Annotated in this window: 44 protein-coding genes and 2 pseudogenes (2 of these 46 cut by a window edge); 19 read left to right on the top strand and 27 right to left on the bottom strand. The window is 69.2% G+C overall.

Annotation, left to right across the window (positions count from 1 at the left end):
• Nucleotides 1-1,108 carry the 5' portion of a DUF7402 domain-containing protein gene (locus tag KFLA_RS20820; protein WP_012921789.1) on the bottom strand. It extends 3,206 nt beyond the left edge of the window, so only the first 1,108 of its 4,314 coding nucleotides appear in the window; it begins with the start codon at nucleotides 1,106-1,108; its stop codon lies off the left edge, out of view.
• Nucleotides 1,109-1,472: 364 nt separating this feature from the next.
• A complete protein-coding gene (locus KFLA_RS20815; protein ID WP_012921788.1) occupies nucleotides 1,473-1,952 on the bottom strand; it encodes an Lrp/AsnC family transcriptional regulator in 480 nt (159 codons plus the stop codon).
• Nucleotides 1,953-2,326: 374 nt separating this feature from the next.
• Here KFLA_RS20815 and KFLA_RS20810 point away from each other — a divergent pair, with 374 nt between their 5' ends.
• Entirely contained in the window at nucleotides 2,327-2,935 is a 609-nt protein-coding gene (locus tag KFLA_RS20810) for an RNA polymerase sigma factor (protein WP_012921787.1), read from the top strand.
• The gene (locus KFLA_RS20805; protein ID WP_012921786.1) at nucleotides 2,919-3,362 is read left to right on the top strand and encodes a hypothetical protein; all 444 of its coding nucleotides are present in this window, start codon (nucleotides 2,919-2,921) and stop codon (nucleotides 3,360-3,362) included. The genes KFLA_RS20810 and KFLA_RS20805 overlap by 17 nt, the downstream gene beginning before the upstream one ends.
• A gap of 12 nt (nucleotides 3,363-3,374) precedes the next feature.
• Here the strand turns inward: KFLA_RS20805 and KFLA_RS20800 are convergent, their stop codons facing one another.
• Nucleotides 3,375-4,640 carry a S8 family peptidase gene (locus tag KFLA_RS20800; RefSeq protein ID WP_012921785.1) on the bottom strand — a complete coding sequence of 422 codons (1,266 nt, stop codon included), beginning with the start codon at nucleotides 4,638-4,640 and terminating at the stop codon, nucleotides 3,375-3,377.
• 82 nt (nucleotides 4,641-4,722) lie between these two features.
• Here KFLA_RS20800 and KFLA_RS20795 point away from each other — a divergent pair, with 82 nt between their 5' ends.
• Nucleotides 4,723-7,299 (top strand): CHAT domain-containing protein, encoded by a 2,577-nt coding sequence (locus tag KFLA_RS20795; protein WP_012921784.1) that lies wholly within the window; start codon nucleotides 4,723-4,725, stop codon nucleotides 7,297-7,299.
• Nucleotides 7,300-7,350: 51 nt separating this feature from the next.
• Here KFLA_RS20795 and KFLA_RS35780 read toward each other — a convergent pair whose 3' ends face one another.
• Nucleotides 7,351-8,496, bottom strand: a complete 1,146-nt coding sequence (locus tag KFLA_RS35780; RefSeq protein ID WP_012921783.1) for an LGFP repeat-containing protein — start codon at nucleotides 8,494-8,496, stop codon at nucleotides 7,351-7,353.
• A 241-nt stretch (nucleotides 8,497-8,737) separates the two neighbouring features.
• Between KFLA_RS35780 and KFLA_RS37510 the strand changes: the two genes are divergently transcribed.
• The 3 genes and pseudogenes from KFLA_RS37510 to KFLA_RS38960 all read left to right on the top strand — a co-directional run.
• A complete protein-coding gene (locus KFLA_RS37510; RefSeq protein WP_148256681.1) occupies nucleotides 8,738-8,923 on the top strand; it encodes a hypothetical protein in 186 nt (61 codons plus the stop codon).
• Between the two features lie 208 nt (nucleotides 8,924-9,131).
• Nucleotides 9,132-9,392: a hypothetical protein gene (locus tag KFLA_RS20785; protein ID WP_041289414.1), complete on the top strand. Its 261-nt coding sequence runs from the start codon at nucleotides 9,132-9,134 to the stop codon at nucleotides 9,390-9,392.
• Between the two features lie 264 nt (nucleotides 9,393-9,656).
• A pseudogene (locus KFLA_RS38960) lies at nucleotides 9,657-9,818 on the top strand (substrate-binding domain-containing protein); the annotation flags it as partial.
• A 51-nt stretch (nucleotides 9,819-9,869) separates the two neighbouring features.
• Here the strand turns inward: KFLA_RS38960 and KFLA_RS39785 are convergent.
• Both KFLA_RS39785 and KFLA_RS20780 read right to left on the bottom strand, forming a co-directional pair.
• Nucleotides 9,870-9,935 (bottom strand): annotated as a pseudogene (locus KFLA_RS39785) (hypothetical protein); the annotation flags it as partial.
• Nucleotides 9,932-10,723, bottom strand: a complete 792-nt coding sequence (locus tag KFLA_RS20780; RefSeq protein WP_012921782.1) for an IclR family transcriptional regulator — start codon at nucleotides 10,721-10,723, stop codon at nucleotides 9,932-9,934. The pseudogene KFLA_RS39785 and the gene KFLA_RS20780, both read right to left, overlap by 4 nt.
• 167 nt (nucleotides 10,724-10,890) lie before the next feature.
• Between KFLA_RS20780 and kduI the strand changes: the two genes are divergently transcribed.
• The 8 genes from kduI (at nucleotide 10,891) to KFLA_RS20740 (ending at nucleotide 24,779) form a co-directional block, all read left to right on the top strand.
• Nucleotides 10,891-11,706 carry a 5-dehydro-4-deoxy-D-glucuronate isomerase gene (kduI, locus tag KFLA_RS20775; protein WP_012921781.1) on the top strand — a complete coding sequence of 272 codons (816 nt, stop codon included), beginning with the start codon at nucleotides 10,891-10,893 and terminating at the stop codon, nucleotides 11,704-11,706.
• Nucleotides 11,703-12,482: a 2-dehydro-3-deoxy-D-gluconate 5-dehydrogenase KduD gene (kduD, locus tag KFLA_RS20770; RefSeq protein ID WP_012921780.1), complete on the top strand. Its 780-nt coding sequence runs from the start codon at nucleotides 11,703-11,705 to the stop codon at nucleotides 12,480-12,482. The genes kduI and kduD overlap by 4 nt, the downstream gene beginning before the upstream one ends.
• A 110-nt stretch (nucleotides 12,483-12,592) precedes the next feature.
• Nucleotides 12,593-13,678, top strand: coding sequence for a sugar ABC transporter substrate-binding protein (locus KFLA_RS20765; RefSeq protein ID WP_012921779.1), 1,086 nt, complete (start codon nucleotides 12,593-12,595; stop codon nucleotides 13,676-13,678).
• The gene (locus KFLA_RS20760) at nucleotides 13,675-14,676 is read left to right on the top strand and encodes an ABC transporter permease (protein ID WP_237706549.1); all 1,002 of its coding nucleotides are present in this window, start codon (nucleotides 13,675-13,677) and stop codon (nucleotides 14,674-14,676) included. The genes KFLA_RS20765 and KFLA_RS20760 overlap by 4 nt, the downstream gene beginning before the upstream one ends.
• Nucleotides 14,673-16,232: a sugar ABC transporter ATP-binding protein gene (locus tag KFLA_RS20755; RefSeq protein WP_012921777.1), complete on the top strand. Its 1,560-nt coding sequence runs from the start codon at nucleotides 14,673-14,675 to the stop codon at nucleotides 16,230-16,232. Before KFLA_RS20760 ends, KFLA_RS20755 begins: the two co-directional genes overlap by 4 nt.
• Nucleotides 16,229-17,224, top strand: coding sequence for an ABC transporter permease (locus KFLA_RS20750; protein ID WP_012921776.1), 996 nt, complete (start codon nucleotides 16,229-16,231; stop codon nucleotides 17,222-17,224). The genes KFLA_RS20755 and KFLA_RS20750 overlap by 4 nt, the downstream gene beginning before the upstream one ends.
• 54 nt (nucleotides 17,225-17,278) lie before the next feature.
• Nucleotides 17,279-18,775 (top strand): aldehyde dehydrogenase family protein, encoded by a 1,497-nt coding sequence (locus KFLA_RS20745; protein WP_012921775.1) that lies wholly within the window; start codon nucleotides 17,279-17,281, stop codon nucleotides 18,773-18,775.
• A gap of 238 nt (nucleotides 18,776-19,013) precedes the next feature.
• On the top strand, nucleotides 19,014-24,779 hold the full coding sequence (locus tag KFLA_RS20740; protein WP_148256680.1) for a LamG-like jellyroll fold domain-containing protein: 5,766 nt from the start codon (nucleotides 19,014-19,016) through the stop codon (nucleotides 24,777-24,779).
• A gap of 65 nt (nucleotides 24,780-24,844) precedes the next feature.
• Here KFLA_RS20740 and KFLA_RS20735 read toward each other — a convergent pair whose 3' ends face one another.
• Complete coding sequence (locus KFLA_RS20735; protein WP_012921773.1) at nucleotides 24,845-25,069, bottom strand: tautomerase family protein; 225 nt, start codon at nucleotides 25,067-25,069, stop codon at nucleotides 24,845-24,847.
• 202 nt (nucleotides 25,070-25,271) lie between these two features.
• Between KFLA_RS20735 and KFLA_RS20730 the strand changes: the two genes are divergently transcribed.
• Complete coding sequence (locus KFLA_RS20730; protein WP_012921772.1) at nucleotides 25,272-26,051, top strand: YcnI family protein; 780 nt, start codon at nucleotides 25,272-25,274, stop codon at nucleotides 26,049-26,051.
• On the top strand, nucleotides 26,048-27,712 hold the full coding sequence (locus KFLA_RS20725; protein WP_012921771.1) for a copper resistance CopC/CopD family protein: 1,665 nt from the start codon (nucleotides 26,048-26,050) through the stop codon (nucleotides 27,710-27,712). Before KFLA_RS20730 ends, KFLA_RS20725 begins: the two co-directional genes overlap by 4 nt.
• Nucleotides 27,713-27,846: 134 nt before the next feature.
• On the opposite strand, the gene KFLA_RS20720 is transcribed toward KFLA_RS20725, so the two are convergent.
• From KFLA_RS20720 to KFLA_RS20695, 6 genes are all read right to left on the bottom strand, one after another.
• Nucleotides 27,847-29,772 (bottom strand): GH39 family glycosyl hydrolase, encoded by a 1,926-nt coding sequence (locus KFLA_RS20720; protein ID WP_012921770.1) that lies wholly within the window; start codon nucleotides 29,770-29,772, stop codon nucleotides 27,847-27,849.
• A gap of 89 nt (nucleotides 29,773-29,861) precedes the next feature.
• Nucleotides 29,862-31,637: a glycoside hydrolase family 2 protein gene (locus KFLA_RS20715; RefSeq protein ID WP_012921769.1), complete on the bottom strand. Its 1,776-nt coding sequence runs from the start codon at nucleotides 31,635-31,637 to the stop codon at nucleotides 29,862-29,864.
• Nucleotides 31,638-31,664: 27 nt separating this feature from the next.
• Nucleotides 31,665-33,359 (bottom strand): GH39 family glycosyl hydrolase, encoded by a 1,695-nt coding sequence (locus KFLA_RS20710; protein WP_012921768.1) that lies wholly within the window; start codon nucleotides 33,357-33,359, stop codon nucleotides 31,665-31,667.
• A gap of 16 nt (nucleotides 33,360-33,375) precedes the next feature.
• Entirely contained in the window at nucleotides 33,376-34,275 is a 900-nt protein-coding gene (locus KFLA_RS20705) for a carbohydrate ABC transporter permease (RefSeq protein ID WP_012921767.1), read from the bottom strand.
• Nucleotides 34,272-35,246: a carbohydrate ABC transporter permease gene (locus tag KFLA_RS20700; RefSeq protein WP_012921766.1), complete on the bottom strand. Its 975-nt coding sequence runs from the start codon at nucleotides 35,244-35,246 to the stop codon at nucleotides 34,272-34,274. The genes KFLA_RS20705 and KFLA_RS20700 overlap by 4 nt, the downstream gene beginning before the upstream one ends.
• 20 nt (nucleotides 35,247-35,266) lie before the next feature.
• Entirely contained in the window at nucleotides 35,267-36,613 is a 1,347-nt protein-coding gene (locus tag KFLA_RS20695) for an ABC transporter substrate-binding protein (RefSeq protein WP_012921765.1), read from the bottom strand.
• A 132-nt stretch (nucleotides 36,614-36,745) separates the two neighbouring features.
• Between KFLA_RS20695 and KFLA_RS20690 the strand changes: the two genes are divergently transcribed.
• Entirely contained in the window at nucleotides 36,746-37,771 is a 1,026-nt protein-coding gene (locus KFLA_RS20690) for a LacI family DNA-binding transcriptional regulator (protein WP_012921764.1), read from the top strand.
• A gap of 10 nt (nucleotides 37,772-37,781) precedes the next feature.
• Here the strand turns inward: KFLA_RS20690 and KFLA_RS39780 are convergent, their stop codons facing one another.
• From KFLA_RS39780 to KFLA_RS20680, 3 genes are all read right to left on the bottom strand, one after another.
• Nucleotides 37,782-38,129, bottom strand: a complete 348-nt coding sequence (locus tag KFLA_RS39780) for a hypothetical protein (protein WP_474537647.1) — start codon at nucleotides 38,127-38,129, stop codon at nucleotides 37,782-37,784.
• Nucleotides 38,130-38,492: 363 nt separating this feature from the next.
• Entirely contained in the window at nucleotides 38,493-39,095 is a 603-nt protein-coding gene (locus tag KFLA_RS20685) for a TetR/AcrR family transcriptional regulator (protein ID WP_012921763.1), read from the bottom strand.
• Entirely contained in the window at nucleotides 39,096-39,566 is a 471-nt protein-coding gene (locus KFLA_RS20680) for a nuclear transport factor 2 family protein (protein ID WP_012921762.1), read from the bottom strand.
• A 204-nt stretch (nucleotides 39,567-39,770) separates the two neighbouring features.
• Between KFLA_RS20680 and KFLA_RS20675 the strand changes: the two genes are divergently transcribed.
• Nucleotides 39,771-40,670, top strand: a complete 900-nt coding sequence (locus KFLA_RS20675) for an alpha/beta fold hydrolase (RefSeq protein ID WP_012921761.1) — start codon at nucleotides 39,771-39,773, stop codon at nucleotides 40,668-40,670.
• A 293-nt stretch (nucleotides 40,671-40,963) separates the two neighbouring features.
• Here the strand turns inward: KFLA_RS20675 and KFLA_RS20665 are convergent, their stop codons facing one another.
• The 10 genes from KFLA_RS20665 to KFLA_RS20620 form a co-directional block, all read right to left on the bottom strand.
• A complete protein-coding gene (locus tag KFLA_RS20665; RefSeq protein WP_012921760.1) occupies nucleotides 40,964-41,998 on the bottom strand; it encodes a hypothetical protein in 1,035 nt (344 codons plus the stop codon).
• Nucleotides 41,995-42,594 carry an RNA polymerase sigma factor gene (locus tag KFLA_RS20660; protein WP_012921759.1) on the bottom strand — a complete coding sequence of 200 codons (600 nt, stop codon included), beginning with the start codon at nucleotides 42,592-42,594 and terminating at the stop codon, nucleotides 41,995-41,997. Before KFLA_RS20660 ends, KFLA_RS20665 begins: the two co-directional genes overlap by 4 nt.
• A 158-nt stretch (nucleotides 42,595-42,752) precedes the next feature.
• Nucleotides 42,753-43,979 (bottom strand): JmjC domain-containing protein, encoded by a 1,227-nt coding sequence (locus KFLA_RS20655; protein ID WP_012921758.1) that lies wholly within the window; start codon nucleotides 43,977-43,979, stop codon nucleotides 42,753-42,755.
• Nucleotides 43,976-45,061: a hypothetical protein gene (locus tag KFLA_RS37980; protein ID WP_012921757.1), complete on the bottom strand. Its 1,086-nt coding sequence runs from the start codon at nucleotides 45,059-45,061 to the stop codon at nucleotides 43,976-43,978. The genes KFLA_RS20655 and KFLA_RS37980 overlap by 4 nt, the downstream gene beginning before the upstream one ends.
• A complete protein-coding gene (locus KFLA_RS20645; RefSeq protein WP_012921756.1) occupies nucleotides 45,058-47,370 on the bottom strand; it encodes a DUF4135 domain-containing protein in 2,313 nt (770 codons plus the stop codon). Before KFLA_RS20645 ends, KFLA_RS37980 begins: the two co-directional genes overlap by 4 nt.
• A 461-nt stretch (nucleotides 47,371-47,831) precedes the next feature.
• Nucleotides 47,832-48,545 carry a respiratory nitrate reductase subunit gamma gene (gene narI / locus KFLA_RS20640; protein ID WP_012921754.1) on the bottom strand — a complete coding sequence of 238 codons (714 nt, stop codon included), beginning with the start codon at nucleotides 48,543-48,545 and terminating at the stop codon, nucleotides 47,832-47,834.
• A complete protein-coding gene (gene narJ, locus KFLA_RS20635; protein WP_012921753.1) occupies nucleotides 48,542-49,246 on the bottom strand; it encodes a nitrate reductase molybdenum cofactor assembly chaperone in 705 nt (234 codons plus the stop codon). The genes narI and narJ overlap by 4 nt, the downstream gene beginning before the upstream one ends.
• Nucleotides 49,243-50,997, bottom strand: a complete 1,755-nt coding sequence (gene narH / locus KFLA_RS20630) for a nitrate reductase subunit beta (RefSeq protein WP_012921752.1) — start codon at nucleotides 50,995-50,997, stop codon at nucleotides 49,243-49,245. Before narH ends, narJ begins: the two co-directional genes overlap by 4 nt.
• Nucleotides 50,997-54,719, bottom strand: a complete 3,723-nt coding sequence (locus KFLA_RS20625; protein WP_012921751.1) for a nitrate reductase subunit alpha — start codon at nucleotides 54,717-54,719, stop codon at nucleotides 50,997-50,999. Before KFLA_RS20625 ends, narH begins: the two co-directional genes overlap by 1 nt.
• 27 nt (nucleotides 54,720-54,746) lie before the next feature.
• Nucleotides 54,747-55,994 carry an MFS transporter gene (locus tag KFLA_RS20620; RefSeq protein ID WP_012921750.1) on the bottom strand — a complete coding sequence of 416 codons (1,248 nt, stop codon included), beginning with the start codon at nucleotides 55,992-55,994 and terminating at the stop codon, nucleotides 54,747-54,749.
• 284 nt (nucleotides 55,995-56,278) lie between these two features.
• On the opposite strand from KFLA_RS20620, the gene KFLA_RS20615 reads away from it, so the two are divergent.
• Nucleotides 56,279-57,415, top strand: a complete 1,137-nt coding sequence (locus KFLA_RS20615; RefSeq protein WP_012921749.1) for a phosphotransferase enzyme family protein — start codon at nucleotides 56,279-56,281, stop codon at nucleotides 57,413-57,415.
• Between the two features lie 224 nt (nucleotides 57,416-57,639).
• On the opposite strand, the gene KFLA_RS20610 is transcribed toward KFLA_RS20615, so the two are convergent.
• Nucleotides 57,640-57,671, bottom strand: partial view of a sulfate adenylyltransferase subunit 1 gene (locus KFLA_RS20610; RefSeq protein WP_012921748.1) — the 3' portion only. 1,393 nt of this gene lie beyond the right edge of the window; the window shows 32 of its 1,425 coding nt (coding positions 1,394-1,425); its start codon lies beyond the right edge, outside the window; the stop codon is at nucleotides 57,640-57,642.

Below are 57,671 nucleotides of genomic sequence, written 5' to 3'. Positions count from 1 at the left end.
ACTTGTAGCGCAGGTTCTCGGGGCCGATCTTGTTCACCCCGCTGGTCAGCTCCGGCAGACTCACCCCGGTGATGTCGAACGCCCCGGTCGACCGGAGTACGACCTGGCCGAACTCGTACTCGTTGCGAGCGGCGACAAGACGTACCTCGGTCCCGGAGGTGTCGGTGCGCTGGCTGTCCTTGAACACACTGGTCAGCGAGTTCTCGGTCCACAACTGCGGGGTTCCCGCCGGGGTCGGCACCAGGCTGAAGTCGTCACCGTACGCGGTGTTGCCGCTGGTCGGCTTGAACAGGTACACCACCGCCGAGGTGGCCGTCGGACCGGTGGTGAAGGTCACCGTGCCCTGGCTGTAGGTCGTGGTCCGCACCGGGACGTTGGTCTCGGCCCCGCCGTATCCCTTGACGCCGATCCGCACCTCCTGGCCGTCGACCTTCGCGAAACCCGAGAAGGTGTAGGAGGTGTTCGCGGACACCGGGACGGTCTGCTCGAATCCTCCGGCGCTACCGGTCAGCTTGGCGGCGCCGACACCCGTCCGGACGTTGTCGGCGACCACCGAGCCGTTCACCACGGCCCACTGCTGGGCTCCCCACTCGAAGCCGCCGTTGATCAGTACGTCACCCGGCAACGCGGCGGTGGGGAACACCTGCACGTCGTCGGCGTGGACGGTGTTCGCGGTGGCCGGCTTCCAGATGTAGATGGTGGCCGATCGACTGTCCGGTCCGGTGGTGAACGCCAGCGTCTCGCGGGTGTACCGGGTGGCAGTGACCTTCTTGTTCGCCTCCGCCGCGCCGTGGTGTTTCACCCCGAGATACCACTCGTGTGTGTCGGTCTTGGCGACACCACTGACCGTGTACCGGGTGTTCGGCGACAATCCGTCGATGCGCTGCTCGAACGCGCCCTCCGCGCCGGGCAGCAGCTTGCCCGTCTTCGTGCCGGAGTAGACGTCGTCGCTGACGACGGCGGCGTTGCGGGCTGCCCAGAACTGGGTGTCGAGCTCGAACCCGGCGTTGCGCACCAGGTTGGTGGCCGCTTGGGCCTGGACGGCACACAGGCCGACGCCGGTGACGAGAAGAACGAGGGCGAGAAGGACGCGGACGGCTCGCTTCACGGAGCGACTCCCTTGGCGGACGGAATGGCGGATGTCCCCGAAGATGAGCCGCACCCTAGCCCCGGGCCGGTCCCGGCGATAGAGCCTTTCCACCCAGATCTAAGCGCATAGCGAACTGCGGGGACGGTGATGCGGCTACCGCTGTGGTCGCCGCCGCCACCGCCTCCGTAGCTTGTCGGTCCCGGAGGTGTCTGCACCCGCCTGGACAGTCGGGGTTGATCGTTCGACGTGTCTCTGCCGATCGCTGCCGTGAGGAAATGACCGAGTGCGCGAGCAACGCACCGCCGACCGAGCCTGCGGACGCCAGCGGCACGAGTCCCAGCGCCTCATGTTGCTCTAGGCGAGCTTCTCGACCTTCGCACTGTCACAGCGGCAGGGGGCGGTTCTCGACCACGCTCTTCATGACGAGGGTGGAGCTGAGGCGCTGGACTCCGGGGAGGGTGGCGAGGCGTTCGTCGTACAGCTTTTGGAAGTCGGGCAGGTCGCGGGTGATCACGCGCAACAGGTAGTCGGGGTCGCCGAAGAGGCGTTGAGCCTCCAGCACGTTGGGAACGGTGGCGACCGTTTGCCCGAATGCCTCGATCGTGTCGCGGTCGGCAGCGCGCATCGTGACGAAGACGAGGGCCTCGAAGGTCAGGCCGAGGGCGTGGGCGTCGAGGTGGGCACGGTAGACGCCGATCACGCCCGAACGTTCCAGCGCGCGGACGCGGCGATGACCGAGGGAGAAACCACCGGCGGCGGTGCCGGCGTACACTCCCAGCGCCTTGTTCCGTTGTGGGCCCTCTGGGAAGCTGCTGGTGATCAAAGCCAGCCCGGCGGGGGCCATGAACGCCGCGGCGACCACCAGTGGTTCGGGCGATCTCTCCGGGCTGAGTTCGAGGGCGCGGGTGGCGAGGGACGATCAGCGGCCTGATGCCGGCTTCGGCGTACACGCTCTCTACCCGGGCCTGATCGCACCTCGGCGGATGCGCCACCATTGCGGCTTCATGCAAGGCCCCCGAGCGGTGAAGGGCCGTCCGGGAACATGCCGCGGCGGGCCACCGCCACAGACGGATCGTCCAGCACCCGCTTGCAGCGCGCAACAGTCCGGAACCCCTTGTGGTGGGTCCGGCCGTGGTGTCGACTGAGGGTGCGTTGTATCTGAGGCGTGGTTTCGGGCTCCGCTCTGACGAGGTGGCTGTCCTGGAGGGGGCCCCTCTGGGGCGTCGAGGAGGTGCGATGGGATCGTCTGTACCGGTTGACGAGCTCGTGGCGGGGGCGCGGGGCGGGGACCAGAGCTGCTGGAACGCCCTGGTCGAGCTCTACCTTCCGCTGGTTCGCCGGGTGATCGGCAGGTTTCGCCTGTCGGCGGCCGACGCCGACGACGTCAACCAGACCGTTTGGCTGCAACTCGTCGAGCACCTGAACGAACTGCGGGAGCCTCGCGCGCTGCCCGGCTGGCTCGCGACCACCGCGAGACACGAGGCGTTGCGGGTGATCCGGCTGCGCGGCCGGGCCCTCCCGACCGATCCGCTGGGTCCTGGTCTGGAGACGGCCGACGATCCCGAGCTCGACGCGGCGCTGGTCGAGGAGGAACGGCGAGCCGCGCTGCGGGCTGGGCTGCGCGAGCTGTCCGAGAGCCGGCGCGGGCTGCTGATGCTGCTGCTGGCCGATCCGCCGATCCCGTACGAGGAGATCAGCCGTCGGCTCGACATGCCGGTCGGAAGTATCGGGCCGACCAGGGCTCGGGCCCTGGCGCAGCTCCGCGAGACCACTTGGGTGCGCAACCACGCCGCCGAGCCGGCCGGGACCAGGACAGGAGGCGGTCGCGATGTCGCGCTCGGATGACGACGACACGCTGATGGAAGAGCTGGGCGACAGCCTGCGCGGCGCCGGCGACGTACCGCAGCGCTGGCGGGACGCCGCGCAGGCGGCGTTCGCCTGGCGCAGCGTCGACCGGGACCTGCTGATGCTGGTGCAGGAGGGCGAGCTCGCCGGTGCGGCTGTCCGCGGCGAGGGGGATCGGCGGGTGCTGTCGTTCAGCGGCGGCGGGGTGTCGCTGGAGCTGGAGGCCGACGACCGGCGGATCGTGGGGCAGGTGCTGCCACCGCGGGAGTGCCGGGTCACGATTGAGGGGCCGGGGGAGCAGCAGCCGGTGGCCGCGGTCGCCGACACCTCCGGCCTGTTCACGATCGACTGGCGTGGACGTGGTCCGGTGCGGTTCGTGGTCGAGTTGGACGGCGCGAACCGGCGTACCGAGTGGGTGGTGCTCTGAGTTGAGCGAAGGTCAGGGGTTGGGCAGCACCTGGACCGGCCCGAGCCGCGGGTCCTGGTAGGTCTTCGCGGACTGCAGTACGGCGTCGCGGGCGGCCCGGGTGTCGGGGGCGTCGGCGTACATCCGGGCGGCGATCAGGCCGGTGACCAACGGCGCCGCGAACGACGTGCCGCTCCATCTGGCCAGCCCGGTACCGAACACCCGGGGGTCGCCGGTGTCGGGGGCTTCCCGGCAGGTGTACGACCCGTCGGGGAACGCGTTGACGTGGTTGCGGCCGAGCGCGAAGACGTCGGCGGACACGCCGTGGTTGGAGAAGCTCGAGACGTCGCCGTTGCGGTCGAGCGAGCCGACGCCGACCGCCCAGCCGAAGGCGGCGGGCCAGAACGGGATCGAGGAACCGTCGTTGCCGGCGGCGGCGACCAGCACGGTGTTCGGCAACTGCCCGAGCAGCGAGTCCCACAGCACCTCGAACGACAACAGCGGCAGATTGTTGCGCGACCGGCAGCCGGCCGACAGGTTGATCAGGTGTGGCGGCTCCGCCAGCGTCTGGGCGAGCTGGACGATCAGGTCGGACTCCCGGATCGCGCCCCCGGCCATCACGCTGAAACGCTCGACGTGAACCGCGGCAGCCGGCGCCCGGCACCGGACGACGCCGGCGACGAAGGTGCCGTGCCCTTCGTACTCGAGCAGTTCCGGACGTGCCTGCCCGGTTTCTTCCGCCTCGCCGCTCACCTGGGCCAGCCAGGGCGTCGCGGGTTTCGTGGTCGCGGGATGATGCAGGCCGGTGTCGACCACGGTGACCCGGATGCCGGACCCGGCGGTGGCGTCGGTACTGCGCGGTGGCCACGGCTCGGTGAGGCCGGTCTCGGCCGGCTCGGTGGCCGGACAGCAGGTGCCGGCCACAGTGACGTGGAGGAAGTGGTCGGGGGTGACCCGTCCCTCCCCGAGTTCCTCGTCCAGCACGGCCAGCGCGTCGACGACACTGCGGCCCTGGGCGTCGCGCCGGTTCGGCAGCAGATAGCGGCTCAGCCCGGCGATCGGGGAGCCGACGGTGTCACCCTCTCCGTCGAAGACGTCCTGCCTGCGTTGCAGTGCAGCCCGCAGCTCGGGCAGCAGGTCCTCCCGGACCAGCAGGTGGTCGGGGTCGTGGAGATAGTTGAAGTCGGCATCGTCCTCGGTGTCCGCCGCGACCTCGGTTCCTGCCCGGATCAGCGCGACCTGATCTCGTACCCGTTGCCGGGCATCGGCACTGGCAGAATCGTCGGGTGTCGCTGTCATCGCACCACCTCATTCGCCAGAATGCGATATCCCCTGTGTAGCAAGGTAGCGGTGTGGCTTCGTCCAGGGAAGGAGCGTGCGGATGGCCGAGCACCGCGTCGACGACGTCACCTCGCTGCTCGGCCTCGCGGTCTCCAGCCCGGACCGCGCGCTGGCCGAGGCCGGCCGGGTGATGGCCGGCTGCACCGACCCCTGGGCCCTGTCGGTCGCCCGTCAGGCGCGCGGCCTCGTACTGCGCGATCGCGGCCGCACCGATCTCGCGGTACCGGAGCTCCGAAGGGCACTGCGGTACGCGGCGCGGGCAACTGATCCCGACCGGGAGGCGGATGTCCGCGCGACCCTGGGCGCGGCGCTGACGATGGCCGGGCGGACCACGGACGGTCTCGACCAGCTCGGCCGGGCGATCGCCGGCGCCCGCGACCCGGCGATCCGGGCGAAGGTGCTGATGCGGCGCGGATACGTGCTGACGGTGATCTTGGCCCGGCACCGCGAGGCCGCCCGCGACCTGAACCGCGCCCTGACCGGAGTACGCCGGGCCGGCGATCCGGTCTGGGAAGCGCGCACCCTCAACCTGCTCGGTATCGCCGAGCTCGCCCGCGGCCGACTCGCGACCGCGGAAGACCTGGTGACGCGGGCCGAAGCGATCTTCGTCCGCGAGCACCAGCGGCTGGAGTCGGTGCAGACGCTGCACAATCGCGGCGTCATCGCCTACTGCCGTGGCGACCTGCCGACGGCCCTCGCGCTCTACGACCAGGCAGCGCAGCGGTACGCCGAGTGTGGCGTCTCCCCGGCCGAACTGGCCGATGACCGGTGCGCGGCGTTGCTGACCGCTGGACTGGTGTCGGACGCGATCGAGCTGGCCGACATCACGCTCGACCAGGCACCGCTGCAGCAGACCAGCCGGGCGGAACTGCTGCTCACGCTGGCAACGGTCGAGCTGGCCGGTGGGCACGCGGACACTGCGCTCGTACGGGCGCGCGAAGCCCGCGGACTGTTCCGGCGGCAGCGGCGCGACGCCTGGGCACTGCGGGCCGAACTGGTGGAGCTGCGGGCCCAGCAGCAGACCGGACGGATCACCCGCGGACTGGTTGCCGCCGCCACCGAAGTCGCCCGCCGGCTGGAGGCCGAGCACGCCCGGGAGGCGTCACTGGCTTGGTTGCTGGCCGGTCGGGTCGCGACCGAGCTCGGACTGGGAAACGCCTCCGCCCTGCTCGGCGCAGCCGCGTCGTACCGGCATCACCCAGCGGGACTGGTCAGCACCTCGGGCTGGCTCGCCCGGGCGATCGACCGGGACGCTCGGGGCGAGTCGCGGGGCGTGCTCGCCGCCTGCCGGCGCGGGCTCGACGCCCTTGACGAGTACCGCACCACGCTGGGCAGTTCCGAACTGCGCGCGCTGGCAACGATCCACGGCGAAGAGCTGGCGGCGCTCGGACTGCGGCACGCCGTCCACTCCAGCCCACGGACGCTGTTGCGGTGGGCCGAGCGATGGCGCGCCAACACCCAACCACAGCCGACCGTCGCGCCGGCTCGGGAGCGGGAGACTGCCGATGTACTGGCCGCGTTGCGCGCCAGCGATCGTCGGCTCTCCGCGGCACACGCTGCGGGGGAGCCCACCCGCGACCTCGAGCGGGCCCGCCTCGAGCTCGAGCAGCAGGTGCGGCGTACCGGTCACCGGCTGGCGGGCAGCCGGGTCGCGCCGGACCGCTTCGCCGTGGATCGGCTGGTGGCCGCGGTCGGCGACGGTTCGTTCATCGAGCTGGTCGAGGCCGGCGGCCGGCTGCAGGCCCTGGTAATTGCCGCCGGCATCGTACGCCGCTTCGAGCTCGGCACCGTGGACGATGCCGAGCGGGCCGTGGACCTGGCCCGCTTCGCGCTCCGCCAGGCCGCGCGCGGTCGGCCGGTGGCGCTGGAACCGGTCGGCGATCAGCTCGGTACGGCGGTGCTCGGCGAGGCGCTGCGTGCCTGCCCTGACGGGCCGCTCGTGATCTCGCCGACCAGCCGGCTGCACGCCGCGCCCTGGGGGCTGGTCCCGGCCCTTGCCGACGTGCCGTTGACCGTCACTCCGTCCGCGGCCGCGTGGCTGCGGAGCAGGTCGGCGCCTCGCGGAGCCGGTCGGCGGGTGCTGATTCTGGGCCCCGACCTGAAGTCCGGGGCCGCTGAGGTCGAAGTACTGGCAGCGCGGGATCCTGACGCCGTCGTACTGCGGGACGGCGCCGCTGTGGTGGACGCCTGCCTCGCGGCGCTGGACGGCGCGGGCATCGCGCATGTCGCCGCCCACGGCCGGTTCCGCCAGGACAGCCCGATGTTCTCCGCGCTGGAGGTCGACGACGGGCCGCTCACCGTGCACGATCTCCAGCGGCTGCACCGGGCACCGCGCCGGCTGGTGCTGTCGGCGTGCGAGTCCGGTGTGATGTCACCGGTCGGAACCAGTGAGCTGCTCGGCTTCGCGGCCGCCATGTTGTCACTGGGCAGCGTCGGCATCGTGTGCAGCGTCGTACCGGTCAACGATCAGGCGACGGTTCCGCTGATGGTCGAGATGCATGCCGGCCTGGAGGAAGCCGACGAACTCGGGGTGGCGATGTTGCGAGCCCGGCGGGCCGGCCGGGGTGACCCCGCGCTGACGGCCGCCGCGGCGGCGTTCCTGGCGATCGGTGCATGAACCGGGCCGCGCCGGCGGGAGGTGGCCGGCGCGGCCCGGGATCGGTACTGCTCAGGTGGAGCTGTTCGAGATCACCAGTGAGATCTCGGCGTGGTCCCCACCCTCGTCGTCGTTGCGGATGTTGATCGGGATCTGGACGACCTGGTCGCGCGGCACGACCTGGCTGGTCGACCGGACCCCGTCGAGGTCGTCGGTGGTTTCGCTGGTGCCTTCGAACAGCTTGACGTTGACGCCGACCCGGACACTGCCGTCCGGCCGGACAGCGGCGTCGGCGACCACCTCGACGCGCACCTCGCCACCGGCCACCCCGACCAGCGTCATCACGCCCTGCGGGTCCCAGCTGTCGATCCAGCGCTCGTCGCGCCGGTCGGCGCGGCCGTGCTCGTTGCTGCCGAACGTCTCGTGGTCGGTGATGGCGATGTGAGCGGTGGCGATGATGTGGCGCTGTACCTGCGGCGCCGGCGCCGGGTTGCCGCCACTGCCCACGGTCTGGATGGTCAGCCCGCCGGGCGGCGCCTCGGCCGGCACGTTGAGCGAGGTGACCCGCGCGCCGGACCAGGGCGTCCAGGTGATCACGCCGCCCTCGAAGTGGTTGCGCCGGGCGCCGGCCACGCCGGGCACGTCCTCCTCGTCGGTGGTCGGCAGACCGAGCGGGCCCTGCTCCCAGGCCATGGCGGCCCACAGGTCCCGGATCGCGCCGTAGATCAGCCGGGCGCCGGTGTTCGGGCTCCAGTAGATCGAGCCGCCTTCGAAGTGGTTGTAGCGACCGGGTCCGCGCGGGGTGGCCAGTTCGTCGGTGACTGGCCAGCCGTAGCCGCTCGTCGTACCGCCGATCTCGTTCCAGCGGGCGCCGATCGCGCCGTACACGGCGAGCGCGCCGAGGTCGTGGCGCCACATCACCCAGCCGTGCTGGTAGGTCTTGAACACGCCTCGGCCGTCGGCACTGTTCTCCAGTCCGGCGCCGACCAGTCCACCGAGCCGCGGTGCCACGTCGGGCGAGGCGGCCTTGGCGTCGATGGCGTCGCTCGCGGACTGCTGCCAGGACAGCTCGAACGCCAGCGGGAGCAGCTTGTTCAGCGCCACCCGGACAGCGGCCGGCGCCGCCGCCCGCCGGAACGCGGTCAGCCCGCCCGTACTACGCGAGCCGGTGTTCAGCGTCCCGTTGGTGGTTGCCTTCTCCAGATTCGTCGTCGACATGTTGTCCTCCGCTATGACTTGGCCGGCCCAGTGCCGACTCTCCTGAGAGCAGTCACCCGGCCACGGTGATACCTGCCGATCCAGGAATTCTGCCGGTGCGTTCGAAGTGTCGACGGTCTGCCGGCGGCTGAGGACGGTGACTCTCGGCGCCTTTCGCCTCACCCGTCCATGATCAGCCGGAGGTGATCGAAGCTCACGGCACGCCGTCCGAACGTCTCTGCAACGTCAGTAGAGTTGCCGAATGAAAGCTGAAGAACCACGTGGTCGCTGGTGGTTGGTCATCAGCGTCATCTTTTTTGTCTTGGCTCTTGTCTCGCTTGTGCTGGCGATCACGGACCCTGGTTGGCGCGGCTGGCTGCGCGTCGTGGTTGCGCTCTGCGTCTCTGGCAGCTTCTTCTCGGCGTATCGCGAAAGGCGGACCTCCTAGCCTGAGCACCCCTGCCACCTCCGAATGACACCGCGACTATCCAGCGTCACCAGCAAGCGCCGGTGTCAGTTGTCAGTCTGGTCTGAGCTCCGGCGGCCGCGCGCTCCGGCCGTCAACGTGGCCGTGAAGAGGCCATACAGGACAGCGGCGATCCCGCCCTCGACGCTACCGCGCCGCTCCGAACCTGTCCGACGTACCGCGCCGCGTCATGATCGTCATCTACGTCGATGCCGACATGGAGATCACTGAGCCGGTGACCCCAACCAGAAGCACGACCTGGCCAACTGGATGCCTGACGACCGCCGGTTCCGGGAGGAGTACGACGAGCCTGTCAGTTCAACCCTCCTCGGTGCCCGGATGGGGCAGTCGTTTGATTTTTCAGGTCGACCTTCTGAGCCGGCAGGAGCGGTGGACCGAGAGTTCGAGGACCTTGCGGCGCGAGGTGGTCTCTTTCATCGTTGTGCTGTGAGTCACATTCGCGACTGTCACGTCCGGGGTGGCCGATCTGTCCCATGGGCGTCACCGGCATCACGGAGCGGCCCGGTGACCCGACCCTGGGAGTGTCGAATGACCCACCACGAGCATCGCGTCGTCGTCCTCGGCGGCGCCGCGTACGCGATCGGCCCGTGGGCCTTGTGGTCCCTGATCGCCGCTGCCGGGGTACTCTCCGCCTACCTCGCCCTCCCGCGCGTCACAGGGAAGGGATCTTCGGTTCGCGCAGGTTCGCCTTGAGGTGCGGGTCGATGCGTTGTTCTGCTTCAACGACCTGCTCGCCCTCGGCGCGCTGAAAGCGCTACTGGACCACGGGGTCCGGGTGCCGGACGACATCGCCATCGTCGGGTGGGACGACATCGAGGACTGCTCCTACTCCACCCGCACCGTCAGCAGCGTCGCTCCCGACAAGCGGCTGGACGACCTCGAAGTTCGCCATCATCGCCCTGTCCTCGTGCTCCGCGTTGTGGCAGTGGAGGACGTAACGGTCGGCAGCCGTCGAGCGGCGGTACTTCGTCAGCGCACCATGCTGTTGTCGTGCAGGACCGACAAGCGGGCCTTGACGCTCAGCAGGGACTCGATGATGAAGTCCTCCCGGGCTTTGTCGAGGCGGCTGATCGGGACCGCGACGCTGAGCGCGTCGACCGACGTCCGCGAGAACGGCAGCGCGACACCGAAGCAGCGCACGCCCAGGCAGGACTCCTCGCTCTCCTCGGCGTAGCCGACCTGCTGGGCCTTCTCGATGATCGCGAGCAGGGTGCCCCGGTCGGTGGTCGAGTGCGGGGTGAGCGGCTCGATGTGCTGCGGAACGAGCGCGTCACGGACGGCTTCGGTCTGCTCCGCGAGCATCGCGCGGCCCAGCGATGTCGCGTAGGCGGGCAGCCGCCGGCCGACGGCCGAGTGCATGCGCAGGGGGTGCTTGGACTCCCGCTTGGCGGTGTAGATGACGTCTGAGCCCTCCAAACGACCCAGATGCACCGTTTCCTCGGTGGCTGCCGCGATCTCGTCCATCACCGAGGCGGCGCGAGAGAGCACCGGGTCCCCGTCGAGGTAGGCCGAGCTGACCGTCAGGGTGTGAATCCCGAGCCGGTACACGCTGCCGGTCTGGTCGGTGTCCAGCCAGCCGCGGGCGCACATGGTGCGCAGCAGAGCGTGCAAGCTGCTTTTCGGGATGCCCAGGCGTTTGGCCAGCTGCAGTTGGGTGCCAGGACCCCGCGCGGCGATGTCGTCGAGAACGTCCAGCACGCGTGCGGCGGACTTCACCTCTCCGGCGGTGGCGCTGCCGTTCCCCGTCTTTTCCGTGCCCACCGAGAACCTCCTGATCATGTGGCGCGGACTGCCCACAGTCATCACGACGATACACCACGGTCCACATATATGGACGGACTTCGACCCCTTGACCTGTGATCGGAGCCACAGGTAGCTTGCAACCAGTTCACGTAGCAGAACGTGGTTCAGATAGCGAGGAGCTCGCCTTGATCGAAGTTCGGTATTCCGCAGCCCCGTCCAGCGTGGAGACGGCGACGACTGCGGACCTGCGGGAGAGCTTCCTCGTGCAGAACCTGTTCCGTCCCGGGGAGGTGCACGGGGTCTACACGCACGACGACCGGCTGGTCGTCGGGGGAGCGGTTCCCGGCACCGGTCAGCTCGAGCTGCCGGCCTGGGACGCGCTCGGCACCGCGTCCCACCTCGAGCGCCGCGAGCTCGGCATCGTCAATGTCGGGCAGTCCGGCCACGTGCTCGTCGACAACGAGAAGTTCGAGCTCCAGCACCTCGACGGCCTGTACGTCGGGCGCGGTAGCGAGGTCGTCTTCGCCGGCGCCGACGCGGCCTTCTACTTCGTCTCCGCTCCGGCGCACGCGACGTATCCGACCACCGCGCTGAGCCACCCAACGATCGAGCCGGTCGCGCTGGGCACAGCGGCGGGCGCCAACGAGCGCAGCCTCTACCGCTACGCCTGGGGTCAGGAGTTGCAGACGTCGGTGCTCCAGTTCGGCGTGACCGTCATCGCCGACGGCTCCGTGTGGAACACGTTCCCTCCGCACCTGCACGACCGGCGTACCGAGGTCTACCTGTACGTCGACCTGGACGAGCAGGACCGGATCTTCCACTTCCTGGGTCAGCCCGGCGCGACCCGTCACCTCGTCCTGCAAAACCGGGAGGCCGTGATTTCGCCGCCGTGGTCGATCCACTCCGGCGCCGGCACCGGCTCGTACGCGTTCGTCTGGGCGATGGGTGGCGAGAACAACACCTACACGGATCTGACCCCGGTAGCGCTGGAGGACCTGTGAGCACGCAGGCGGCCGCCGATCTCCGCTCGCCGTTCGACCTGCACGGACGCTGCGCTGTCGTGACCGGTGCCGGCCGCGGACTCGGGCAGGCTGTCGCGCTCGGACTGGCTCAGGCCGGGGCCGACCTGGTCCTGCTGGGTCGGCCCGGAAGCCAGGACTCCACCCGGGACCAGGTGGCCGACCTGGGCCGGGACGTGCGGATCGTCAACCTCGACGTCAGCGACCACGACGCCGTCCAGCGGGTCGGTGCCGAGGTGAGCGCCACCCGGCAGGTCGACATCCTGGTCAACAACGCCGGCATCATCGACCGCCAGGACTCGGTGGCCGTCAGCAACGAGTCCTGGAACCGCGTGCTGGACACGAACTTGAACGGCCTGTTCTTCCTGTGCCAGCAGTTCGGGCGCCCGATGGCCGAGCGTGGGCACGGCAAGATCGTCAGCATCGCCAGCCTGCTGTCCTTCCAGGGCGGCCTCCGCGTCGCGTCGTACGCCGCCAGCAAGCACGGCGTCGCCGGCCTCACCAAGGCCCTGGCCAACGAATGGGGTCCGCTCGGCGTACAGGTCAACGCCGTCGCGCCCGGCTACATCGTCACCGACAACACCACCGCGCTGCGCGAGGACCCGGTCCGTTCCCGGTCCATTCTCGAGCGCATCCCGGCCGGCCGCTGGGGAAACGCCGCCGACATCGCCGGATCGGTCGTCTTTCTGAGCTCCTCGGCCGCCGACTACGTCAACGGCCACGTCCTCGTGGTCGACGGCGGCTGGATGGCCCGCTGACCCGGGCCCGCACCACGCAGCACTCGCAGCAGCCGCACTCGGGCGGCAGTTCTCCTTCCGTCAGTGTCATCCCGCCGGAGCCCCGGCACCGAAGAAATCGAGGACCGACCATGAAGTTCACCTCTCGTCCCGCCGCAGCCCTGGTCTGCGTGTCGCTGGCGGCCGCTGCGCTCACGGGCTGCAGCGAGGAGGCCGGCGGCGGCAACGACACCGCGAGCGCGGGCAGTTGCGCGCCGACCGAGGTCAAGCTGGTGGGTCAGGTTCGCAACGAGTCCAATCCCTACGAGGCCTCGTGGCTCGCCGGTGGCGACGCGTTCGCCAAGTCGGTGGGCCTCACCCAGCAGCGGCTCACCTACGACGGTGACTCCACCAAGCAGCAGGAGCAGATCAGCCAGGTGCTTGCCGGCGACACCAAGTGTCTCGTGATGAACGTGCTGCCCAACGGTGACTCCGACACGACGCCGATCGTCAAGGGTGCAGACCGGGCCGGGGCCTACCTGGTCACCCAGTGGAACAAGCCGGCCGAGCTCAAGCCGACCGACTACGGCAAGTGGCTCAGCCACATCACCTACAACGGCGTCGAGTCCGGTCAGCAGATCGGTGACGCGCTGGCCCAGGCGATCGGCGGCTCGGGCGGCATCATCGCACTGCAGGGCGTGCTCGACACGGCGGCGGCCAAGGACCGGTTCGCCGGTCTGCAGGCGTCGCTCAAGAAGAACACCGGCGTCAAGCTGCTCGACCAGCAGGCGGCGAACTTCTCCCGCGCCGAGGCGCTCGCGGTGACCAAGACGCTGCTGACCAAGCACGGCGCCAACGTCAAGGGCATCTGGGCCGCGAACGACGACATGGCGCTCGGTGCCCTGGAGGCGCTGCAGCAGGCCGGTCGCGCCGGCAAGGTGGCGGTCGTCGGCATCGACGCCGTGCCGGACGCCGTCACCGCGGTCAAGAACGGCACGATGACCGCCACCGTCTCCAGTGACGGCGGGTGGCAGGGCGGCATCGGCCTGGCGATCGGCTACTGCGTCGCCACCGGGAAGCTGTCGGTGGACGACATCGCCGTCGAGAACCGCGCGTTCTTCGCCGAGCAGTTCCTGATCACCAAGGACAACGTCGCCGACTTCCTGCAGCCGAAGACCAACCCGTCCGACTTCGAGTGCGGGAACGTCTTCAACCGCGTGGCCGGTCCCCTGTCGTGAGCACGACAACACGGGTCGCGACCGCGTCTCGCCCCCGGCCCCGCCGGGGCGTGTCGTTGCGGGACGCCGGTCCACCGGTTGCCCTGGTCGTCATCTTCGTGGTGTTCGCGACCCTGAGCTCGCAGTTCCGCAGCATCGACAACGTGCAGAACATCCTGGACGCCGCCGCGGTGCTCGCCGTCGTCACCTGTGGCATCACGTTCGTGCTGATGATGGGATCCATCGAGCTGTCGGCGGCGGGCGTGATGGGCGCCTCGGCCCTGGCGGTGTCGCTCCTGGTGGCGAACAACCGCAACGACAACGACCTCGGCCTGCTCGGGATCGCGGTCGCGATCCTGGTCGGCGCGGCACTCGGCTGCGTGAGCGGGCTGGCGCTGGTGCTGCTGAAGGTGCCGTCGTTCATGGTCACGCTGGGCGTCTCGGCCATCGGGCTCGGTGTCGCGACGCTGCTGTTCGCCGGGGTCCAGCCCAACATCTCCGACACCATGCTGGAGAGCTGGGCGGTCGAGCGCTTCCTCGGCTTCTCCTACCTGACCTGGATCGCCGCCGCCTGCCTGGTGGTGGGGTGGCTGATCCAGCGGTACACCCGGCTCGGTCGTTACGCGTTCGCGATCGGCGGCGCCGAAGAGGTGCTCACGCTGTCGGGGGTCAAGGTCGAGCCGTACAAGGTCGCCGTCTTCACCCTGGCCGGCGCGTTCTACGGACTGGGCGGGGTGATGGTGACCAGCCAGCTCGGTGCCGGCCTCGTCCAGGCCGGTGACGGCTACGACTTCTCGGCCATCACCGCGGCCGTCGTCGGCGGCACCCTGCTCACCGGAGGCCGGGGCGGCATCCTGCACTCCGCCGTCGGTGTCCTGCTCGTCATGGTGCTCACGAACGGCCTCGTGCAGGTCGGTGTCAGCCCGTACTGGCAGGGCGGTGTCGAGGGTCTCATCGTCGTCGCCGCGGTCGCCGCGGCCGTCATTCCCCAACGTCGAAGGAACCAGGTGGTCAAATGAGCGTCCACGTCGAGCAGGAGCCCACGACGTCCGCGCCGGTTCCGGTGGCGGCGCTGGAGGTCCGTGGCCTGGTCAAGCACTATCCGGGCGTGAAGGCGCTCGACGGCGTCGACCTGGTGGTGCGCCAGCACGAGGTGCTCGGCCTGGCCGGTGAGAACGGCGCCGGCAAGTCGACCCTGCTGAAGGCGCTGGTCGGTCTGGTCCGCCCCGACGCCGGTGAGATCTACGTGCGCGGTGAGCTCGTGAAGCTGCGCAGCGTCGTCGAGGCCGCCGACCACGGCATCGGGATGGTCTTCCAGGAGCAGTCGCTGGTGCCCAACCTGACCGCTGCAGAGAACATCGTGCTCGGCAGTGAAGGCGCCGGAGTACGCCGGGGCATCTACCGCTGGGAGGCGATGCGGCGGCTGGCTCAGGAGCAACTGGACAAGATCGGCTCGCACATCGACCCGTTGGCCCGGACCGACACGTTGTCGTTCGCGGATCGGCAGATGGTCGAGATCGCGAAGGTGCTGCGCATCGAGCAGCGCAGTCAGCACCCACCGGTGATCATCCTGGACGAGCCCACCTCGGTGCTGGAGTCGAAGGAGATCGAGACGCTCTTCGAGCAGATTCGCCGGCTGCGCGAGTTCGCCTCGGTCGTCTTCGTCTCACACCGGCTCGACGAGGTGCTGGAGGTCTGCGACCGGGTGACCGTACTGCGCGGCGGCCAGTCGGTCGGTGAGGTGGCCACGGCCGGCGCCGTTCCGCGCGAGCTGCACCGGATGATGATCGGGTCCACCGGGTCCGACGACCACTACCACGAGAACGCCGCGGCGCCCGTGCAGGCCGAGCAGCCCCGGCTGTCCGTGCGGGGACTGTCGGGCAGGTCGTTCCGCGACGTCGACCTCGACGTCGCGGCCGGGGAGATCGTGGCGATCGTCGGCGTGCACGGGTCCGGTCGGGAGGACCTGTGCCGGGCGCTCTTCGGAGCCGAGCCGACCACGGCCGGCGAGATCCGGATGGACGGCAAGCTGCTCGACCTCCCCGGGACCCGTGCCGCCTGCGCCGCCGGCATCGGCTACGTCCCCGCCGAACGCAAGACCGAGGGCATGGTCGGCCCGATGTCGGTGGCCGAGAACATGACCCTGACCAAGCAGAAGGCCCGCTGCTCCGGACCGCTGGTTGCGCCACGGAAGCAGGCCGCCCTGGTGGACAGCTGGATCAGCCGCCTCTCGATCCGTACGCCGGGCCGCGACACCGCCATCCAGCGATTGTCCGGCGGCAACCAGCAGAAGGTGGTGCTGGCCCGCTGGCTGGTCGGTGGCGACATCAGGTTGCTCCTGCTGGACCACCCGACCCGCGGCCTCGACATCGGAGCCCGGTCGGAGGTGTACCGGCTGATGCGCGAGCTCGCCGGGAACGGCGTGGCGACCGTGCTGCTGGCCGACAGCCTGGAGGAGGCGATCGGCATGGCCGACCGGATCCTGGTGATGAACGACGGACGGGTCGCGACCGAGGTCGCCTGCCCGAACGGCGGCAAACCGAGCCCCCTGGACCTCGTGAAAGAGATGGTATGAGCACCCCAGTCACCACGAAGCCGGCCGCCGGGCCCGCGACCGTGAAGGGTGGTCCTGGTCCGGCGCGGCGGCTCACGTCGTACATGCCGCTCATCGCGCTGGCGGTGCTGCTGGCCGCGCTGACGATCGCGGACCCGGAGTTCCTGACCCAGCGCAGCCTGACCGCGGCGTCGCGGACGGCTGCGCCCCTCATCGTGCTCGCCGCGGGCGCGACGCTCGTCGTGCTCTGCGGCGGCATCGACCTGTCCATCGCGGCGCTGGCCTCGGTGTCGACCGTCTTCCTCGCTCTGTGGCTGCCGGACCTCGGTGGCCTGGCCACGCCGGCCGTCGTACTGGCCGCGGCGGCGATCGGCGCGGTGCAGGGCGTGGCGCACGTGCTGCTCCGGATACCGTCGTTCATCGTCACGCTGGGCGGAATGAGCATCCTGTCCGCGGTCGCTCTGGTCGTCTCCGGCGCCGGCACCGTGCGGGTCGTGGACGACTCGACGATCGCGTGGCTGGACCTCTACGTCGGGGGCTACGTGCCGATGTCGCTGGCCGTGGCGATCATCGTCGTCGCCGTGATCTCCGTGGTGCTCAAGCTGACCCCGCTGCACAGCTGGATCTCCGCGACCGGGTACTCCGAGTCGGCGGCGCGACTCGCGGGCACACCTGTCGACCTGGTCAAGATCGGTGCGTTCTGCGTCTCCGGTGCCTGCGCCGGGCTCGCCGCGGTGATGCTGGTCTCGCGCCAGTTCAGCGGTAGCCCCACCATGGCCGACAACCTGCTGCTGCCGGCCGTCGCGGCCATCGTGGTCGGCGGCACCGCGATCACCGGCGGTCACGGCAGTGTGTGGCGAAGCCTCGCCGGCGCGCTGGTCGTCACGCTGCTGCGGGTCGGGCTGCCGATCGTCGGTGTCCCGTCCGCCTACGAGCAGATCCTGTACGGCGCGATCATCGTCGCCGCTGTCGCCCTCACCCTCGACCGGTCGAAGGTGCTGATCATCAAGTAGCCGAAGCCGTTCTGCCCCGCACGTTCGTCCAGCTCACTCCCACGGAAGGCCACCATGCCCCACGAGAACTCCACCCTGCTGCCCGCCGTCCGCTCGTTCCTGTCCTCGCCCAAGCAGCTGCTGATCGACGGCGAATGGGTGGACGCGAAGGACGGCAAGACCTTCGCCACCGTCAACCCGGCGACCGAGGAGGTGCTCGTCCAGGTCGCGCAGGCGTCGGCCGTCGACGTCGACCGCGCGGTCGTCGCGGCGCGGACTGCGTTCGAGTCGCCCTCGCCGTGGTCGAAGATGACACCGCGCGACCGCTCCCACCTGCTGTGGCGCATCGGCGACCTGATCGAGGCCCACGCCGACGAGCTGGCCCAGCTGGAGGCTCTGGACAACGGCAAGCGGGTCGAGGCGGCCCGCGACGGTGACGTCGCGACCTCGGCCGAGCTGTTCCGCTACTTCGCCGGCTGGGCGACCAAGATGGAGGGCACGACCATCCCGATGTCGGTGCCCGGCCGGGACTTCCACGCCTACACCCGGCGCGAGGCGATCGGCGTGGTCGCCGGCATCGTGCCGTGGAACTTCCCGTTGCTGATGGCCTGCTTCAAGATCGTGCCGGCCATCACGGCGGGCAACACCGTCATCCTCAAGCCCGCCGAGCAGACCCCGTTGACCGCTCTGCGCCTCGGCGAGCTGCTGCTCGAGGCCGGTGTGCCCGCCGGCGTCGTCAACATCGTGCCCGGCTTCGGCGAGACCGGCGCCGCGCTCGTCGACCACCACGGCGTCGACAAGGTCGCCTTCACCGGCAGCACCGAGGTCGGCAAGAAGATCGCCGCCGCTGCCTCGGGCAACCTCAAGAAGGTGTCGCTCGAGCTCGGTGGCAAGGCTCCCAACATCATCTTCAACGACGCAGACCTGGACGCCGCCGTCGCCGGCGCGGTGCTGGGTGGCTACTTCAACGAGGGCCAGTGCTGCGTCAACGGCTCGCGCCTCTACGTGCAGCGCGACGTCTTCGACCAGGTCGTCGAGGGCGTTGCCGCGGCCGCGCGGGCGATCAAGGTGGGCGACGGTTTCGACCCGGCCTCGCACATGGGGCCGCTGGTCTCGCAGGAGCAGCACGAGAAGGTGCTGGGCTACATCCGCGGGGCGGTGCAGGACGGCGCTGTTCTCACCGCGGGCAGTGCCGACGCGGTCGGTGACCGCGGCTACTTCGTGGCACCGACCCTGATCACCTCCGTCACCGAGCAGATGGCCGTGCAGACCGACGAGATCTTCGGTCCCGTGGTGACCGCGATCGCCTTCGACACCGAGGACGAGGTCGTCGCGGCCGCCAACAACACGGTGTACGGCCTCGCGGCCGGCGTCTGGTCCCAGAACCTCGGCACCGCGCACCGCGTCGGCAGCCGGCTGCGGGCGGGCACGGTCTGGCTCAACACCTGGCACGCCGACGACGTGACCCTGCCACGCGGTGGCTTCAAGCAGTCCGGCTGGGGCCGTGAGCTCGGCTCGTTCGGCCTGGACGACTACACCGAACTGAAGACGGTCATCGCCGAGCTCCGCTGAGCACCACCGGGGGCCTGACGGGCACTCACCCGACCACTCGCCGATCCTCTGGAGCGCGGCGAGGAGGCGGGTGAGTGCCCGTTTCCGGGATTGCGGTTCACATATCTGGACCAAACTCTCTAAAGGTTCACAAATCTGGATCGAGTTCTTGACTCTGTGTGGGGTGCGTCATACGTTCTGGCCCAGCAGAGGTTCCCTGCCCTCGCCACCTTTTCCGCCGAATCCCAAGGTGACCGCCATGACCGTGACCAGCAGATCAGCGCCCGTGCCGCTCACTGCACGCTTCCGCCGACCGTTCGCCCGCTTCGTCGCCGTGCTCGTCGCGCTCGCGCTCGGCGCCGGCTCAGCGGCCTCAGCCGCCGCCGCCCCGACGCCGGCCGCCGCCGACGACGGGCAGCTCAACGTCCTGTTGTTCTACAAGCCCAACTTCCACGCCTCGCACGTGCAGGCGCGGCAGGCCGTCCGGGACCTGGCCACCGAGTTGGGCACGCAGTACAACCAGCCGGTGAACATCCAGGAGACCGACGACCCGTCGGTCTTCACCACCGAGAACCTCGCGACCCGGGACGCCGTGGTCTTCGCGCAGACGGGCGGTGTGCTCTTCAACGCGGCACAGCGCACCGCGCTCGAGACCTACATCCGGGGCGGCGGCGGCTACCTGGGCCTGCACTACGCCGGCTGGTCGGTCGGCGAGAGCGAGCACGACGTCAACCCGTTCTACGCCCGCCTCGTCGGTGCCGTCTCGGAGGGGCATCCGGAGAACCCCGCCATCCGGCCGGGCCGGGTGACCGTGAAGGACACCGGTCACCCGCTCACCCAGGGGCTGGCGGCCAGCTTCACCCGCAGCGACGAGTGGTACGACTGGGTGGTCAACCCGGCGCCGCACGTCCGTACTCTGCTGGAGGTCGACGAGACGTCGTACGGCATGGGTCGCCAGGGCACCTCCCACCCGGTCACCTGGTGCCAGGAGATCGACGCCGGCCGGTCCTGGTACACCGGCATGGGGCACGAGGGCACGGCGTACGCCGAGGCTCCGATCCGGACCCAGCTGAAGAACGGCCTCGCCTACGCCGCCGGCCTGCTGCCCGCGGACTGCTCGCCGCCGGTGAAGGACAAGGCCGGCGCGTGGAGCGGCGTGACGCCGTGGCCGCTGATGCCGATCAACATGGCGCTGACCTCCGACGGCAAGGTGCAGTCCTTCGGCAGTGTCGGAGGCTGGGGCAACGACACCACGCCGTTCGACTGGACCGGCAACAGCGCGATCACCCAGGGCGGCCAGATGGAGGTCGACGTCTGGGACCCCGCCGAGCCGAGGACCCTGGCGAACCTCCGCAACGGCATTCTTCCGAACACCACCTACACCGACCTGTTCTGCGCGATGCAGGTGCAGAGCCCGCACAACCACTCCACGATGACGGTCGGCGGTGACGACGGCCTGGGTGGCAACGCCCCGAACGACGGCGCCGTCGGTGTCACCAGCTACTCCACCAACAACGGGCTGCAGAACGAGGCGCCCATGAACTACCCCCGGTGGTACCCGACCGGCACGACGATGCCGAACGGCGACATCGTCGTCCAGGGGGGCAGCCTGCGCGGTGGACCCGGCGGACCGGGTGTGCTCACCCCGGAGATCTACACCCCGGACAAGGGGTCGGGCTGGAAGACGCTGGACGGTGCCCGGAGCCCGGCGGCGTACGGCGACGGCGGTGCCGACCACACCGGTGCGGACGAGAACCGCTGGTGGTACCCGCGCGCGTTCGTCGCGCCGGGCAGCGGCAACCTGTTCAACATCAGTGGCACGCAGATGTTCGAGCTCGACCCCCAGGGCAACAACGGGGAGGGACAGCTGACCCTGCGCGGCACGCTGCCCGCCGGCATCGCCAACCAGGGTGCCAACGGCAACCCGGTCGGCGCGACGTCCACGGCGACGATGTACCGTCCCGGCAAGATCCTCCAGGTCGGCGGCGGCTGGTGGGCCAACGGGGGCGGGCCCGACGGTGCCCGGGCCGGCTTCACCGTCGACATCACCGGCGGCACGGCCAGCCCGGTTCTCACCGCGACCAAGCCGATGAAGCACCAGCGCCACTGGGCGACCTCGACGGTTCTGCCCGACGGCGACGTGATGGTGACCGGCGGCGGCCGCGAGAACAACGGCAACGGTGGCTACGCCACGACCGCCGAGATCTGGGACCCCGAGACCGGGGAGTGGACCGAGGTCGCGGTGCCGCACGAGCACGCCCGCCTCTACCACTCCGCGGCCCTGCTGCTGCCCGACGGCCGGGTGATGATCGGCGGCGGCGGCGCTCCCGGTCCGCGCAACTACACCGACGTGGAGTACTACTCCCCGTCGTACCTGTTCGACGGGAACGAGCCCGCGGTGCGTCCGGTGATCACCGACGCGCCGCAGAAGATCGGCTACAACGGCGACTTCCGGATCGCCACGTCCGGTCCGGTCTCCCGGGTCACGCTGGTCCGCAACGGGTCGGTGACGCACGGCTTCAACAACGACCAGAACTTCCAGGACCTGAAGTTCAGCCAGGCCGGGGGCACGGTGAACATCACCGCGCCGGCCGACGGCACGTTCGCGCCGCCCGGTGCCTACATGCTGTTCGTGTTCGACGCCGACGGCACCCCGTCGGTCGCGAAGATCGTGACCGTCGACCCCAAGGTGACGATGGACCAGCGGACTCCGCAGGTCGTGGACCAGTTCGAGTACCCGCGGCTGCCCACCGACTGGCGTGGCGGCAACCCGGCCCCGGTCGTCGACGTTGCCCCGGGCAACGCCCGGATGACGCCGTGGACGGTGAAGAGTCAGGTCCAGCTGGTCCGTGGCAGCGCCGCCGGCCAGGGTGGTCTCGGTCTCACCGGCTACCACCTCGGTCTGGGCAGCTCGGGCCATCTCGAGCGCACGCTGAAGGGCCTCGACCCGGGACGTGAGTACCGGATCTCGCTGCGCTACGCACGCGACAGCCGCTCGGCTGCCGGGGCCGGCGCGGCAACAGCCGCCCTGTCGGTCGCCGATCTCACCACCACGCTCACCGCCACGACCGACCTGCCGTCGACAGCCGCCTTCGGCACGTACGTCGGCACCTTCACGGCCGCGGCCAGGTCGCAGACGCTCAGCCTCCGGGCACCGGGAACCGGCGCCGGCCTGATGATCGACAACCTGGTGATCATCGGCACGGATCCGGGAGCGTCCGACGTCCCGGTCCACTACGAGTTCGAGGAGGGCCAGGGCTCGACGGCCGCGAACACCGGCGACGCGGGCGGAATCGGGGCCGCGGTGCTGACCGGCACCACCGGCTGGTCCGACCACGGTGTCTTCGGCAAGGCGGTCGAGTTGCCCGGTGGCAGCAACACCAACGCGGTGGATCTGCCGGACAACCTGCTCCAGGGTGCGGCGGACTTCACCACGGCGCTGTGGGTGCGTCCCGACACCAAGGGCGACTGGATCGGTCTGTTCCACCTCGGCGACGGGCTCGGCGACGCCGGAAGCTTCTTCCAGCTCCAGATGCAGACCCAGGCAGCAGGCGGCACCGGACTCGCGGCCACGTTCAAGGCGAAGGGCAACGCTCTGCAGGAGCGGGTCTACGCCAGTCCCACCAAGGACGTCGCCGCGAACCAGTGGAACCACGTCGCCTTCACCCGCCAAGGCGCGGTCGGCACGCTGTACCTCAACGGCGAGGCGATCGCGACCCGGAACGACCTGACGATCGACATGACCGACATCGGTCCGACCACGAACAACTGGCTGGGACGCAACGGCTTCCCGGACCCGGCGTTCGACGGTCTGATGGACGACGTTCGTCTCTACACCGCCACGCTGACCGCGGCGGACGTGGCGGCGCTGTACGCAGCCGGCTCGGCGCTGCGCACGACCACGACCGTCAAGGTCGACCCGGCCTCGCCGTCGCCGTTCGCCGAGCCGGTGACGGTCTCGGCCGGCGTCACCGACGAGGCGGGGGCGCAGGCCAAGGGCACCGCTCAGCTGTGGGTCGACGGTGCCAGCGTCGGTTCGACGGTCGACGTGGCCGACGGAGCCGTGACCTTCCCCGCGCTCACGCTGTCCCCGGGCGCGCACCAGATCGAGGTCCGCTTCGTCGCGGCCGAGGGCTGGCGCGACTCCTCGGCCACAGTGACCCACACGGTCGAGCGGCCACCGCCGGGCGTTGGTGTCCCGGTGCACTACACCTTCGACGAGGGCCAGGGCACCTCTGCGGCCAACAGGGGCAACGACCCGTCGATCGGCGCGGCGACCCTCGAGGGTACGACGTCCTGGGCGTCCGGTGGGCGGTTCGGCAGCGCGGTGTCGTTGCCGGGCGGCGCGGCGGGCACGGGCAACCAGGTCCGGCTCCCGGACAACATCGAGGCCGGCATGGACGAGGAGTTCACCGTGTCGCTGTGGGCGCGTCCGGACGCCCTGCCGAACTGGGTGCCGCTGCTCCAGATCGGCAGCAGCACGGACACGTTCTTCCTGCTCCAGTCCTCCACGCAGGCGGCCGGGGCGACCGGGTTCGCGGCGACGTTCAAGGCACCCGGCAATCCCGTGCAGGAACGGCTCACGCTCGGTGCGGGCAACGACCTGCCGCTGAACGAGTGGACGCACGTCGTGTTCACGATGAGCGGCTCGACCGGCAAGATCTACTTCGACGGCGAGTTGCGGGCCACCCGGACCGACTTCACGGTCGGCATCGGTGACATCGGCGTGGGTGGCAACACCGCGGCGAACTTCATCGGCGGAACCAGTTGGCCCGACCCGAGGTTCGACGGGCTGGTCGACGACTTCCGGATGTACGGGTACGAGCTCTCCGCGGAGCAGGTCGCGCAGCTCCACACGGGTCCGCCGGTGAACGCCGCTCCGGTCGGGGCTGCCGACGCGTACGGGACCGTGGAGGACAAGCCGCTCACCGTCGCGGCGCCTGGTGTGCTGGCCAACGACACGGACGCCGACGGCAACGCGCTGACCGCGGGCGGCGTCACCCAGCCGGCCAACGGCACGGTCGCCCTGGCGGCGAACGGGTCCTTCACCTACACCCCGAAGGCCGGGTTCTCCGGCACGGACACCTTCACCTACACGGCCTTCGACGGGACCGCCGCCTCGGCGCGAACGACGGTGACCATCACGGTGGAGGCGGGGGAGGAGCCGCCGGTCAACCTCGTCCCGGTCGCCGGTGACGACGCCTACGAGGCCGTCGAGGGACAGGCGCTCGTACTGCCGGCGCCCGGCGTACTGGCGAACGACACCGACGGTGACGACGATGTCCTGACGGCTACCGGTGCCACCCAGCCCGTCAACGGCACGGTGACGCTGGCTGCCAACGGCTCACTCACCTACACCCCCGACGTCGGCTTCACCGGCAAGGACGTTTTCACCTACCGCGCCGACGACGGGGAGGACGCCTCAGCTCCCGCGAAGGTGACCATCACGGTGAAGGACGAAGGCGGCGGGCTGGCGACCACAGCCGTGGCGGGAGTGGCACTGCCGACGACGTACGGCGTGTCCGGCACCGTGTCGGTGGCAGTGTCGCCGGCGGAGGCCACGGGGACGGTCCAACTGTTGCGAGGGGCAACCGTCCTGGCAACGGCCGCGGTCTCCGACGGCAGAGGGACCCTGGTGCTGCCCGCCAAGGCGCTGCTGCCCGGCACGTACGACCTCACCCTGCGGTACGGCGGGGACGCCGCGCACCTGCCGTCGTCGTCGGCGGTGGAGGTGGTCGTCGCGAAGGTGGTGCCGACCATGGACGTCACCGCGTCCAAGCTGTCCGGCAACCGGGCACGGATCACGGTCCAGCTGGCGGCGTCCGGCGGCGTACCGGTGACCGGCGAGGTCCGGGTGCGGATCGACGGCGGCGCGACGCTCGTCGACACCGTCACCGACGGCCGGGCGGTGTTCGAGTGGCCCAGGATTCCCAAGGGCGGCCAGCTGACGGTGGCGGCGGCCTACCTCGGCAGCGACCTGGCCGAGGGGGTGACCAAGGAGGTCACCGTCAAGGTGGCCAGATAGCGGGATGCCACGGGCCCGGGGGAAGTGCCCCCAGGCCCGTGGCACGGCTCCGGATCGGACTGCGGTCAGCGCTTGTCCAGCGCGGCCACCACCCCCGCGCGGGACTCGTCCTCGCTGGCGAGCACACCGCCGTTGGCGACGACGTCCGGCGTGATCTCGGTGAAGACCATGCGGACGTCCTGGCGCCGCGCGCCGAGGATCTCGACCGCGCTGTCGGCCACGGCCTGGGCGAAGGCGCGGCGCTGCTCGACGGACCGGCCGGCGAGCAGTTCGACGGTGATGTTGGGCATGGTGGCCCTTTCTGTTGGCGACCGTCCACAAGGGCGATCGGGGTTCACTAGTGTGAACTGACGATAACCCAAGCTTCGGGTTTGCGGCAACGAATCCAGCGCGGCTGGTTCGCATCCTTGACAGGAATTCGGCCCGCTGATTCACTGCGTCCACAATCCCGCACCGGGTTCACATAGATGGACAAGGTACCGAGGAGGCCAGATGCGGCGCGATGAAGTGAGGTCCACCCGAGTACGGAGCGGCGGAGGCGGCCACCCGCTCCGGACCTGGGCGCGACGCGTCGTACAGGCCGGAGTTGGTGGGCTGGTCCTCGGTGTGGGAGTTGCCGCCCCGGCGAGTGCACACGTCATCGTTACGCCGACCACGACGGCCGCCGGCGCGCATGCGGTGCTCGAGTTCAGTGTCGGACATGGTTGCAAGGGCTCGCCGACGACGAGGATCTCCATCCAGATGCCGGCCGAGATCATGTCCGTGAGCCCGACGCGCTCGGCCCTGTGGAAGGTCGAGAAAGCGATGGAGAAGCTCGACCCGCCCAGAACCGATGCCCACGGCAACGAGATCGCCCAGCGCGTCGCCTCGGTCACCTTCAGCACCGCCACTGCGCTCCCGGAAGGCCAGCGGGAGGTTTTCCAGCTCGCGGTGCAGTTGCCCGAGACCGAAGGCACCAAACTCGTGTTTCCGACCATTCAAACCTGTCAGCGCGGTGAGTCGGCCTGGATCGAGGTCCCGCAGGAGGGGCAGGAGATCGCAGAACTCGACCTGCCCGCCCCAGGCTTCGTCGTGTCCAAGGCCGGAGCGGACGATCATCGCGGTGCGTCCTCCACCGCTGCGACCGCCGGCGACTCGCACGACGCCGAGTCTCCGGCGAGAGCGCAGGAGACGAACAGCGGGCGGCTCCTGCCGTTCGCCGCATTGGCTGCCGGCGTGATCGGCTGCGTCCTGGGCGGCGCAGCGCTGGTTCGGCAGCGCCGTCAGACATGATCGACCCGCGGCGGCGCGGAGTGGCCGCGCTCCTGCTCGTGGGGTTGGTGGCCGCACTCATGCTCGGCGTCGCCCAGCCGGCGAGCGCGCATGCCAACCTCATCAGTACCGACCCGACGGATGGTGCGGTTCTGCAGATCGCACCTGGCCGGGTCCTGTTCACGTTCGACGAGGCAGTGCGGGCCGTGCCGGACGGTGTGCAGGTTTTCGACTCCGGCGGTGGGTTGGTTGAGGCGGCCGCGACCGTCAGAGGCGCGGAACTCCGGGTCAGCCCCTCCAAGCCACTGGGCAAAGGCACGACCGTGATCGTCTGGCGGGTCGTTTCCGAGGACGGCCACCCCATCGGCGGCTCGCTCACCTTCTCGGTTGGAGCGGCCACCGCCGGAGTCACGCCGCCTCCGGGTGAACCAGGCGGCACTCCGGAGGTCCCGTGGGCGCTCACCCTCGCCCGCTGGGTGGGCTACCTCGGTCTCCTTCTCGCGGGCGGACTCGTCGCGTTCTCGGCGCTGTTCATTCCCGCCGACCCGAAGGCTGGTCGCGCACGGCGGCTGCTGGCCGTCACAGCGCGTGCTGCTGCGGCCGTCGCGGTCGTGGCTTGGCTGGCCGCGCTGCCGCTCACCGCGGTCTACCTGCTTGATGGCGGACCGAGCTTGCTCACCCGTGGCAGTACCTGGTCCTCGTTGCCATTGACCGAGTACGCCGTACCAGCGATCGTCATCGCCGGCCTGGTGCTCGCCGTGCTCCTGCTCGGTCGCGGATTGCCATCGCAGAAGCGAGGCGTCGCAGCCGCCGTGGCGGCTGCGGTGGCGGTCATCGCGCCGTCGCTGACCGGCCACACCCGGGCAGCGAGTCCCGAGGCCGTCGTCACTGGTGTGGACATGCTTCACCTGCTCACGGCTGCCGTCTGGCTCGGAGGCCTGGCCGCCCTGGCGCTGACGTTGCCTGATCTGTCCGGGCGCGGCGCCCTCGCGGCGGAGGTGCTCGCCCGGTTTTCCACCGCAGCGGCCTGGGTGCTGGCCGCTCTGGTCGCCGCCGGCTCCGTGCTGGCTTGGCGGATCCTCGGGTCCTGGAGCGCGCTGCTCGACACGACGTACGGACAATTGCTGCTGGTCAAGATCGGGATCGTGCTGGTCGCTCTCGCCATCGCGGCCTGGAACAGGTGGGTGCTCCTCCCACGGCTCAAGAGGGCCCCAAAGCAGAAGGACCGGCGCGCGCACTCGCGGCCGGTCGTGCGCACCACTGCGATCGAGGGTGCGGTCCTCGTGGCAGCGCTGCTCGTCACCGGCTTTCTCGTCGACAAGAGTCCCGAGAGCTACAGTGCCCCGGTGAGCGCGGCGGCTACGACCGAGCCTGGCACGGCGAAGCTGGGCGACATCCAGGTGCGAGCCACCCTCACACCCCTCAAGCGAGGATCGAACACCGTTGGTCTCCAGTTGACTTCAGCGGACGGCGAGCCCACCGAAGGGGTCGCGCCGCCGGTGGTGCGCTTGTCGTCCGACCAGGCGACGCTGGGCGACGTCCCGCTGACGCAGGTGTCACCCGGTGTTTACACGGCCCGGGTCGTGCTACCGACACCCGGCGCGTGGCGAATGCAGATTTCGCTGCGGGTCAGTGAGTTCGCCAACCCGGTGGGCGAGCTCGAGTTCGTCGTGGAAGGTTGACATCGGCCGAGCGAAGAACGCTCTGCGCTCTCACCTGACTCAGGCAGCCGCCGTGCTGTGTCTGACTCTCGCTGACCGGTTCGGGAGTTCTGCGGTGCCCCTGACCACTGGCGAGGTCAGGGGCACCGATCGGGTCAGGCTGCTCGGATGTTGGCGGTGAAGCGGGTGGTGGGCCCGCTGTTCTGGAGGTGGAAGCTGATGGTGGCGCGGCCGGTCCAGCCGGGTGGGGCCAGGCCGGGGAGGTTGACGGTGAAGTCGGAGAAGTTCGGGACGGTGACGACCTGGTCGGGTTGTCGCTGGGTGCCCCACGGGTGCGGAGCGGATCGGCCGCTGTTGTAGAGGCCACCGTGGACCAGCACGCCCTTGGTGTAGCCGCCGGCGGTCTGGAAGTCGATCCTCAGGCCGAGCAGGCTGTTGGCGTCGAGTTGCTGGAAGGTGCCGCTGGCCTGCAGGCGGACCCTGAGGTTGGCGGGCAGGCTGGACGCCACGGTTCCGGCGGCGACGTCGGCCCAGGTTTCGCCGGCCATGCCGAGCGCGGCGGTCCAGGTGCGGCGGTCGAAGCTGGCGTAGGCGGGCTTGCCGTGGTTGGGGATGTAGCGGTTGCTGCGCACCACGTTGGCGAGGTGGCGGCCGGCGAGGGTGTCGGTGCCGGTGCCGTCCTCGGCTTCGAGGTAGACGACGCCGTGGTCGGGAATGGTTCCGGACCAGTTCAGGCCGGCGGTGCTGGTGCCGAGGCGTTGCTCGACCGGTGCCAGGTGCTCACTGGCCGGGTTGTCCTCGAAGCTCGCGTGCTGGGCGTCGATGCGGTAGACCCGGAAGTTGCCCCGGGCAAAGGGCACGTTGTTGAGCGCGGCCGACACGCTTTGCGGTGCTCCGGAGGTGTTCCAGAGCAGGATGCCGGACTTGTGCCCGTCGGAGGAGGCCATGCCGTCGACCGCGCCGTTGACGTTCAGCTGTTTGCGTTCGACCGGCATGTTCGCGTAGAGCTGGAAGGCGTTGTACGACGCGCGTTTGCGGCCGTTGCGGTCGAGCAGACCGATGACGTCGCAGGTGCTGGGGCAGACCGGGTCCTGGAACTGCGCCCATTCCACGTGCGTGATCCAGGGTTTGGCCAGTAGCGCCTTGTAGCTCTTGAGCATCTGGGCCGCGCCGCGGTGGGTGATGACGTCGGTCGGGGCGGTGAAGTCGTTGGTCCAGTTGTACTCGTTCAGGTTGTTGTCGACCGACGCCATCCGGTACGCCGTGAGGCCGGAGTCGGTTGCTCCGCGGTAGTTGTTCTCGAGGCTGCCGTTGGTGGCGTCGGTGTAGGCGTGGAAGGAGAAACCGCCGAGCGGCAGGTTCTCCGACAGCACCCGGTTGACGAACGGCCCGGACCAGCCGACACAGCACAGTGCCGGCCCCTCGACGTACGCGTCCGGGTCGGCGGCGCGCAGCGCGCGGGAGGCGTCGCGGTACAGATCCAGGTACTGTGCCTGGCTGCCGGTCCAGAACACACCGGCCAGGTCGGGCTCGTTCCAGATCTCGTACGAGCCGATCCGCCGGCCGGTCTGCTTCCAGTGGTTGGCGAACGCCGGCACGATCTGGTTCGCCCAGACCGACGGGTTGGTGGGCGGGTTGTTCCACGAACCGCCCGGTGGTTTGAGAATGCTCGGGGTATAGGTGAGGGCCGGGACCGGCAACGCGCCGGCGTTGTTGATCAGGTCGACGAGCTGATCGACCTGGCTGAAGTTGTACTGCGGGTTGGCCGCGGTCCCGGTGACCATCGGCGCCCAGTCGTGCTGCTCGTTGCCCCACATCATCTCCCAGCGCACGCGCGCCGGTCGCAGGGTGGCGAGCAGCGGGACGTCCCGCTTCCAGCGGTCCAGCGACACGTAGCCGCTGTTGAAGACGCCGAACTTGCTCTTGATCAGGGGGTAGTCGGCTGAGCTGGCGAAGTCGGCGGCCACGGTCGCGGCCGCTGCCTGGGCGGATTCGGCGGATTGGGCGGATTGGGCCACCAGGGAGGCCCCGAGCAGCGACGCGACTCCGAGAGCCGCACCTGCCCGTCGTAGTGCTTTCATCTGCAGTCCTTCTGTTCGCTCGGGTGGGCGATCCTGCGCTGAACGGGAAAGGAACTGTCACCTCCGATCGGATCGGTCGGTTGCGGGGGCTACCGGGGTGGGCCGGTGACGATCCGGGCGATCAGATCGAGGTCGGCCTTGGGTTTGCGGTCCTCGGTCAGCAGGCCGTTGCGTTCCTGGCCGGTGTCGGTGAGCTGGGTGTAGCAGAATCCGGCCAGGCCGGTGGATGCGTGCACGGCCGCGAGCAGCGTGGCGAGCCGCTCGAGCAGCTGTTCGGGCGAGTCGGTGACGCCGTATCCCGACCAGGTGGTCGGATCGTCCGGCGCGTGGGTGAAGCCGCCGAACTCGCTCAGCAGCACCGGTACGGCGGGCGCCTGGTCGCCGAGCGCGAGCCGTTTCCCGCCGGGACGCCCGGTCGCCACCGTGTTCCGGACCAGGTTCTCGTCGGCGTACCGGCGGTGGATCATGCCGGGATCGTGGGTGTAGTCGTGGATGCCGAGCAGGTCGCCCTCGACGTACTCCCAGCCGTCGTTGCCGATGACCGGACGCGACGGGTCGAGGGCCTTGAGCAAACGGTAGAGAGCGCGCACCGCATCCCGTTGCTGTTCGGAGTCGGCCACCTGGGCGACTCCCCAGCTCTCGTTGAACGCGACCCAGCCCGCGATGCAGGGATGGCCGGCGTCCCGTTCGACGATCTCCGTCCACTCGCGGGTGGTGCGGGCCAAGGACCGGCCGGTGTAGGCGTAGCTCGCCGCCGCATCGGCGTACACGAGCACACCGAGGCGGTCGCACCAGGACAGGAACCGCGGGTCTTCGGCCTTCTGGTGGATCCGTACGCCGTTGAAGCCGAGTTGCTTGATCAGCTCGACCTCCGCGCGCAACGCGTCGGCGCCGGGCGCGGCCAGGTGAGACTGCGGCCAATACCCCTGGGCGAGCGCGAGCCGCAGGTAGTACGGCCGTCCGTTGAGCAGGAAGGACCGTTCGTCGGTGCCAACCGTGCGGAAGCCGAAGTACGACTCGACCTTGTCCGGGCCTCCTTGGCCCTCGACCGTGACGGTGGCGTCGCACAGGATCGGCTGCTCGGGCGACCAGAGCAGTAGGTGCGGCTCGGCCTCGATCGCGCTGTCCTGCACGGTCAACCGGCGTCGGAGCAGGCTGCCGGTGACGGTCCAGGTGTCGTCGGCCAGCGGGCGCCCGTCGAGGCTGAGCTGGATCGACACCTTGACGGGTCCGCTGCTGCGCCTGGCCAGCCGTACTTCGACCTCGACCGTTCCAGGAGTCGTGGTCGGGGTGAACAGCACGGTCTCGAGGTGGTCGGCCGGCACCTCCTCGAGCCAGACCGGCTGCCAGATCCCCGAGGTGCGTTCGTACCAGATGACGTGGGGGCGTTCCTGCCAGTCCTGCTTGCCGCGGGGCTGCTCGAGGTCGTGCGGATCGTCCCAGGCGCGGACGACCAGCACCTGTTCGCCGTTCCCGGTCAACGCGTCGGTGATGTCGGCGCTGAACGGTGTCTGACCGCCTTCGTGGTTCGCGACGTGTTCGCCGTTGACCCAGATGTCGGCGCGGTAGTCGACGGCGCCGAACCGCAGTACGGTTCGGCGGCCGGGTGGGGGAGTGGTCACCGGCAGGGTCCGCCGGTACCACAGCACGGGGTGGTAGCCGGTGTCGTGGATGCCGCTGGCCGGCGACTCGGGCGGATAGGGCACGGTGATGACGCGCTCGAAGACGTCGGTACGGCTTTGCCAGTGCTCGGCGAGCCCCACGTCGGTGTCGTCGTGGGCGAACTGCCACTCGCCGCTGAGGTCCAGCCAGTCGGCGCGGGCCAGCAGTGGACGTGGGTGACGGTCGTGCATGGACGTGGGCACAAGGGCTCCTGATGGGCTGGTCGGCGGTCAGCCGAGCTCGACGACGGCGAAGGTATGGGCCGGTGCGCCGCGGAGCGCGACGGTGACGCGGACGTCTCCGGCGGCGCCGAACGAGGCCAGGTCCGCCGTGGCTAGGTCCGGTCCCAGTTCGAGCTCCTGGCTCGTCATCGGTCCGTCGAGGCGGACCGTGAGCGACCCTTGGGTGACGGCGGAACCGTCGGCGTCGGTGAGCCGGCCGGTGACGGTGATCGACGGGCCGCAGTTTGTGAGGTCCGCCGCGATCACCGGGACCGCCTGCGGATCGGAGGCGGTGCCGAGGCGGAAGGTCGTGGTGGCTTCGTCGAGATCGGCCCACGCGCTGGTCCGCCGGCCGGTGTAGCGATGCCTGACCTTGCGGACCGTACCGGCCGGACGTGCGGGGTCGCCGGCGGGACCGGTCAGTTCGAGCAGGACAACGCCTCCCCGCGGCACGTCGAACGTCCAGTGCCGCTCGGCCGGCGAGCGTTCGGCCTCGGTGCCGTCGTGCTCCGCGTCGATCCGGCGTACGACGGCGGCGTCGTACCGGCCGTCGCCGGTGTCGAGCCGGAGCTCGGCCCTGCGGGATGATCGGTTCCACAGGGCAACCGCGAGCCGTCCGTCGGCGATGCCGGCCAGGCCGCCGACACCATCGGGTCCGTCGAGCTCGAGCACGCAGCGGTCGACCGGCATGGTCTGGTAGAACACGTACGCGCTCAGGATCGGTTTCGGCCTGCCGTCGATGTCGACCATGCCCGAGTAGTTGCCGTGACCGCTGTCGAGGAACTGGGCCCAGCTCACCTTGGTCAGTCCCGGCGTCGCGAGCAGGGTGGCGAAGTCCGCCAGCATCGCGGCTGCCAGGTGGTGGGTGTCCTGGAGACCGCCGAGCGGGTAGTCGACGGGGTAGGAGTTGTACTCGTTGAGGTGGATCTCGACGTCGGCCAGTTCCGGGCGGCTCTCCAGGTGCCCCAGGACCTTGTCCAGCGCGGTCCCGACGCTGTGGGTCCCGTAGTGGTGGAAGGAGAAGAAGTCCAGCGGCAGGTTCTCGGTCGTGACCAGGTCGAGAAAGGCGGGGATCCAGTGCTCGTTGGCGAGCACGGAGGCGAGGGCCGGGCCGCCGACCGGGGTGTCGGGGTCGGCCTTGCGAATCGCTGTCGCGGCCGAACGGTACAGCCCCAGGTAGTCGTCCAGGTCCCCGCCGAAGAACACCGCCTCGCCGGTCCGCTCGTCGCGCAGGTCGGGCTCGTTGTACACCTCGTGGTACCCGACCGTGACGCCCCGGTCCCGAGCGCCCTCGACGTACGCGCTGATCATGTCGACCCAGCCGCCGTCGTCCTCGGCCAGGTCGCGCCAGTCGCCACCGCGGAGCTGGTACGGCGACGGGACGTAGCAGTACGACCAGCACGGGCGGATGCCGAGATCGTTGAGCAAGGCACCGATCTCGTCGAGCTCGGAGAAGTCGTAGCGGAAGCCGTCGGCGGACGGTTCGCTGATCGTGCGTTCGTGGCCGATCCACTCCGCGCCCCAGCCGATGTCGATCCGGACGGATTCCGGCCGGGCCGCGCGCAGGGCCTCGAGGTCGCGGCGATAGGTGGCGGCGTGCACGATGCCGCTGTTGAAGGCGGCGAACTTCGCCTTGGACAGCGGGTGGTCGGCCCGGCGGCCGGGACGGACCCGGACGGTGGCGGTGGTGACAGGTGTCTTCACGGACGGTGTCCCTTTCTCAGTTGGCCACGCCGCTGAAGGCGATGCCGCGCACGACCCAGCGCTGGACGAAGATGTAGCCGACGATGATCGGCAGCGACACGAGCGTGACCCCGGCCATGATTTCGCCGTACTGGCTGTTGTAACGGCCGACCAGGCTCTGCAGGGCCTGGGTGAGCACCCACTGGCTCTGGTCCTGCAGGTAGATCGAGTTGACGAAGAAGCTGTTCCACAGCTGGACGAAGGTCAGCAGGCCCATCGCCAGGTACGCCGGACCGGCCAGTGGCGCCATCACGGAGAAGAACGTGCGCCAGCGGCCCGCGCCGTCCACGGCCGCGGCATCCTCCAGCTCCCGCGGCAGGGTGAGGAAGAACTGCCGGAAGAAGAACGTGGGCAGCGCGCTGCCGAACAGCATCGGCACGATGATCGGCAGCGGGGTGTCGATCCAGCCGAGGTTGCGGAAGATCACGTACTGCGGAATCAGGGTCACCTGGGCCGGCACCATCAAGGTCAGCAGGATCACCATCAGCAGCGCTCGCCGGCCCGGAAACGTGAAGCGGGCCAGGGCGTAACCGGCGAGCGAGCTGGACAGCAACGTGCCGGCCGTGCCGACGACGGCGATCAGCACGGTGTTGCCGACGTACCGGCCGAAGTCCGGCAGGATGGCGAACAGATTGGCGTAGTGCTCGAAGGTGATCGGGTGCGGGATCAGCTGGTCGGCGTCGAACATGTTGGCGTCCGTGCGCAACGACATCGACGCCGCCCACAGCACCGGCAGGATGTAGAGCACGACCAGCACCGTCATCGCGGTGTGGTAGGCCCCGGCCTTCGCCCTTCTCCGGGTCACCGGGTGGGGACCCTTGTCCGGTGCCGTCGGCGGAGCGGGGGCGACCCGGGCGAGCGGTTCGGTCACGGTCATCGCCGGCCGCCTTTCGAGGTGGTCTCGCCGGCGTAGAACACCCAGCGCTTGCTGAAGGCCCATTGCGCGAGCGTGAGCAGGAAGGTGAGCAGCGCCAGCACCCAGGCGATCGCGGCGGCATAGCCCAGGCCGGACAGCCGCTCGTTGTAGTTGAACATCTGGTTGTACATGTAGAGCACCACCGTGCGGGTGGAGTCCTCCGGACCGCCGGCCGCGGAGATCCCGCCGCCCGACGCCGTCATCGCAACCACTGGGTCGAACAACTGCAGGGCACCGATCAGCGAGGTGACCATCAGGAACAGCACGGTCGGGGAGATCATCGGCAGCACGACGTGCCGGAACCGCTGCCAGGCGTTGGCTCCGTCGATCTTCGCCGCCTCCGGCAGCGCGTCCGGTACGCCGTGCAGGGCGGCGATGTAGAGCGTCATGCCGTACCCGAGCCCTTGCCAGGTGGTGACCAGGGCGATCGAGGTCATCGCCGTGCCCGGGTCGAGCAACCACTCCGGGCCGGCGAACCCGAACAGCTCGAACGTCTTGTCGATCGGGCCGGCCTCGGTGTTGAACATCCAGCGCCACACGATGCCGACCGCGATCTGCGACAGCACGTACGGGAGGAACAACAGCGCGCGGTACACCGCCACCCCGCGCCGCGGCCGGTACAGGATCAGGGCCGCGAGCAACGAGAAGAGCAGGAAGCTGGACGTCCCGGTCAGGATGAACTTCACGGTGTTCCACAGCACCTTCGGAACCCGCTCGTCGTCCAGCAGGTGCGCCCAGTTGTCGAGGCCGATCCAGGTCGGCGCCGGCGCGACCAGGTCCCAGTGGGTGAACGAGTAGTACAGCGACACCGCGAGCGGCAGGCCGACGAAGGCGACCAGTCCGAACAGCTGGGGCAGGAGGAACAGCAGGGCGGTCCCTGCCTCGCGGCGGCGCGGATGGTGGCGCCGCCGCACTTCGGATGACGTCTGCATCAGGCCGGCCCTCTACCTGCTCAGGATCCGAGGATCTTGTCGATCTTGGCGCAGGTGCCCTTCAGGGCCTCGGCCGCGGTCTTCTTGTTGGTGATCAGGCTGGTCAGCGCCGGCCCGATGCCGTCCTGACCGAGTACCGTGCCGAGCTGGCCGGTCGGGTCGATGTTGGTGCGCGCCAGCGGCCACTTCGCCGGATCGAGCTGAGCCTGCTTCAGGTGGGCAGGCTCACCAGGCGCCTGCAGGAAGGCCGGCCCGTTCGCCACGTCCTTGTACGCCGGGATCAGGCCCATCTGCTTGCCCGCGCCCTCGGTGGCCATGTACTTCACGAACTTCCAGGCGTTGTCCAGGTTCGGCGACTTCGCGTACGCCGCCCAGCTGTGCACCTGGATCAACGTCGCATTGCCCGCCGGACCCTTCGGCAGCGCGGCCATGTCGTACTGCAGCTTCGGGTTCTGCTGCGCGGCGATCGTGACCTGCTCGTGCGAACCCTGCTGCATCGCGACCTTGCCCTGGATCCAGCGCAGGTAGCCAGGCGTCTGCTGCTCCATCTGCGGCGTCACCGCGGTGTGGTCCTTCCACATCATGTCCTGCAGCAGTTGCAGGGCCTGGATCGTCCCGGGCTTCTCCACCTCGCACTGGTCCCGCTTGTCGCCGCCCAGCAGACCGCCGCCGTGCGCCCAGAGCACCGGCGAGTACCCCGGCTCCGACGGGATCGCGATGCGGTTGTAGTAGCCCCACTGGACGATCTTCTTCGGATCGAAGTTCGGGCTCTCCGCGTTGTTGCCCGCCGCATCCAGTGTCAGCTTGCGGGCCCAGTTCCGCAGATCCTCGTAGGTGTAGTCGCCGTTGGCCGCCGGTTCCTTGAGGCCGGCCTTGGCGAACATGGTCTTGTTGTAGAACAGCGACTGGACGTTGTAGCCCATCGGCAGGGCGTAGTACTTGCCGTCCTTGGCGGCTTTGTCGGACTCGATCACGACCGGCACGAAGTCGGAGGTCTTGACGCCGTCAGCGGTCATCTTGTCGGTCAGATCGGCCAGTACGCCGTCGTTGGCCATCTCGTTCAGGTTCCAGCTGCCGGTGACCAGCACGTCGGACATGTTCTTGCCGGCGATCAGCGTCTTGCAGGCGGCGTAGTCGGCGCCGCAGTCGGTCTTGTTGAACTTGAGCTTGATCGACGGGTTGGCCTGCTCGAAGCCCTTGGCGGCGGCCTTGATGCTGTCGATGTCCTCGTTCACGCCCCACACCGAGATGGTCAGCGTGTCGGATTTTTCGCCGGCGGTCGGCGCGGTGGTGTTCGAGCAGGCGGTCGCAGTCAGCAGGGCCGCGGCCGCCAGACAAGCCGGCAGGCGCCGTCCGGTGTGTCTCATGAAGTCCTCCAGAAGGGGATCGCCGCGCCGAAGTCAGCAAATTCGCGGCCGTTGGTGATTTTTACCACGTGGCCTGCCACGTGGTAAAGACTAGACTTCAGCCGTTGTTTCCCCTCGAAGCAGGAGCAGAAGATGACGGTCACCCAGGCAGACGTGGCGGCACGGGCGGGCGTCGCCCGCAAGACCGTCTCCAACGTCATCAACGACTACCCGCACGTCAGCGACGACGTCCGGGCGCGGGTGCTGCAGGCGATCGAGGAGCTGGACTACCGGCCGAACCACGCCGCCCGCAGCCTGCGCAGCGGCCGCAGCCGGATCATCGGCCTCGCGGTACCGGAGCTCGACGTCTCGTACTTCTCCGAGCTGGCCCGCCTGGTCGTCGAGGTCGCACAGGAACGCGGCCTGACCGTGATCATCATGCAGACGCTCGGTGAGCGCGACCGCGAGCTCGCGGTCGTCAACGGCACCTACAGCCAGTTCGTCGAGGGCCTCATCTACAGCCCCGTCGCGCTCGGCGGCGCGGACCTGGAGAAGCGGCGCGACAAGACCCCGATCGTGCTGCTCGGCGAACGCTCCAGCCAGGGCCTGGTGGACCACGTCGGCATCGACAACGTCGCCGCAGCCCGGGCCGCGACCACCCACCTGATCGAGCTCGGCCGCCACCGGATCGCCTTCATCGGCACCCAGCAGCGCCCGACCTCCGACATCGCCCGGCTACGCACCACCGGCTACCGCGAGGCACTCACCGCCCAGGGGCTCGAGGTCGACCCCGGCCTGATCGTGCCGACGGCCGGCTACCACCGCAAGGACGGCATGCTCGCGATGCGGACCCTGCTCGAGCAAGCCGGGCCCCGCCCGGACGCCGTGTTCTGCGCCACCGACCTGCTCGCCCAGGGCGCGATCCGGGTCATTCACAGCAGCGGTCTGCGGGTGCCAGAAGACATCGCCGTCGTCGGCTTCGACGACATCGACGAAGGCAACTACAGCACCCCGACCCTCACCACCATCTCCCCGGACAAACGCCAGATCGCCGAAACCGCGGTCGACCGGGTCCTCGCCCGCGCCGAAGGCACCATCGACGCCGACTCCGAGGCCAACGACACCGTCACCCGCTTCTCCTTGGCGATCCGGGAGAGCACCGGGGGAGGCGGGGAGTGAAGCTCCCTGCTCAATGCTGGGGCGCCTGGTCAGGCCAGGCACGGCACCGAGGCCCCTGGGGTACCGCTTCCGGTCCCGGCGCTACTGGTCTGAACAACCGGGACCTCAGGTGACCTGGTCTCGCGCGCGGCCAGGACCTGTGCGGGTCCTTGCCCTCGCTGATGCACCGAACGCAACAGGTCGGTGCATCCGGTGCTGTCGTCGCGGAACTGCGTCGGGTCGTTACATCCGGCGCCGGGAGCTGGCGGGCAGTTCGCGGGTGCCGAGGAGTTCTTGGGCCACGTCGCGGAGCTTGCGGTTGTTCTCCTGGGAGTAGCACCTCGAAGGCTCGGACCTCGTCGAGGCGGTAGCGCTCCATCAGGATGCCCAGGGCCTGCCCGACCGACTTTGAGCCGGATGCGGGCTCTGGTCCTGACGCCGATGCCCGGATCAAGGTCAGGACCCTGGGCTCGATCCGCGTAGTCACGACGTCGACGAGGTGCGCGCGCTGATGGCGCCGTCGCTTGACGACGTGCTGGCGATTTGCACGGTGTCCACCGCGGTGAACTCAAGTCCGCAACAACGGCCCTGAGCTGGTGGAACCGCTCGCTGTCAGCTGACCCGCGAGGGTGCGTCGGGTCACCGGTGGTACGCCGGTCACATCCCAAGTGCCGGACGCCATCACCGTCCCGCAGGTTCCCACCAGAGCCCGGCAGACGGCTTCGGCCGTCTCACGCACGAACTAGCGGGCCACCGATGCGAGGATGATCTCTCGCGCAGAACGGACCGTCGCCACGAAGGCGTCAGGGTCACGGCCGATGCGCTCGGCCGCCGCTCGCATCGCGCCGGACAACAACTGCACGGTGAGGGGTACGTCGTCGACGTCGCGGAACTCCTCGCGAGCGATGCCGTCTCGGACGACGTTCTCCACCTCGGCCACGATCGCGTGGAACGGCCCGACCGGCGCCTTCGCCATCTCGTCGATCAGCCGACCGGCACCCGGCCGGAACATCGGCTGCAGGGCCTGGTCGGTGGACGCCTCCAGCACCTCCTCGACGATCGCGCGCAATCGGTCCGTAGCAGGCTCGGCCGTACGCGCGGCGATGGCGGTCACCCGCTCGAGCATCGGCCGGCTCGCTCGCTCGGTCAGTGCCTGGACGAGCGCGGCCTTGTCGGGGGCGTAGTTGTAGAGGGTGTTCCGCGCGATCCCGGCCTCGGCCGCGATGTGACCCAGGTTGATCGAGTCGTAGTCGCGCTCCAGCAGGAGGCGGCGCGTCGCGTCCGCGAGGTCGGCCCATACCAGCTCGTGATGTTCCGCGAGGCTGCCGCCACGGATCCGCGGCACTTAACCTGCCTGCCCTGCTGCAGCGGCACGCGCCAGGTGCGCGTTCTCCTGGTACGAAGCGGTGAGCTTCACGCTGCTGAGCCGCCAGCCGTCGGCCGTCCGAACCGCCTCGTTGTCGTAGAAGCCGACCACCAGCCAGCGATCGGGGCCGTCGCCGGCCACCTCCGCGGGAAGCCAGTGCTCGGCGCGGACGTGCGCGTGGATCGTCGCGCGGTCGCTGTCGATGGTCACGACGTGCCCGGTGATCGCGTGATGGGTCGCGGAAAAGGCCCCGAAGGAGGCGCGGAGCGCAGCACCGTAGTCGCTCAACGGAACCGTCATCGGTGGCATCCCGGTGACCGACTCGAAGTCGATGGTCAACGGATCCGTGTGGACGCGCCGGGGCAGGTCGGTGAACTCCTTCAGGTCCGCAATGTCGGCGTACCGCCCGAACAGCTCGATGATCTCGGCGCGATCGGTCTCCGCATCCATGGTGACGCTCCCTTATCCGACACTGTGTCGTAAAAGAGCATACGGCAACGACCCCCGACCCGCTGCGTAGCGACCGCGCCACCGGATCGCGACACGGGACGGCTTCACCTTTCAGAACCTGCTGTGTATCGTTACACAAGCGCGCGTAGCCCCACATCAAGTCCTTCGCCGCCTTCGCCGACTCGAAATCGTGCACCGAAGGGGATGCATATGAGCACTGATTCCACAGAGTGGAGCCACGGGTCATCTGAAGTGGCTCCGGGAGTACGACTTCACTACGCGCGGGCAGGTGTGGGTGAGCACACGGTGGTCCTGCTGCATGGATACCCCCAAACTTGGCACAGTTGGCGACATGTCGCCGCGCCGCTAGTGCGTGCAGGCAACAGTGTCGTATGTATTGATTATCGAGGCGCGGGCAGTTCTTCGCGCCCCGCGAGCGGATACGACAAATGGACGATGGCCGGGGATGTGCGGGTGCTGTTGCGCGAAATCCTGCGGGTCAACGAGCCGATCAGTCTGGTTGGCCACGATATTGGCTCGATGGTGTCTTTGGCGTACGCGCTTCGATTCCGTGACGAGCTGTCGACGCTGACCCTGATGGAAGCAACGCTGCCGGGGACGGACGTGTACGAACGACTCAGGGTCGATATGCGTCATTGGCACTTCTTCTTCCACCAGGCGCTGGACGTGCCCGAGCAGCTGACGGCGGGACGAGAACGAACCTACCTGAAACTGTTCTTCGACGGCGCGACCTTCAATCCGGAAGCGATCACACTCGAGGACTTGTCTGTCTATGCCGCCCACTTCGAGCAACCCGGCGCCATGCGTGCAGGTTTCGAGCTCTACCGCGCCTTCGCAAGAGACGATCGCGACAACCGAGCGGCCTTGGTCGATGCCGGCCGGCTTACGTTGCCCGTCCTGGGGGTGGCCGGGGCGGCCAATCTGTTTTCTGACGTGAATGGGGAAATGCTTCGAGAGGTCGCCACCAATGTTCAGGTAGCGGTCGTTCCAGATGCCGGCCATTACGTTCAGGAGGAGAATCCCGCTGGCTTGCTGGACGTATTGATTCCGTTTATCGATCATAACGCCAGGCGAAAGAAGTAGCGCCGCGGCGCTCCGGACGTGTTGGTCGACGGCCAGGCGATGTTCTCCCACACCACGTCCGGCCTGCTCGCGCTGCCACCCGAGGAGGACCGGATGCAGGCAAAGGGCTTCGTCGAGCGCGCCGGCATGGTGACGTGCTGGGGGTCGCGGCCCCCGGCGAGGCCGACTGCTACCCGCAACGGCGCATCCTGCAGTAAGTGCTCAGCTCGCTGATGGCGCGCTGAGCCAGCCCGTACGACGAACCGAAGGCCGGCAGCCCCTACGAGGGGTTGCCGGCTCTCGACGTTCTCAGATCAGTTTCTGCAGTCCAGGGTCTGCTCCACCCGGACCATGTCTCCCTTGCGGAGAGCGTCGCCGCCGGCCCAGATCCAGTACGACCAGCCACCCTGCTTGTCCATCTCCTGGAGGATCTTCCAGGACCGGCTGCCGGCCAGCGCAGTCACGGCCTCCTGCATCTTCTCGGCGTCACCCGCCTTCTTCGCGGCGTTCCACTGGGCGAGCCACCCGCAACTGACTGCGCCCGTGAGCTTGGCGCCGAACTGGTAGCGAGCCAGCACGAGGATCTTCAGGAACGGCGTCCGGTCGAAGCTGTTCGGGACCGGTACGTCGGCCAGCATCTCGTCGATCACCCGCGGTGCGTCGGACTGCTTGACGATTGTGTCCGGCATCGCGTCGAGCCAGGTGTCGGTGTCGACGGTCTTCAGCTTGGCCACCAGGCTCCGGTACGCCGCCTGCGAACCGACATCGGCTCGGATCGTCAGGAAGTAGCGTCCCGTCGCCGGCAGGATGGTCGTCAGGTCCGTCGGCTTGCCGGTTTCGTAGACCATGCCGGTCTGTCCGAGCAGTTCGATGCTCATGCCCCGCGAAGGCCTGCCGGGATCCTGCGTTCCGCGGAGGTAGTCGGCGTACTGTTTGGCGGGCCGCCAGTTCACCTGGAGCTCTTGCTTGCCCCGACCGAACTTGATCTCGCCGTCGTCGGCGGTGAACACCGGTACGTCGGTGAGCTTCCAGGCCGGGTCGTCGAGCAGCAGCCGCGGCGTCGCGTCGGTCACCGCGCGGAACTCCGCGCCGTACGCCGAGACCGGCGCGGCCGGATTGCCCCGGGGGAAGAACACGCCGGTGAGCGCGACGGCGACCGCGGCCGCTGCCGCGGCCAGGACGACGGTGCGGCGGCGGACGGACCGCCGCAGTTTCGGGGTCGGTGTGTCGGTGCTGATGATGTCCTCCAACAGGTCGGACACGGCGTCGTCGGCGGCCAGCTGCCGGACCGTTTCGTCGCCGTACGGGTTGGCCCGCATCAGCACGCGGTCGAGCTCGTGGTCGTTCATCGCTCCTCCTGAACTGTTCGCGGGGTGTGGTCTTCCCGTACGTGTCCGGCATCGTCGAAGGCGTCTCCGGCCGATGTGCGCAGTCGTGCCCGGGCCCGGTGCAACCGGGTGCGGATCGTACGTGCCGGTACGCCGAGCACGACCGCGGCCTCGCGCAGTTCGAGGCCGTCCCAGGCGGTGAGCATCAACAGCTCGCGATCGTCGTCGCTCATGGCGGCCAGGCCCTGCCGGATCACCGTGGTCGAGCCGATCAGGTCGGCGGCGTCCGGCGTCGTCTCGGCCAAATGCTGCCGCAGCCGGACGGCGAGGCTCTCGCGCCGGAGGTGGCCGCGCCGGTGATTGGCCACGACACGCCGGGCGACGCCGTACAGCCAGAGCCGGGCGGTCTCGTCAGCGGGAACGTCGTCGATCCGGCGCCAGGCCACCAGCATCGTCTCGGCGACGACATCGGCCGCGTCGTCGGGCGACCCGACCCGCCGCAACGCGTAGCCGAGCAGCCCGCGGAACTGGTCCTCGAACAGCTCCCGGAACCTCCGCTCGTGATCCGGGACGGTGCCGATCCGCACCGGTGGGGGCAGGCTCGATGTGATCCTCATGCCCGACCCATGTCCGGGAGTATGGCCCTCGTTACAGGTCAGATTGCGGCGGGTCCGGCGGTCGAGGCCCCCGTGCGCTTCGTGCAGCACCCATCGAACGAGGAAGCCTTCGAGAAAGGGCTCCCTGGACCGACCACAGGGAACTCGACGTCGCCCTGTCAGTACGCAGCGCCCTCGACCCCGGCCGCGCCCCCTCCTGCTGAGCGAAGCGCTCGGCACGCCAGCAACTGCTCGAGAGCCGGTCGGTTGGCGGCGTCGACGCGAACACTGCGACCTGAACTGAGCAGCTGCAATGCCTCCGGGGGCAGGTCCGCGGTGATCAGGTGCCCATTGGCGGCCAGCGCTCCGCGGTACTGCGCCAGGTCGGCGCCCTGTGCGAGCTCGACGATCTGGCCGTCGGCGAGTGGGCGGAAAGGTTCCGGCGGCGGCACGGGCTCGAGACCACCGGCCGTCCATCGCCTGAGGGAGACCATCTCGACTCGGTCGGTCAGCGACTTCGCGTGCGCCGTCAGTGCCTGGGCCAAGGCAGGCGGCACCGTCGAGGGAAGGACCTCTCCAGCCTCCTGCCGCATCGGAGCATCGATGCCGTCGGCAAGGACCGCGAGCCGGCCGCCGTCGTCGAGCAATCTCGCGGGGTCCGAGTCGGCGAGCAGGTCTTCCAGCTCGTAGGAGACCCGGTGCTCGGTCCGCGGTACGCCGATGTTGACGCTGGTGGCCGGTGTCCGGCCGCAGTTCTCCCCGACGTGGAAGTAGCTGGCCGGCCAGTACAGCAGGTCGCCCGGCTCGACCTCGACCGCGAAGGAACTGGGCAGGAACCGCTCGTAGTCGACCACGCTGCCGACCTGCTCCGTCCAGGGCCGCTCGGTCCACAAGCGCATCCGTTTGCGCTCCCGCAGACCGAACATGAAGGTGGCGAAGCGATCCTTGTGCACACCGACCGGGCTGTGGTCGTAGTTGCCGTGGAAGAGCGTCGTGATCGCGCTGGTCAGGGGCAGGCCCACCTCGTCCCACAGCCCGGCGAAGAACCGGCGCTCGCGATCCCACAGCGGGAAGTCGAAGGCGTGGAAGGCGCTGATGATCAGCGCGTACTTGCGTCCGTCGAGCCGGTCTCCGACTCGGCGTTCGTAACCGTCGAAGCAACCGTCGCTCTCGGCCGGCAGCAGCCCGTCCCGGTCGGCCTGCACCGTCTGCTCGACCGTGACACTGGCGTTGGGCGCGATCCGGCCGCCGCCCTCCGCACACCGGGCACGCAGCGCGGCCGAGAACACCTCGTCGGCGCGGAACGGTACCGGCCGCACCCCGCGGATCAGGACCGGGTGCCGGTCCCAGTACAGCTCGGCGAACTCGGCCCAGTCGAGCTTGTCCAGAGTCACCAGGGGATTCATCGGCCCACCACCTCCACGGCTCGCAACGAGTACAGCCGGCGCAACAAAGGCAGGTAGTGGTCGTTCCGCACCTCGACCGGCCCGGCCCGCAACCGGTCCAGCAGATCGTCGCCACCTTGGCCGCCGACGGTGAACGCGTGCCCGTTCGCCGCCCACAGCCATCCCTCGCCGTCCGGCATCCGGATCACCGGTGCGGCAGCCACGAGACGGTCGCCGATGAGGACCTCCGACCGGCTCGGTGCGGGGGCTGGTTCGAGTGCCGCCGCACTGACCCGTTTGGTCCACTGAACTCGCAGGCTGCGTTCCACCTCGGCGTGGGTGCTGAGCCGGGTCAGGCGTTCAGCCGTCTCCGCCAACGGCGCCATCGGCAGGCCTGGCTCGCCCTTCCCGCGGCGGGGTAGGTAAGGCGTCTCCTCGACTCCGCGCTGGTGCTGAAGCCGGGGCAGCAGCAGGTCACTGACGGATCGGCTGGCCAGCACGCTGTCGACCGGCACGAGCAGGCGCAACCAGAGACACTCGTCGCCCGTCATCTCAGCCGCTTGTGCCGGCCAGGACAGCAGGTCGCCTGCCTGGCCGTCGAGCGACTCGCCACCGGCCAGTTCGACCTTCAGACGGCCCTGCAAAACCCAGAGCAGACTGTGGTAGCCGTCGGTCCTCACCTTGTGCCCCAGCCGGTCGGACACCACCAGCTCACTCTGCACCGCTACCACTGGTACTCCGACACGCTTCCACAGCGGCTCGACCAGCCGGCGTACCGTCGACCAGAGCGGGAAGTCGATCACCAGCGGCTCTCGGACGGTGAGCAGCACCGGCTCGTCCGCAACCCGCCGCAGGTACTCCGTCAACGTGCCGTCCTCCGGTCCTGGCAACAGCCCACCAGGCCCACCGACCCGCCCCTGAGGGCGATGAAAGCGCACCTCGGGCACCGTGAAGAACAGCACTCCGTGGCGGGACGGTTCGACAGCGGCCCGCACCACCGCGTACGCGGCACCGGGGTCCAGCGGGGGTGATCCGCCGGGGCGGCGGATCGGTGTTGTCTCCCAGGGCAGGGCGGTGAAGTCTGCCCAGTCGGCCGTGCTCATCGGACCTCCGGTGTCGGCAGGGGGAAGCGGAGACGGATGTGGGCGGCGTACTCGGCCAGCGGCTCGAGACCGGCCTCGGCACGCAGCGCGTCCACGGCGGACGGATCCTCCAGCCGGCAGGGGACCAGCTCGCCGTCGACCGGCTCGAACTTCGTGCCGTAGCGCTGCGGCCGCCCTTCGGCGACCCGGATCGCGTCGATCAGATACGGCACGTGCCGGGCCGGCATGTCGCCGTACGCGGCTGCCTGCTCGATCAGCTTCAGCGCGGCGTACTGGAAGTCGACCTGGTCGTCCAGGTGCTGCACCAGGCGACCCGCCGCATCCGCTGCCTCGTCGCCGACGAGCAGACGACCTGGCCAGCCGTGCTCGTCGATGACTCCCCGGAGCCAGTCGGCCGCCGCGCCGGTCAGTCGGCGCAGTCTGTCCTCGGCCGCGACGTCCGAGAACCCACCAGCGCTCCACTCGCCCCGCCACGCCGTGTCCACGGCATCGAGTCGAAGCAGTCGGTCGCGGACGGCGGTGAGGTCGGCGAGCGCTCGCAACCGCAGCGACACCTTCGTCCCGGACCAGCGATAGGTGATCCGCCGTCCTGCCTGCTGCCAATCGAGGCTGACCTCGCCGGACTGCTCGTCGAAGACCGCGAGCCGCACCCCTCGCGTCTCGTCGATCAGCGTTTGCTGCCGGAGTCCACCGGCGACCGGTGCCACCGCGTCCCGCAGGGCGACCCCCAGACGCGCCAAGGTGAAGCCCTCGCCGTTGCGGATCCACTCAGCGGGCCGCGGGGCGTCCTCGTCGTCGTTCTCGAGCGACTGCCCGCTGCTCGGGTCCCAGTGCAGCAGAGGTCCGCCTGTGGTCGAGCGGTAGTAGTAAGGGACGTCGAGCCTGAGCAGCTGCTCTCGTTCGCTCGGCGACAACCCGTCGGGCAGTGCGGCGCCGTCGAGCAGGTAGTCGTCGATGATCTTGCTGTACTCCGCTGTCGCGCGCAGCAAGACCCTCGTGACGGCCGGGCGAGCCATCGCCTCCACGAGGGCGGGCCGGTTGGTGCACATCAGCGTCCAGGCGTCGAACATGCCTCGAAGAAAGCTCGGGAGGTACGCCGCGTAGCCGGTGTTGCCCTTGGTGTCGGCAACGACGGTGCGGGTCTCGTCGCGCGCCCAGGGGACGCTCCGACGCCGCGCGGCCAGGCTGCCGTCCGATGACTCGACCAGGCAGAGCGCCGGGCCGTCGGAGCTGCACAGCCGAGGCTCGGCCTCCATGCCGACGTGATGGTGGGGAGACGACTCGCCCGGCACCAGGGCCGTCTCTCCGAGCCGTCGTACCGGCAGGAAAGCCAGTTCGAGATCGATCGGGTAGTACAGCGGGTCCGGGTCGTCCGCGCGGGTTCCGGTGACGAGGTTGCCCTCGGCCAGGTCCGTGAGGCCGAAGCCGAAGCAGGCGGCCGTGAGAGAGCCTGCCCGGTGCCAGAAGGTGCCGGCTTCGCTGGGGTCCAGGACGAGTCCGTGGAGGCGCCGCTGCAGGACGCCGTCGTGGCCTGGGCCGGAGTACGGGTCGGAGTCGGCGGCCGAATCAGAGTCGGTGTCGGTGTCGGGCTCGGGGTCGGGGGAGCCGGCGATCAGGCCCCACTGCGGGGGTCGCTCGATCCACTCCTGCCAGGAGTAGGTGCCGTCGCCGGGGAGGCAGCGCAGGACCGGGAGCTTGATCTCACCGGACGCCGGCGGCAGGGCGTTGAGCAGCGCGAACACCGAGTCCTCGGACGCCAGGAAGAGCAGCTCGGTGTCGGCCGGCCGCGGTTTGTAGGCGAGCCTGGTGCCGTCGGCGAGGTCGACCCGGAGAACCCGCTGGCCTCCGTTGTGGGTCTCGGCATCGTGCGCGGTCAGCCCGACGACCCGGCCGCGCCGGTCGGACCGAAGTCGACGCAGGAAGCACTCGAGGAAATTGATGAATGCATCGGCCTGCTGCCCGGCGCGGTAACGGCCAATTGCCTCCGGCCCGGACAGCGCGAGCAATACCATTTCCGACGACAATCCACCGAACAATGCGGCGTTGGCCGGACACAGAAGATCCTGATCGATCAACTCTTTGAATTCTTGGCGCAGCCTAACGCAGGCTCCGGAGAGCTTGTCGAACACTTCGAGCAGGATCGAAGCGACCGTCCCGGGAAGGGCGCCGGCGAGCAGTTCCGCGTCTGCGCGGCCACTCGGCCGGCGCACCACCCGCAGTACGTCGTCCTCCACGCTGACCACCGGTGGCAGCAAGTTGCCCGCCTCGCCGGCCCAGGCCGCCGCCAGTCGTTGCGCTGCCTGATCCACTCGTCCTCCTCGCTACCGGCCCCAGCCGGTACCGCCCGCCCCGGCTGGGGCGAGCGGACCGGCGGGGCGTGGCCTCACATCTCGCAGTAGAACCCCTTGCAGGTGACCGGGTCCTTCTGCTGACCGAATTCGGGAAGCTCGGATTCCAGGTCACCGATCACCAGGTCGAGCAACTCCTGCGTGCGCTCCATATTTTCTCCTTTGTGATTCAACGGCTCCGCTGTGAATGCCGCGTCCTGATCTAGACGTCTGTCCAGTTGCCTTGGTTGCACTGCTGGCAGCAAGTGGCCACGGGCGAAGGGCGGACTCGTCGCCGTACTCGAAGGTCTTCCGCGGGTGTCCAGGTCACCACGCACGACGTGGCCGACGCCCTGGCTCGTCGTCCGTCAGGAAGCGGCGCGTGCCAAGGGGTGCCGGACGGCTGAGGCGCGGTGAGGCGCCCCCCGCGCTTCAGTGGCTTTTCAGGGGTTGTCCCAGCCCCGGCGAGGTGAGTGAGTGCCGATCTTCTCGTCCCGGCTGCGGTAGACGATGTAGGGCCTGGTCAGGTAGCCGAGCGGGGCGCTGAAGACGTGGACCAGGCGGGTGAACGGCCACAGTGCGAACAGCGCGATCGCGGTCAGGCCGTGCAGCTGGAAGCTCAGCGGTGCGGCGGCCATCAGCTCGGGGTGCAGGTCGAGGCGGAAGATGCCGCGGAACCAGACCGAGACGCCTTCGCGGTAGTCGTAGTGGCCGAAGATGTTGGCGACGACCGTGTTGACCAGGCCGAGCACGATGACCGTGGCGAGGAACAAGTACATCACCTTGTCCATCGTGGTCGTCGCGGAGAAGACCGGGCCGACGGTGCGGCGGCGGTAGATCAGGATCGCCAGTCCGACCACGGTGCCGAAGCCGGCGATCGCGCCGATCGAGACGGCGAGGAAGTGGTAGAGACCTTCGGAGACGCCGATCGCCTCGGTCCAGGACTTCGGGATGCCGAGTCCCATCACGTGGCCGAGGAACACCGCGAGAATGCCGAAGTGGAACAGTGGACTGCCCCAGCGCAGCAGCCGGTCCTCGTACAGCTGGGACGAGCGGGTGGTCCAGCCGAACTTGTCGTAGCGGTAGCGCCAGAAGTGGCCGACGACGAAGACGGCCAGACAGACGTAGGGGAAGACCACCCAGAGGATCTCGGTCATCGGTGCGCTCCTGGGAACGTCGGCATCGGCAGCTCCTGAGCCGCGGCCGGAGGCTGGGTGGAGGGGTCGAACGCGGGCGTCGCGTACGGCGTGAGGCCGACCTCTTCCTGCGGTGGACCTTCGGCCGCGAGCCGCTGGATGGCAACCAGCTCGTCGCCGGCCAGCCGCGGCAGGGTCGACGTCACGGCCTCGACGGCGCCGTGCCACCTCGAACCGGCTTCGGCCAGGGCGAGCCGCAGCAGCTCGAGCCCGGGGCGGTGGTCGAGCAGCAGGCCCCAGCCGAGCCGCTGGTCGACGGTGGCGGCGTACTCGAGGACCACGCAGAGGTGGTCGGGCAGTTCGGTGTCGTCGAGCACGAAACCCGAGCGGAGATAGGTCTGCTTGAAGCGCAGCAACGCGACTCCACGGCGGCGGGTGTCGCCGTGCGCGAAATACGTGAGGAACAGGTTGTGACGGCGCCGGGTGTCGAAGGTTTCGACGTACTCCTGCTGGATCGTGGCCAGGTCCGCGGAGCGGAGGTCGCGCACGGTCGATCGGAGCGACTCGCCGACAGCCGCCGGCAACCGGTGGCACAGACCTTCGATCAGCTCCAGCCGGGACGGCAGCTCCTCGTCGGGGTAGTCGAGCAGGAGCGAGGCGGACTGCCAAGCGATGGTGAGCTGCTCGGCGGGCAGCTTCGGCGCGGGATGCCTGGCGCTCATCGCAGATCAGCTCCGCCGGTCAGTCCGCCGGTGCCGCCTTGACCCGTCGATCCGTGCTCGTCGGGATCGGCCGGCATGTCACCTGCCGCGGGCTCCGGACCGTCCGGGCGAGGTGGGAAGAGTCCGCTCGGCGCGCCCTTTCCGTCCCAGTTCAGCAGGTTGACCCGCCCTGTCTTGCCGGCCGGCGCCGCGAGCGTGTCGGCCGTCTGCCGGTCCTGCAGCATCTGGAAGTTCTCGACCGCGATCGGTGTGGGTGCCCCCGACCCTTCGCCGAACGGTCCCGAGCCGCCCATTCCCGGGCCGCCGTCGTAGTCCAGCGAGCACTCGGTGGCCAGCTCCTCGAGCGAGTGGGCCTGCTCGGCGTGCGCCGGTGGGATCACGTAGCGCTCGTCGTACTTCGCCAGGGCCAGCAGGCGGAACATGTCGTACAGCTCTTCCTCGGTCATACCGACCGTCGCCGGAATCGAGCTGTCGGGATCGCGCCCCAGATTGATGTCGCGCAGGTACGACCGCATGGCCGCGAGCTTGCGCAGGACGAGATCGACCGGTGCGGTGTCGCCGGCGGTGAACAGTTCGGCGAGGTACTCGATCGGGATGCGCAGCGCGTCGATCGCGGCGAACAGGTTGCCGCGGTCCTCGGGGTCCTCGCCGGTCTCCTTGATCACGTCGACGACCGGCGACAGCGGCGGGATGTACCACACCATCGGCAGCGTCCGGTACTCCGGATGCAGCGGCAGGGCGACCTTGAAGCGGTTGATCAGCGCGTAGACCGGCGAGCGTTGGGCTGCTTCCACCCAGTCGCGCGGAATCCCGGCCCGCTCGGCCTCTCGTTGCACGGCGGGATCGGACGGGTCGAGAAAGACGTCGCGCTGTGCTTCGTACAGGCCGTGCTCGTCCGTGGTCGACGCCGCCTCCAGGACCCGGTCGGCGTCGTACAGCATCAGCCCGATGTAGCGCAGCCGGCCGACGCAGGTCTCCGAGCACACCGTCGGCAGGCCGACCTCGACGCGGGGGAAGCAGAACGTGCACTTCTCGGCCTTGCCGGTGCGGTGGTTGAAGTAGACCTTCTTGTACGGGCAACCGGACACGCACATCCGCCAGCCCCGGCACCGGTCCTGGTCCACCAGCACGATGCCGTCCTCGGAGCGTTTGTAGATCGCGCCGCTGGGACAGGATGCGGCGCAACTGGGATTGAGGCAGTGCTCGCAGATCCGCGGCAGGTAGAACATGAACGTCTGCTCGAACTCGAACCGGACCTTGTCGCCGACCTTCTGCAGCACCGGATCGCGGTCGGCCGTCACGGCGGAGCCGCCGAGGTCGTCGTCCCAGTTGGCCGACCAGGACACCTTCAGGTCCTGGCCCGAGATCAGCGACTTCGGCCGGGCGACCGGGGTGTGCTCCTGGGCGGGCGCGTCGGTCAACGTGGCGTAGTCGTAGGTCCAGGGTTCGTAGTAGTCCTGGATCGACGGCATCTTGGGGTTGGAGAAGATCGTCAGCAGCTTCTTCAGCCGCCCGCCGCCCTTCAGCGTCAGCCGGCCGCGCCGGTTCAGCTGCCAGCCGCCCTTCCAGGTGTCCTGGTCCTCGTAGGTCCGTGGATAGCCCTGCCCGGGCCGGGTCTCGACGTTGTTGAACCACACGTACTCGGTGCCGGTGCGATTGGTCCACGCCTGCTTGCAGGTGACCGAGCAGGTGTGACACCCGATGCACTTGTCGAGGTTCATCACCATCGCCATCTGGGCCATCACGCGCATCAGTACCGCACCTCCTGCGACCGCTTGCGGATGACAGTGATCTCGTCGCGCTGGTTGCCGGTCGGTCCGAGGTAGTTGAACGCGAAGGACAGTTGCGCGTAGCCACCGATCAGGTGGCTCGGTTTGATCAGCAGCCGGGTCAGCGAGTTGTGGATGCCGCCTCGCTTCTGCGAGGCCTCGGCGATCGGTACGTCGATCAGCCGGTCCTGCGCGTGGTGCATGTAGACGGTGCCTTCCGGCATCCGGTGCGACACGATCGCCCGGGCGACCACGACGCCGTTGCGGTTGACCGCCTCGATCCAGTCGTTGTCGACGACACCGACCTTGGCGGCGTCCTGGTCGCTCATCCAGATCGTCTGCCCGCCGCGGGACAGCGAGAGCATGAACAGGTTGTCCTGGTACTCCGAGTGGATCGACCACTTGCTGTGCGGGGTCAGATAGCGAACGGTGACTCCGTGCTCGGTGACCGAGCCGAGCTCCGGCTCGGCGAACAACGCACCCATGTCGAGCGGTGGGCGGTAGACCGGAAGGTTCTCGCCCAGCTCGGCCATCCAGTCGTGGTCGAGGAAGAAGTGCTGCCTGCCGGTCAAGGTGTGCCAGGGTTTGAGCCGCTCGACGTTGATCGTGAACGGCGAGTAGCGCCGGCCGCCGGTCTCCGAGCCCGACCACTCAGGAGAAGTGATGACCGGCGTCGGCGCCGCCTGGGTGTCGGCGAAGGTGATCTGCTTGCCCTCGTGCTCGGCTGCCAGGTCGTGCAGCGGTTTGCCGACGCGCTTCTCCAGCGTCTTGAAGCCCTCGGTGGCGAGCCGGCCGTTCGTCGTACCGGACAGGGCGAGGATCGCCTCGCAGGCGTGTACGTCGCGCTTGAGCGAGGGACGTCCGTCAGCTGGGCCGCCCCGGACCGCGCCGTTCTTCGCCCGGAGGTAGTCGACGGAGTCCTGTACGTCGAACGTGACGCCCTTGGTCGTCGCGCCGAGGGAGTCCATCAAAGGGCCCAGGGCCGACATCTTGGCCGCGACCGCGCTGTAGTCGCGTTCGACCTCGACGAGTTTGGGCATGGTCACCCCCGGAATCGGGGCGCACTCGCCGGCCTTCCAGTCCCGGACGACCCCGTGCGGGGTGGCCAGCTCGTCCGGAGTGTCGTGCAGCAGGGGTACGGCGACGACGTCGTGCCGGGTGCCGAGGTGCTCCGCGGCCAGTTCGCTGAACTTCTCCGCGATGGTCTGCCAGGCGTCCCAGTCGGTCCGGGTCTGCCACGGCGGCGCGATCGCCGGGTTGAACGAGTGGATGAACGGGTGCATGTCGGTCGTGTTGAGGTCGTGCTTCTCGTACCAGGTCGCCGCCGGCAGGACGACGTCCGAGAACAGCGTGGTGCTGGTCTGCCGGAAGTCCAGCGTCAGCAGCAGATCGAGCTTTCCGCGCGGCGCTTCCTCGTGCCAGTCCACTTCCTGCGGCCGGCTTCCCAACGGCGCTTCACTCGCCCGCAGCGACGAGCCGGCGCCGAGCAGGTGCTCGAGGAAGTACTCGTTGCCCTTGGCCGACGAGCCGAGCAGGTTCGCCCGCCAGATCGACAGGATCCGCGGGAAGTTCTCGGGAGAGTCGGGGTCCTCGCAGGCGAACCGGAGCCGGCCGGACGTGAGCTCGTTCACAACGTGATCGGCCACTGGCCGCCCGGCCGTACGGGCTTCGTCGGCCAGGTCGTGGGGATTGCGGTTGAAGGTCGGGTACGACGGCATCCAGCCGAGGCGCGCGCTGAGCGCGATCAGGTCGGCGGTTGTCTTGCCGGCGAGCTGGCCCTGTCCGGTCGTGGCGGACGGGGTGTCGGCGCCGAAGGGGTCGTAGCGGAACTGGTCGGTGTGCAGGTACCAGTACGCGGTCTGGATCATCTGCCGCGGAGGTCGCGTCCAGTCGAGCCCGAAGGCGAGCTGGGCCCAACCGGTGATCGGGCGGCACTTCTCCTGGCCGACGTAGTGCGCCCAGCCGCCGCCGTTCACCCCTTGGCAGCCGGTCAGCGTGGTGAGCGCCAGGAACGCGCGGTAGATCGTGTCGGAGTGGAACCAGTGGTTGGTGCCGGCGCCCATGATGATCATCGAACGACCGTTGGTGTCCTCGGCGTTCTGCGCGAACTCGCGGGCGATCCTCGCCGCCGCCGATGCCGGTACGCCGGTGATGCCTTCCTGCCAGGCTGGGGTGTACGGCGCGCCGGCGTCCTGGTACGACGACGGCCACTCGCCGGGCAGCCCGTCCCGGCCGACGCCGTACTGGGCCAGCATCAGGTCGTACACGGTGGTCACCAGCCGGCCGGCGATGCGCCGGACCGGAACTCCGCGCACCTGGTCGGCCGCAGCCCCGCCGGCCCCGTCGAACCTCGGTAAACGGACGAGGACGGACTCGTTCGTCGTGCTCAGCAGCGTCAAGGCGGGATCGGCGCCTTGCTGGTCGAGATTCCACTTGCCTTCGCCGTCCGCGCCGAAGCGATGGCCGAGCGAACCGTTCGGCACCACCGGCCGGTCCGTCCCGGCGTCGAGCACGACCGGTTTGAACTCGGCGTTCTGCTCGTTGCTGAAAGCATCCAGATCGGCGGCGGTGAGGAACTTACCGGGCCGGTGGACTCCGTCGCCGCTGTCCTCGAGCCGGATCAGGTACGGCAGGTCGGTGTAGGCCTTGGCGTACGCCGTGAAGTACGGCGTCTGCCGGTCGACGAAGAACTCCTTCAGGATCACGTGTCCCATCGCCATCGCCAGCGCACCGTCGGTACCAGGTGCGGCCGGCAACCATTCGTCGGCGAACTTGACGTTGTCGGCGTAGTCGGGCGACACCGCGACGACCTTCTGGCCGCGGTAGCGCGCCTCGGCCATCCAGTGCGCGTCCGGTGTCCTGGTGACCGGCAGGTTCGAGCCCCACATGATCAGGTAGCCGGCATCCCACCAGTCGCCCGACTCCGGGACGTCGGTCTGGTCGCCGAAGACCTGCGGTGAGGCGACCGGCAGGTCGGCGTACCAGTCGTAGAACGACAGCATGGTGCCGCCGATCAGCGAGGTGAACCGGCCGCCGGAGGCGTGCGACACCATCGACATCGCGGGGATGGGGGAGAAACCGGCGATCCGGTCCGGGCCCCACTTCTTCAGCGTGTGCACGTACGCCGCCGCGACCATCTCGGTCGCCTCGTCCCAGCTGGCTCGGACCAGGCCGCCCTTGCCGCGCGCCGACTTGTAGTGCGCCGCGCGGGCAGGATGGTCGACGATGTGGGCCCAGGCGGCCACCGGATCGCCGTACTGGGCCTTGGCTTCGCGGTACATCTGGAGCAGGACGCCGCGGATGTAGGGGTAGCGGATCCGGGTGGGGGAGTAGGTGTACCAGGAGAAGGCGGCGCCCCGGGGACAACCGCGTGGCTCGTACTCGGGTTTGTCCGGGCCGACCGACGGATAGTCGGTCTGCTGGGTCTCCCAGGTGATGATGCCGTCCTTGACGTAGACCTTCCACGAGCACGAACCGGTGCAGTTGACCCCATGGGTCGAGCGCACCACCTTGTCGTGGCTCCAGCGGTCCCGGTAGAAGTCGTCGGCGCCGCGGCCGCCGGTCTTGTGCAGGGTGCGCAGGTCGTCGGACACCACGCCCTTGGTGAAGTACCGCCGGGTGCGCACGAGCGCTTCGCTCAACCCTCCGTCCAAGCCGAGTTCCCGGTCGTGCTGGTTCGATTCCGGACGAGCCCCAGTACTCATGCAGTCTGCCCCCGGTGGTCGGTCGAGCTAGGCCTGGTGGGTTGCTTGGTTTGCGGTCTTTCTCACGATGGTCAACGTCAGCAAGAGGGTCAAGGCTGCCGTGATCGACAGCAGCAGCAGGCCGAGTCCGTAGGAGTCCGTGTGGCCGTAGACGTAGCCCATGATCAGCGGCGGCACGAAGCCGCCCAGACCGCCGGCGGCTCCGACCAGGCCGGTGACACCGCCGACGCGGGACGGATCGGTGACTTCGGCGACCAGCGCGAAGGTCGCCCCGCTGCCGGCTCCGAGGGCGGCGGCCATCGCCAGGAACGCGGCGGTGCCGACGTACTCGAGCAGCGGAGTGGTGGCCGCGACGGCGGCGCCGGCGACGACGATCGTGTACGCCGCCGCCAGGACGGGAACAGGACCGAACCTGTCGGACAGCCAGCCACCGACGGGGCGCGCGATCACCGCGATCACCACGAACCCCGCCATCCGGTTGGCCGCGTCGGCTGCCTCGAGGTCGTAGGCCGTCTTGAGGTAGGACGGGAGGTAGACGGAGAAGGCGACGTAGCCGCCGAAGGCGACGGCGTACAGGATGCAAGCCTGCCAGCTGATCGGCAGCCTCGCGTTCGCGACCAGGCGGGTGGCCAGCGATCCGGACGGCGCGGTGCGGCCGGGAGCGTCCCGGAGCAACAGCCAAGCAGCCGCCGCGTAGATCGCCAGGGCGAGCGCCGTGATCAGGAAGGGGACGCGTTGGCCGGCGTCGGTGTAGAGCTTGACGGTGGTCAGGGCGCTGATCGCCGTCCCGCCCATTCCGGCGCCGAAGACTCCGATGGCCAGCCCGCGCCGGGCGGGCGGGAACCAGGCGTTGACGAACGGCACGCCGACGGCGAACGCGGTACCACCGATGCCGAGGAAGAAGCCACCGATCAACAGGGCCGGGAATGACCCCAGGCCGAAGAAGCCGATGAACAGGATCGGGACGATCGTGGCGGCGGAGACCAGCGGAAACATCACCCGGCCGCCGAAGCGGTCGGTGAGCGCTCCGACCGGGATCCGGCCGAGCGAACCGACAATGACCGGCACCGCGACCAGCAAGGCCACGTCGGACTCGGACAGGGTGCCGAGCGTGCCCTCGGTGCGGAACAACGGACCGAGTGGGCTCAGCAAGGCCCAGGCCCAGAAGTTCACCGCGAAGCCGACGGTGGCCAGCGCCAGCATCAAGCCGGGCGATCTGGTCCCGGTCGGCGAGGCACGGCCTGTCCCGGTGACGTCTGCCCGACTGTGACTCATCCCTGTCCTCCCGTGACTTTGTGTGTGGTTGCCCATTTTTCGATTCGGCAAACGCCGGACAGCGGCCGGTGCCCCGCCCCGGTGCCGTCCTGGCGTTGACATCGGTCCACGGTCGTCAGCAGGATGGGGTCTGGCGTCGGCCGCCGCCCAGCCTGTGAGGACCTGCCCCAGCGAGGTTCTCGGGATGGCGAAGGGGAATCCACCCTCAAGGCCAGCTGTTGGTGTCCAGGCCTGGATCGAGTGTCGCGTCGCTGGGGGGCGAGGACATGTCGAGGAGGCTTGTGATGACCAAGCAGGGCAGTTTCAAACGCGCCGTCCGCCAACGGGCGCGCGAGACCGGGCAGCGGTACACCCAAGCACTCGCCGATCTGGAACAGATCAACAGATCACCGTTCGCGCGCACCCGGCCGTTCGAGCACTCCGACCTCAAGGCCCACCTCGAGACGCGGTACGGGATTCGGATCACCTCGTTGGCGCCGATCGACGACGACCCGGCCACCCGGCCTCGTGGCTCGTGGCCGGGCCACTACCCATCGACGTTGTTCGTCCGGCGGGGTGACGGCCCCCCATGGATCGCCCGGGTGTTCTCGTCGCCTGCGGACCGGGTCGCGCGCGTGGAGGGTGACGCAGAGATCTTGCGCTTCCTGGCCGCGAACGACTTTCCCGCTGAACGGATCGCACACGATGACCCGGTGTCGATGGTTGACGACGACAGCGGCGTGATCGTGACCCAGTTCGTCGACGGCGGACGCCCGGCCGACGAGCACGGGCGCAGCGAATCCGCCGAGATCGCGCAGGAACTGGGCAGCCTGCTGGGACGATTGCACGCGCTTCCCCCAGCAGCTGGCGCAGTCGCCAGAGACGGTGGTGCGGAGGAAGCCGACGGCGGCTTCTACGTGGGCCGGCCCAGACAGGATCTGGCCGCGGCAATGAGCTTTCTGGCCGGCGTCGAGGACAAAGTGCCGCTCGACGGCCAGGAGAAGTTCGCATGGCTGCGAGATCAGGTCGAGAACGCCGACGACGCCGAAGGGCTACCCGAAGCACTCACCCACAGCAACTACCACCTCTGGGCCGCCGTCGGCATGCCTGGCGCGCTCACGATCGTAGGCTGGGCCGGCTCCGGGCGCGGTCCGCGCCTACCCGCACTCGCCTGGCTCCTGAGAACCACAGCCGAAGGTCACCCGGACAACATCGACGCCGTCCTGCGCGGCTACCGTCAGCATGTCCAGCTCACCGACGACGAGCTCCAACGACTCCCCGCAATCCTGAACATGCGAGCACTCTGGTTGGCCTGCCTCGAGTGTCAGATGGCGGTGAACAACGGCGACACGCCGACCATGAACGAGGGGTGGATACACCCAGGAAGCACCGAGTACGCCGAACGACTAGCGGCGCGCGCTATCACAGCACTGAGCCGGTGAGCCCGGCCCGACATCCCTGAGCCCGGTCGTCTGCCGTGGCCTCGACGCCTGGTCCGACCATCCGTTCCCCTGGCGGGCCAGCCCCAAGCGCCGAGCGATGGCGTTGAGGGAGATTTGGTCCCGGACAAGATCCATCCCCAGGCGTACAGCGGTGGGGGCAGGTGGACTGGCGAAACCCGGCGCGGGTGCGGTTGTCCACCGCATGCCCAGCAGTCCACGTGGACTCAGCTGCCGATCGGTACCGGGACTTCCAGGT

Source organism: Kribbella flavida DSM 17836, assembly GCF_000024345.1.
Classification (GTDB): Bacteria; Actinomycetota; Actinomycetes; order Propionibacteriales; family Kribbellaceae; genus Kribbella; species Kribbella flavida.
Note: the sequence above shows the minus strand (reverse complement) of the source record. Positions and strands in the feature narration are given on the sequence as shown.

Coding starts and splice junctions, on each gene's coding strand:
- KFLA_RS20625 (WP_012921751.1), bottom strand. CDS start 54,719: ATGAGTACTGGGGCTCGTCCGGAATCGAACCAGCACGACCGGGAACTC.
- KFLA_RS20620 (WP_012921750.1), bottom strand. CDS start 55,994: ATGAGTCACAGTCGGGCAGACGTCACCGGGACAGGCCGTGCCTCGCCG.
- KFLA_RS20765 (WP_012921779.1), top strand. CDS start 12,593: ATGAAGTTCACCTCTCGTCCCGCCGCAGCCCTGGTCTGCGTGTCGCTG.
- KFLA_RS20690 (WP_012921764.1), top strand. CDS start 36,746: ATGACGGTCACCCAGGCAGACGTGGCGGCACGGGCGGGCGTCGCCCGC.
- KFLA_RS20675 (WP_012921761.1), top strand. CDS start 39,771: ATGCATATGAGCACTGATTCCACAGAGTGGAGCCACGGGTCATCTGAA.
- KFLA_RS20725 (WP_012921771.1), top strand. CDS start 26,048: ATGATCGACCCGCGGCGGCGCGGAGTGGCCGCGCTCCTGCTCGTGGGG.
- KFLA_RS20660 (WP_012921759.1), bottom strand. CDS start 42,594: ATGAGGATCACATCGAGCCTGCCCCCACCGGTGCGGATCGGCACCGTC.
- KFLA_RS20655 (WP_012921758.1), bottom strand. CDS start 43,979: ATGAATCCCCTGGTGACTCTGGACAAGCTCGACTGGGCCGAGTTCGCC.
- KFLA_RS20795 (WP_012921784.1), top strand. CDS start 4,723: ATGGCCGAGCACCGCGTCGACGACGTCACCTCGCTGCTCGGCCTCGCG.
- narJ (WP_012921753.1), bottom strand. CDS start 49,246: ATGAGCGCCAGGCATCCCGCGCCGAAGCTGCCCGCCGAGCAGCTCACC.
- KFLA_RS20680 (WP_012921762.1), bottom strand. CDS start 39,566: ATGGATGCGGAGACCGATCGCGCCGAGATCATCGAGCTGTTCGGGCGG.
- KFLA_RS20705 (WP_012921767.1), bottom strand. CDS start 34,275: ATGACCGTGACCGAACCGCTCGCCCGGGTCGCCCCCGCTCCGCCGACG.
- KFLA_RS37980 (WP_012921757.1), bottom strand. CDS start 45,061: ATGAGCACGGCCGACTGGGCAGACTTCACCGCCCTGCCCTGGGAGACA.
- KFLA_RS37510 (WP_148256681.1), top strand. CDS start 8,738: ATGAAAGCTGAAGAACCACGTGGTCGCTGGTGGTTGGTCATCAGCGTC.
- KFLA_RS20800 (WP_012921785.1), bottom strand. CDS start 4,640: ATGACAGCGACACCCGACGATTCTGCCAGTGCCGATGCCCGGCAACGG.
- KFLA_RS20745 (WP_012921775.1), top strand. CDS start 17,279: ATGCCCCACGAGAACTCCACCCTGCTGCCCGCCGTCCGCTCGTTCCTG.
- KFLA_RS20665 (WP_012921760.1), bottom strand. CDS start 41,998: ATGAACGACCACGAGCTCGACCGCGTGCTGATGCGGGCCAACCCGTAC.
- KFLA_RS20810 (WP_012921787.1), top strand. CDS start 2,327: ATGGGATCGTCTGTACCGGTTGACGAGCTCGTGGCGGGGGCGCGGGGC.
- KFLA_RS20735 (WP_012921773.1), bottom strand. CDS start 25,069: ATGCCCAACATCACCGTCGAACTGCTCGCCGGCCGGTCCGTCGAGCAG.
- KFLA_RS39780 (WP_474537647.1), bottom strand. CDS start 38,129: ATGGAGCGCTACCGCCTCGACGAGGTCCGAGCCTTCGAGGTGCTACTC.
- KFLA_RS20615 (WP_012921749.1), top strand. CDS start 56,279: ATGACCAAGCAGGGCAGTTTCAAACGCGCCGTCCGCCAACGGGCGCGC.
- KFLA_RS20740 (WP_148256680.1), top strand. CDS start 19,014: ATGACCGTGACCAGCAGATCAGCGCCCGTGCCGCTCACTGCACGCTTC.
- KFLA_RS20755 (WP_012921777.1), top strand. CDS start 14,673: ATGAGCGTCCACGTCGAGCAGGAGCCCACGACGTCCGCGCCGGTTCCG.
- KFLA_RS20805 (WP_012921786.1), top strand. CDS start 2,919: ATGTCGCGCTCGGATGACGACGACACGCTGATGGAAGAGCTGGGCGAC.
- KFLA_RS20695 (WP_012921765.1), bottom strand. CDS start 36,613: ATGAGACACACCGGACGGCGCCTGCCGGCTTGTCTGGCGGCCGCGGCC.
- narI (WP_012921754.1), bottom strand. CDS start 48,545: ATGACCGAGATCCTCTGGGTGGTCTTCCCCTACGTCTGTCTGGCCGTC.
- KFLA_RS35780 (WP_012921783.1), bottom strand. CDS start 8,496: ATGTCGACGACGAATCTGGAGAAGGCAACCACCAACGGGACGCTGAAC.
- KFLA_RS20700 (WP_012921766.1), bottom strand. CDS start 35,246: ATGCAGACGTCATCCGAAGTGCGGCGGCGCCACCATCCGCGCCGCCGC.
- KFLA_RS20750 (WP_012921776.1), top strand. CDS start 16,229: ATGAGCACCCCAGTCACCACGAAGCCGGCCGCCGGGCCCGCGACCGTG.
- KFLA_RS20785 (WP_041289414.1), top strand. CDS start 9,132: ATGATCGTCATCTACGTCGATGCCGACATGGAGATCACTGAGCCGGTG.
- narH (WP_012921752.1), bottom strand. CDS start 50,997: ATGCGCGTGATGGCCCAGATGGCGATGGTGATGAACCTCGACAAGTGC.
- KFLA_RS20720 (WP_012921770.1), bottom strand. CDS start 29,772: ATGAAAGCACTACGACGGGCAGGTGCGGCTCTCGGAGTCGCGTCGCTG.
- KFLA_RS20730 (WP_012921772.1), top strand. CDS start 25,272: ATGCGGCGCGATGAAGTGAGGTCCACCCGAGTACGGAGCGGCGGAGGC.